The 43,852-nt window shown below is 59.4% G+C and carries 32 protein-coding genes and 1 tRNA gene; 26 read left to right on the top strand and 7 right to left on the bottom strand.

Translation table 11 applies throughout. The features are described 5' to 3' along the window. Positions 1-338: 338 nt before the first annotated feature. The 16 genes from QZ540_RS01345 (at position 339) to QZ540_RS01270 (ending at position 20,672) form a co-directional block, all read left to right on the top strand. A complete protein-coding gene (locus QZ540_RS01345) occupies positions 339-1,376 on the top strand; it encodes an NAD kinase (RefSeq protein WP_141744447.1) in 1,038 nt (345 codons plus the stop codon). Positions 1,377-1,395: 19 nt separating this feature from the next. Continuing rightward, positions 1,396-3,114: a DNA repair protein RecN gene (gene recN, locus QZ540_RS01340; protein ID WP_005506652.1), complete on the top strand. Its 1,719-nt coding sequence runs from the start codon at positions 1,396-1,398 to the stop codon at positions 3,112-3,114. A gap of 340 nt (positions 3,115-3,454) precedes the next feature. Further along, the gene (locus QZ540_RS01335) at positions 3,455-5,149 is read left to right on the top strand and encodes a CTP synthase (RefSeq protein ID WP_294627144.1); all 1,695 of its coding nucleotides are present in this window, start codon (positions 3,455-3,457) and stop codon (positions 5,147-5,149) included. A 139-nt stretch (positions 5,150-5,288) separates the two neighbouring features. Beyond that, positions 5,289-5,963, top strand: a complete 675-nt coding sequence (locus QZ540_RS01330) for an NUDIX hydrolase (protein WP_294627142.1) — start codon at positions 5,289-5,291, stop codon at positions 5,961-5,963. 79 nt (positions 5,964-6,042) lie between these two features. After that, complete coding sequence (locus QZ540_RS01325; RefSeq protein WP_294627140.1) at positions 6,043-7,374, top strand: tyrosine recombinase; 1,332 nt, start codon at positions 6,043-6,045, stop codon at positions 7,372-7,374. A 94-nt stretch (positions 7,375-7,468) separates the two neighbouring features. After that, positions 7,469-8,329, top strand: coding sequence for a ParA family protein (locus tag QZ540_RS01320; RefSeq protein WP_005506637.1), 861 nt, complete (start codon positions 7,469-7,471; stop codon positions 8,327-8,329). Between the two features lie 189 nt (positions 8,330-8,518). Beyond that, positions 8,519-9,511: a ScpA family protein gene (locus QZ540_RS01315; protein ID WP_294627138.1), complete on the top strand. Its 993-nt coding sequence runs from the start codon at positions 8,519-8,521 to the stop codon at positions 9,509-9,511. Beyond that, on the top strand, positions 9,504-10,541 hold the full coding sequence (scpB, locus tag QZ540_RS01310) for an SMC-Scp complex subunit ScpB (protein WP_294627136.1): 1,038 nt from the start codon (positions 9,504-9,506) through the stop codon (positions 10,539-10,541). Before QZ540_RS01315 ends, scpB begins: the two co-directional genes overlap by 8 nt. Before the next feature lie 87 nt (positions 10,542-10,628). Then, positions 10,629-11,768, top strand: a complete 1,140-nt coding sequence (locus QZ540_RS01305; RefSeq protein WP_294627134.1) for a pseudouridine synthase — start codon at positions 10,629-10,631, stop codon at positions 11,766-11,768. An 18-nt stretch (positions 11,769-11,786) separates the two neighbouring features. After that, positions 11,787-12,956, top strand: coding sequence for a prephenate dehydrogenase (locus QZ540_RS01300; RefSeq protein ID WP_294627132.1), 1,170 nt, complete (start codon positions 11,787-11,789; stop codon positions 12,954-12,956). Between the two features lie 54 nt (positions 12,957-13,010). After that, a complete protein-coding gene (gene cmk, locus QZ540_RS01295) occupies positions 13,011-13,703 on the top strand; it encodes a (d)CMP kinase (RefSeq protein ID WP_070543397.1) in 693 nt (230 codons plus the stop codon). A 112-nt stretch (positions 13,704-13,815) separates the two neighbouring features. Beyond that, positions 13,816-15,396, top strand: a complete 1,581-nt coding sequence (gene der, locus QZ540_RS01290) for a ribosome biogenesis GTPase Der (protein ID WP_294627130.1) — start codon at positions 13,816-13,818, stop codon at positions 15,394-15,396. A 213-nt stretch (positions 15,397-15,609) separates the two neighbouring features. After that, positions 15,610-15,683: transfer RNA gene (locus QZ540_RS01285), tRNA-Pro, on the top strand. A 581-nt stretch (positions 15,684-16,264) separates the two neighbouring features. After that, the gene (locus QZ540_RS01280) at positions 16,265-17,902 is read left to right on the top strand and encodes an L-lactate permease (protein WP_294627128.1); all 1,638 of its coding nucleotides are present in this window, start codon (positions 16,265-16,267) and stop codon (positions 17,900-17,902) included. A 511-nt stretch (positions 17,903-18,413) separates the two neighbouring features. After that, a complete protein-coding gene (locus QZ540_RS01275; RefSeq protein WP_294627126.1) occupies positions 18,414-20,036 on the top strand; it encodes an L-lactate permease in 1,623 nt (540 codons plus the stop codon). A 246-nt stretch (positions 20,037-20,282) separates the two neighbouring features. After that, a complete protein-coding gene (locus tag QZ540_RS01270) occupies positions 20,283-20,672 on the top strand; it encodes a DUF1304 domain-containing protein (protein ID WP_294627124.1) in 390 nt (129 codons plus the stop codon). 152 nt (positions 20,673-20,824) lie between these two features. Here the strand turns inward: QZ540_RS01270 and QZ540_RS01265 are convergent, their stop codons facing one another. Both QZ540_RS01265 and QZ540_RS01260 read right to left on the bottom strand, forming a co-directional pair. Beyond that, positions 20,825-21,613, bottom strand: a complete 789-nt coding sequence (locus tag QZ540_RS01265) for a DNA-3-methyladenine glycosylase I (protein WP_294627122.1) — start codon at positions 21,611-21,613, stop codon at positions 20,825-20,827. Between the two features lie 215 nt (positions 21,614-21,828). Continuing rightward, complete coding sequence (locus QZ540_RS01260; RefSeq protein ID WP_294627120.1) at positions 21,829-22,440, bottom strand: methylated-DNA--[protein]-cysteine S-methyltransferase; 612 nt, start codon at positions 22,438-22,440, stop codon at positions 21,829-21,831. A gap of 313 nt (positions 22,441-22,753) precedes the next feature. Between QZ540_RS01260 and QZ540_RS01255 the strand changes: the two genes are divergently transcribed. Next, entirely contained in the window at positions 22,754-23,356 is a 603-nt protein-coding gene (locus QZ540_RS01255; protein ID WP_294627118.1) for a hypothetical protein, read from the top strand. 107 nt (positions 23,357-23,463) lie between these two features. Here the strand turns inward: QZ540_RS01255 and QZ540_RS01250 are convergent, their stop codons facing one another. The 4 genes from QZ540_RS01250 to QZ540_RS01235 all read right to left on the bottom strand — a co-directional run bounded on the left by QZ540_RS01250 (position 23,464) and on the right by QZ540_RS01235 (position 28,932). Continuing rightward, a complete protein-coding gene (locus QZ540_RS01250) occupies positions 23,464-23,778 on the bottom strand; it encodes an N-acyl-D-glutamate deacylase (protein WP_294627116.1) in 315 nt (104 codons plus the stop codon). A 668-nt stretch (positions 23,779-24,446) separates the two neighbouring features. Beyond that, positions 24,447-26,003: a glycerol kinase GlpK gene (gene glpK / locus QZ540_RS01245; protein WP_294627114.1), complete on the bottom strand. Its 1,557-nt coding sequence runs from the start codon at positions 26,001-26,003 to the stop codon at positions 24,447-24,449. A 43-nt stretch (positions 26,004-26,046) separates the two neighbouring features. Then, positions 26,047-26,844 (bottom strand): MIP/aquaporin family protein, encoded by a 798-nt coding sequence (locus tag QZ540_RS01240; protein ID WP_294627112.1) that lies wholly within the window; start codon positions 26,842-26,844, stop codon positions 26,047-26,049. A gap of 342 nt (positions 26,845-27,186) precedes the next feature. Then, positions 27,187-28,932 carry a glycerol-3-phosphate dehydrogenase/oxidase gene (locus QZ540_RS01235; protein ID WP_294627110.1) on the bottom strand — a complete coding sequence of 582 codons (1,746 nt, stop codon included), beginning with the start codon at positions 28,930-28,932 and terminating at the stop codon, positions 27,187-27,189. Positions 28,933-29,055: 123 nt separating this feature from the next. On the opposite strand from QZ540_RS01235, the gene QZ540_RS01230 reads away from it, so the two are divergent. The 3 genes from QZ540_RS01230 to QZ540_RS01220 all read left to right on the top strand — a co-directional run bounded on the left by QZ540_RS01230 (position 29,056) and on the right by QZ540_RS01220 (position 32,472). Next, positions 29,056-30,003 carry a sugar-binding transcriptional regulator gene (locus tag QZ540_RS01230; protein WP_049359844.1) on the top strand — a complete coding sequence of 316 codons (948 nt, stop codon included), beginning with the start codon at positions 29,056-29,058 and terminating at the stop codon, positions 30,001-30,003. A gap of 262 nt (positions 30,004-30,265) precedes the next feature. Beyond that, entirely contained in the window at positions 30,266-31,642 is a 1,377-nt protein-coding gene (locus QZ540_RS01225) for a 6-pyruvoyl tetrahydrobiopterin synthase (RefSeq protein WP_294627108.1), read from the top strand. 11 nt (positions 31,643-31,653) lie between these two features. Then, positions 31,654-32,472 (top strand): transcriptional initiation protein Tat, encoded by an 819-nt coding sequence (locus tag QZ540_RS01220; protein WP_294627106.1) that lies wholly within the window; start codon positions 31,654-31,656, stop codon positions 32,470-32,472. Between the two features lie 181 nt (positions 32,473-32,653). On the opposite strand, the gene QZ540_RS01215 is transcribed toward QZ540_RS01220, so the two are convergent. Further along, positions 32,654-33,580, bottom strand: a complete 927-nt coding sequence (locus QZ540_RS01215; RefSeq protein ID WP_049354895.1) for a LysR family transcriptional regulator — start codon at positions 33,578-33,580, stop codon at positions 32,654-32,656. 513 nt (positions 33,581-34,093) lie between these two features. Between QZ540_RS01215 and QZ540_RS01210 the strand changes: the two genes are divergently transcribed. The 6 genes from QZ540_RS01210 to QZ540_RS01185 all read left to right on the top strand — a co-directional run bounded on the left by QZ540_RS01210 (position 34,094) and on the right by QZ540_RS01185 (position 43,808). Next, on the top strand, positions 34,094-37,585 hold the full coding sequence (locus QZ540_RS01210) for a bifunctional proline dehydrogenase/L-glutamate gamma-semialdehyde dehydrogenase (RefSeq protein WP_294627103.1): 3,492 nt from the start codon (positions 34,094-34,096) through the stop codon (positions 37,583-37,585). 365 nt (positions 37,586-37,950) lie between these two features. Beyond that, positions 37,951-38,343: a glycine cleavage system protein GcvH gene (gcvH, locus tag QZ540_RS01205; RefSeq protein ID WP_294627101.1), complete on the top strand. Its 393-nt coding sequence runs from the start codon at positions 37,951-37,953 to the stop codon at positions 38,341-38,343. Positions 38,344-38,939: 596 nt separating this feature from the next. Next, positions 38,940-39,713, top strand: a complete 774-nt coding sequence (locus QZ540_RS01200; protein ID WP_294603306.1) for a MerR family transcriptional regulator — start codon at positions 38,940-38,942, stop codon at positions 39,711-39,713. Between the two features lie 716 nt (positions 39,714-40,429). Continuing rightward, entirely contained in the window at positions 40,430-41,074 is a 645-nt protein-coding gene (locus QZ540_RS01195) for a MerR family transcriptional regulator (protein ID WP_294627099.1), read from the top strand. A gap of 191 nt (positions 41,075-41,265) precedes the next feature. Then, on the top strand, positions 41,266-42,078 hold the full coding sequence (locus tag QZ540_RS01190) for a ParA family protein (RefSeq protein WP_294627097.1): 813 nt from the start codon (positions 41,266-41,268) through the stop codon (positions 42,076-42,078). A gap of 272 nt (positions 42,079-42,350) precedes the next feature. After that, the gene (locus tag QZ540_RS01185; RefSeq protein WP_294627095.1) at positions 42,351-43,808 is read left to right on the top strand and encodes a mycothione reductase; all 1,458 of its coding nucleotides are present in this window, start codon (positions 42,351-42,353) and stop codon (positions 43,806-43,808) included. The last annotated feature ends 44 nt before the right edge of the window (positions 43,809-43,852 follow it).

Here is a 43,852-nt window from a genome sequence, read left to right as displayed (position 1 = left end):
TCGAAATTATCTTGCTGTGCAGGCTAAGGGAACTTTTTTACAACTCCCTATTCAACGGTGTCGAAAGTAAATATAGTGCCGAAAATAAATAGTGCTAAGGCAGTCTGAGAAAACCGCTCGGTAACGCAGGACGCGTTGAGGGCGGGGCTTTCTCAGGCTGCCGTGCTATTCGCAGGTATTTTTACAGGTATTTTAGAGATACCCCAGCCGTACGCTATTCGAAATAATTTTCTAAAAATATAGCTCTTTAGAAAATCTTCGAGAACATATTCGGTATGATAGGTGTAGATACACCATCTCAACATCCCGATCTCAACACCCGATGGGAGAGAGTCGTTATGGCAGAACACGAAAGCCACGCACCGCAGGAAGCAACCGCACAGGTAGTTGCCGCAGGTGCGCGTCATAGTTCCGAATACCACAGTTTCGAACGTCATGGTTTCGAAGACTCGGTGGAACAACGTCACCGTAAGATTCTCGTCTTCGCCCATGTGGGGCGCAAAGAAGCACGAGATGCCGCCCGACAGGCATGCACCCAGCTCTACGAAGAGGGACTCGCACCCGTCATGACTCGCTCCGATCTGGAAACCCTGAGCGAAAACTGGGACGAGCCCGTCCCCGTGCAGGTCGTCCATGAATCCGTGGCGCTCATCGATATTGAACTCGGTGTGGTGCTCGGCGGTGACGGTTCGATTCTTCGTGCCGCAGAAATGGTGCGCCGAACCAGTGTTCCGCTCATCGGTGTGAACCTGGGGCACGTCGGCTTCCTCGCCGAATCCGAAGAGAGCGACCTGACCGAAACCGTTCGCTGCATCGTCAACAACGAATACACCGTTGAAGAACGCATGGCAATCGACGTGGAAGTCTGGAATGACGGCAAACGCGTGCACAGCGACTGGGCGCTGAACGAAGCCAGCGTCGAAAAGGGCAACCGCGAAAAAATGATTGAAGTCATTATCGAGGTGGACTGCCGCCCGCTCAGCAGCTTCGGCTGCGATGGCGTGGTCATGGGAACCCCCACCGGTTCGACTGCCTACGCTTTCTCCGGTGGCGGCCCGGTCGTCTGGCCCGAAGTTGAAGCAATTCTCATGGTGCCGCTCTCGGCTCACGCGCTCTTCGCGCGCCCGCTGGTGGCGGCGCCGACCTCCACCCTGGCGGTAGAAATGATGCCCGGAAACGGCGCCTCCGGCGTGCTCTGGTGCGATGGCCGCCGAACCGTGGAGCTGGACCCCGGCTCCCGTATTGAGGTGCGACGCTCCGAGAAGTCGGTGCTGCTCGCCCGTATCCATCCGGCTCCCTTCTCTGAGCGACTGGTGCGTAAATTTGAGCTTCCGATCCGTGGCTGGCGCGGCCCGCAGGATACCGAGAAGCACTAAAGAAAAGGAATGAACGTTCGTGATTGAGGAAATCCATATTCGAGACCTCGGCATCATCACCGATGCGAGGCTCCCCCTCGAACCCGGATTCTCCGTGCTGACCGGCGAAACCGGCGCAGGTAAAACCATGGTCGTCACTGCCCTCGGCATGCTCCTGGGCGCCCGATCCGACGCATCCAGCGTGCGCAACGGCGCCAAGAGCGCCCTCGCCGAAGCAGTCATTCGCCTGCCCCACGGGCACCGCGCCCTTGAGCTTGCTGAAGAAGCCGGCGGCACCGCCGAAGACATCGACGAACAGACCTCCGAACTGCTTCTGGCACGCACCGTCAACGCCTCGGGGCGCTCCCGCGCCCACGTCGGCGGTTGCTCCGCACCCATCGGAACCCTGTCTCAGATTGGTCAGACTCTTGTCGCAGTCCACGGCCAGTCCGATCAGTTGCGCCTCAAGTCTGCGGCGGAACAGCGCCAGTCCCTCGACCTGTACGCCGGCGAAGAGCTCGCCAACCTGCTTGAGAAGTACCGCGAAAACTACGAACGATACCGCGCCGCCGCAGCAGAGCTCAAGGAAGTACGCGAAAACTCTCGCGCACGCGCCCTCGAAGCGCAGACCCTGCAGGGCGCCCTCGAAGAAATCAGCGCCGTCAACCCGCAGGCCGGGGAAGAAGAAGAGCTCAAAGCCGAAATGGTGAAGCTCATGAACGTTGAAGCACTACGCATTGCCTCGGCGACCGCCTCCGCAGCGCTCAGCGGTAGCGAATACTCTACCGGTGATGAGCAGAGCGTCATGAGCCTGCTCGATGCAAGCCGCTCCGCGCTACAGGCGCAGGCAGACGCTGATGAAGAGCTTGCCTCCCTCGCGGCGCGCGTCAACGAATTGTTGATTCTTGCCACCGATATCTCCTCGGATTTGTCCTCCTACATGGCCTCCCTGGATGTTGAAGGTCCCGAACGTCTGGCACAGGTGCAGACTCGCCGCGCCCAGCTGGCGACCCTCACCCGCAAGTACGGTGCCGATATTGCCGAGGTTCTCGAATGGGCCGAAGAATCCCGTGCACGCCTTGAGACCCTGGTAGACGACCCGCAGCGACAGGAAACCCTGGAAACCGAACTGGTACAGCTACGTAAGGTGCTCGGCGCCCAGGCAGAAGAGCTGACCGCCCTGCGCCGTGCCGCCGCGCAGAAACTGGCGGATGCCGTCAGTGAGGAGCTTACTGCTCTTGCCATGCCGAACGCCTCCCTGGTCGTGGAGGTTGCCGAAGCTGAAAAGTTCTCGGTGCACGGTCGAGACACCGTGACCTTCATGCTGGCCCCGCACCGAACTGCCGTGCCGCGCCCGCTCGGTAAGGGCGCCTCCGGTGGTGAGCTTTCCCGCGTGATGCTCGCCCTGGAGGTAGTGCTTGCCGAAGTGGATCCCGTGCCCACCTTCATCTTCGATGAGGTGGACTCCGGTGTGGGTGGTAAGGCAGCTATCGAAATCGGTCGCCGCCTTGCCATGCTCGCCCGACACGTGCAGGTTCTGGTGGTCACCCACCTGCCGCAGGTTGCCGCCTTCGCGGACCAGCACATCCTTGTGCTGAAAAATGATGACGCGTCCCTCTCGAAGGTCAAGGTACTTTCCGAAGAGGAACGCGTGGTGGAACTGGCGCGAATGCTCTCCGGTCACGATCAATCAGAATCGGCACGAGAGCACGCCCGCGAGCTGCTGGCAGCCGGTCGAGAAGTGCCGCAGGGGCGCTGAAACTGACGGCAAACCTGCAGGGAAATACATTGGGAAAGTGCTGGCAAAAGCGTCGAAAGATAGCATCTTTCGCACTAAAGACCATCAAAGGGACTGAAGTGCGCGAGCATGCCCCGGAAAGTTGTCAGTACAGCCCAAGCCGGTGACCAACAGTGGTGCATGGAGTGCGGAGGATGTGAGATACTCTGTGCATACTCCTACACCTGCGTCTACACGGCGCGGCGGGAATAATAAATCCCCGGCTCCGTTTACAGTGGTGATAAGGACAAATAGGGGAGGGAAAACCGCCTGAGAGAATCCTCTCGCGGCAAAACCCTCTGCTTGGATAGCAGACAAGAAAATGGTAGGCTTAAATTCCGTGGTGAATGAAAAAAATAACGCTCTGAACGCGTCCTCTAACGACAAGGTAACCCGCCAGATTTTCGTGACCGGCGGCGTTGCATCTTCTCTCGGTAAGGGCCTGTCGGCCTCTTCCCTCGGTCAGCTTCTTCGCGCACGTGGCCTCTCTGTGACCATGCAGAAGTTCGACCCCTACCTGAACGTCGATCCCGGTACGATGAACCCCTTCCAGCACGGTGAAGTCTTTGTCACCGACGACGGTGCTGAAACCGACCTCGACATCGGACACTACGAGCGTTTCCTGGACGAGAACCTCGACCAGTCTGCAAACGTGACCACCGGTCAGGTCTACTCCTCCGTCATCGCTAAGGAACGCCGCGGCGAATACCTCGGCGACACCGTCCAGGTCATCCCTCACATTACTGACGAAATCAAGGCCCGCATGCGTCACGCAGCGGAAATTGAAAACGCACCCGACATCATCATCACCGAAATCGGTGGTACCGTCGGCGATATCGAGTCCCTGCCCTTCATGGAAGCAGCACGCCAGGTACGCCGCGATGTTGGCCGCAAGAACGTCTTCTTCCTGCACGTCTCCCTGGTGCCCTTCATCGGCCCCTCCGGCGAGCTCAAGACCAAGCCGACCCAGCACTCCGTCGCAACACTGCGCGGCCTGGGCATCCAGCCTGACGGTCTGATCCTGCGCTGTGAGCGTGAGGTCCCCGTATCGCACCGCTCCAAGATCGGTAACGCATGCGACGTGGACAGCGACGCAGTCATCTCCTGCGCCGACGCACCCAGCATCTACGACATTCCCAAGACCCTGCACAGCCAGAAGCTCGACGACTACATCCTCGACTACTTCGGCATTGAAGCTCCCGCACCGGACTTCACCCAGTGGGACCGCCTGCTCGACGCAGTGCACCGCCCCGCAGCAGAGGTCAACGTTGGTCTGGTCGGTAAGTACATCGACCTGCCCGACGCATACCTGTCCGTCTCCGAGGCTCTGCGCGCTGGCGGCTTCGCAAACAACGTGAAGGTCAACATCAAGTGGGTTGCAGCCGACCTGTGCGCAACCGACGAAGATGCAGACCACCAGCTGCGCGACATGGACGCAATCCTCGTGCCCGGCGGCTTCGGTATCCGCGGCCTGGACGGCAAGATTGGCGCCCTCAAGTACGCACGCGAGCACAAGATCCCGACCCTGGGCATCTGCCTCGGCCTGCAGTCCATGGTCATCGAGTACGCACGCAACGTACTGGGCCTGCGGGAAGCATCCTCCACCGAGTTCGACCCGGAAACCTCCGTACCGGTCATCGCAACCATCGAAGAGCAGAAGCAGTTCGTCGAAGGTGCAGGCGACCTGGGTGGCACCATGCGCCTGGGCCTGTACAAGGCAAACCTCGTTCCCGGCTCTCAGGTTGCTAAGGCATACGGTGCAACCGAGGTGGCAGAGCGTCACCGCCACCGTTACGAGGTGAACAACGAGTACCGCGAGCAGCTTGAAGAAGCAGGCCTGCTCATCTCCGGTACCTCCCCGGACTCCTCGCTGGTCGAGTACGTGGAACTGCCCGCAGAGGCACACCCCTACTACGTGGCAACTCAGGCACACCCCGAGTACCGCTCGCGTCCGACCCGCCCGCACCCGCTCTTCTCCGGCCTGATTAAGGCTGCTCTGGAGCGCCGCGGCGCCTAATATCTAGGCACAAGCGTTCAGCATCCCGCTCACCCCGCGTAGGGGAGAGCGGGATGCTTCCGTTTAAGCGTGTTTTATCTCGCGGCACCCGCTGACGAGTCAAACGTAACCGAGCAAAGAAGCCGCCTACAATGAAAGAATGAGCAACAACCAGCAGATTATCGACACCCCCTCCGAACGCACTATTCGCACCCGCACCGTGAAGTACAGCGGCTACGTGATTGAAACGACCGTTGAAGAGTACGAACTCAACGAGAAAACCGTGCTCACCCGCGACGTTGTGGAGATGCCCGGCGCCGTCGCCGTAGCGGTTCTCAACGAGAACAACGAACTGCTGATGCTCAACCAGTACCGCCACCCGGTACGCATGAACCTCTGGGAAGTACCCGCCGGGCTACTCGACATCGACGGCGAAGACCCCCTGGTCGCCGCGCAGCGCGAACTCGCCGAAGAAGCAGACCTGCAAGCAAAAACCTGGAACGCACTCACCGACTACTTCAGCAGCCCCGGAGCAACCAGCGAAGCGGGACGCGTATACCTGGCACGCAACCTTTCGGAGCTGCCCGCCGAAGAACGCAGCGAACGCACTGAAGAAGAAGCCGAAATGACCTACCGCTGGGTGCCCCTCACCGAGGCGGTACAGCTGGTACTGTGCGGAAAGGTGCACAACGCGCTCGCTATCCAGGCGGTGCTTGCCACCTACGCGGCGGCGCAGAACAACTTTGAAGGCCTGCGCCCTGCCGAGGGCGGCTGGGAGTTCCACCCCTACATGGGCAAGCGCCGCGAAAAGCCGGAGAGCTTCCGCAACCACTAAGAAGGGCATGCAGAGCAGGGGAGTAGCCCCTACCTGGGGGCAACCCTGAACAACAGAGAGAACCGACAGAGGAGATAGCGTGAAGCAGGCAAAAAGCACGGCGAGCAAAGCGCCCCGCGGTGCGGGTCTGCTTGGCGTGCCTTCTTCTGCCGGTTCCTCCGCGCTGGGTTCTTCTAATCGGGGTTCTTCTGCCCTGGGTGCTTCCCACCAGGAGGCGCAGACCCCGCTCCAGAGAGCAATCGAGCAGTACCTCATCCACCTGCGCGTGGAGCGAGGAAGCAGCGAACACACCATCGCCTCCTACGCGCGGGATTTGCGGCGATACAGCGCCTACATGGCAACCCTCGGCGTGATTGACCCCGAACGCATTACCACCGCGCAGGTGCGTTCCTTCATGCGGGAACTCGCAGCCCCCACTGTGCCCCTTGCCGGGTTCGAAGCGGGGGAGAAGAACAACCAGAACGCGCAGGAAGTTCAAGAAGCACAGGAAGAAGCCGCAGAATCGCTGGCGCTGATGATCGCCTCCGAATCGGGGCGAGGTACAGGAAACGGGCGCGTTGGAAAAAAGAGCAGCGGGCAGACGGAGAAAGCTGGAAGGCCGGAGAAAACTGGGGAACCAGAAACGCCAACCGCAGAAGGCGCGCCGAGCCTGCCCCTGCCGCTGGGTCCGAACTCCATCGCCCGCACCATGGCGGCTGTCCGCGGTGCGCACGCCTTCTGGGTCTCCGCTCTCATTGTGCCCACCGACCCGGCGGCACCGGTCACCCCGCCTAAGAACGTCAAGCGCCTACCCAAAGCGGTTAGCGTTGAAGACATTCAGCGGCTACTCGCCGTACCCGACCGCGAAACCGCCACCGGGCTACGCAACCGAGCCATGCTCGAATTTCTCTACGCCACCGGTGCGCGCGTGAGCGAAATGCTTAACGCCGACATCGACGATGTGCACTTTGAAGGAACCCTCACCGACGAAGACGGCAACCAGATTACACTGCCCGGCTACGTTCGTCTCTTCGGCAAGGGAAACAAAGAACGACTCGTGCCCATCGGTAGCTACGCCCAAAAAGCAATCCAAGACTACCTGGTGCGCGGCCGCCCCTCCCTCGTAGCGCACGGTAAAGGCACCGCCGCGCTCTTCGTCAACGGACGAGGCGGCAGGCTCGGACGCCAAGGCGCCTGGCTCATCCTCAAGGAGGCCGCCGAAGCCGCCGGGCTCAGCTCTGACTTCTCACCGCACTCCATGCGCCACAGCTTCGCAACCCACCTATTGCAGGGCGGCGCCGATATCCGTGTGGTGCAAGAACTGCTCGGGCACGCCTCCATCGCCACCACACAGGTGTACACCAAGGTCACGCCTGAGGGGCTCATGGAGGTGTACCGCATGGCGCATCCGCGTGCTCACGAACGGGGATAAAACCCCGTCAATCCGCGGAACAGCCGCTCTTGAGGTAACCTTATAGACAACGCTTAAACTTTAAAACTTCCAATTCATTGATGAAGGTGAACCATTGACTGAAGCTCAGGCTCAAGAACTCGGCCCCACCGGTCGACCCCTGCGCGTATACCCCGACCCGGCTCCGCTGAGCAGCCACGGTCCCGCCCGCATTATCTCTATGGTGAATCAGAAGGGCGGCGTGGGTAAGACCACCTCCACCATTAACCTGGGCGCGGCACTGGCAGAATGCGGCCGTAAGGTGCTGCTGGTCGACTTCGACCCGCAGGGTGCTCTCTCCGCCGGTTTCGGCGCGAACCCGCACGAACTGGACCTGACCGTCTACAACGTCATGATGGACCGCAAAGTCGACATCAAGGACGTCATCCTGCCCACCGGTGTGGAGAACATCGACCTGCTGCCCGCCAACATCGACCTCTCCGCAGCTGAAGTTCAGCTGGTCAACGAAGTGGCTCGCGAGCAGGTTCTCGCCTCGGCACTGCGCAAAGTCCGCGACGAATACGACGTCATCCTCATCGACTGCCAGCCCTCCCTGGGCTTGCTGACCGTCAACGCACTGACCGCCTCCGAAGGTGTCATTATTCCGCTGATTTGTGAGTTCTTCGCACTGCGCGCCGTCGCGCTGCTGGTGGACTCCATCGAGAAGGTTCAGGACCGTCTGAACCCCGACCTCGAAATCTCCGGCGTGCTCGCTACCATGTTCGATGCGCGAACCATCCACTCCAAGGAAGTTCTGGCACGCATCGTCGACGCATTCGGCGACAAGGTCTTCGACACCGTCATCAAGCGCACCGTGAAGTTCCCGGACGCATCGGTGTCCGCTGAGCCGATTCTCAGCTACGCCTCCAGCCACCCCGGTGCGGAAGCATACCGCCAGGTGGCACGCGAACTGATTTACAAGGGCGGCGCACGCTAAAGCCCCCACACCTATACGCCCTCTGCTGAGGCGACTCTCACCCTTGAGTCGCACCGGCAGAGGGCGTATAATTGTGTGGATTCTAAAGACCCCGCGCACTGCTCACGCCGAAAATAGGCGAAGTAGAAGCCGCATCTGAGACGGCACCAACAAAGCCGGGGAGAATAAACCTAAGGAGAATAGGTCTTTATGACCACGAACGTCGCTGCCGTGAGGGTACCGACACCGAACGCAGACACCGCCGCGAACGCCCGGACTGAGGGCCGCGGCCTGCAGAACCCGGAACGCGGTTTCACCCTCACCCTCAGTAATTTTGAGGGTCCCTTTGATCTTCTACTGACCCTGATTTCGCGCCGCAAACTCGACATTACCGAGGTGGCGCTCGCAGAGGTCACCGATGAGTTCCTCGCATACCTGCACGCCCTCTACGCCGAGGGCACCGAGCGCGCACTCGACGAAGCCAGCGAATTTCTGGTCACCGCCGCAACCCTGCTGGAACTCAAAACCGCACGCTTGCTCCCGCAGCATCGTGAACCCCTCGAAGAGGACGTAGCCCTGCTGGAAGCACGCGACCTGCTCTTCGCCCGTCTGCTGCAATACCGCGCCTACCGCGAAGTTGCCGATATTTTTGCCGAACGCTGGGCGCAGGAAGCGCAGCGTTTTCCCCGTGCGGTAGCCCTCGAAGAACGATTCGCCCAGGCGCTGCCCGAGCTCGTTTTCACCGGAGGCGCCGAAGAGTTCGCCCGCATCGCCGCCGCCGCACTGAGCCGAACCCCCAAAGAACCCGAGCCGGAACCCGAAGAAATCGTTGAAGAACTCAACGACCACCTGCACGTTCCGCTGACCACTATCGCGGCTGAAGAACACTACATTCTGCACAGCCTGCTCGATACCGCGGTGCGGGAACTGAGCTTCGCCGAACTGGTTCAAGGATCCGGCGACCTAGAAATCGCGGTGGTTCGTTTTCTTGCCCTACTCGAGCTCTATAAAGAAGGCGCCCTGCACGTAGAACAGGACGCGCCGCTCGGAGCCATTCGGGTGCGTGCGAGCGCGAGTGCTGCACAGTTCGTAATCCGCGAAGACACCGCAGATGCCGATGAGGCCGCGGAGTCTGAAGAGCCCGAGGGAACTCGCAAGACCGAAGAAACGCACGAGGAACCGGTAGAGGAGGAGCATGAGTAATCAAGGATCACGGTTTGACCGCGAATTTACCGCCGACGACCTTGCCATCGTGAACCTGGGCTACTGGGATCCGAACGGGGATGAGGGCTCTGACCAGAATGACTCTGCGCCGGTATCTGCGCCGGTATCTGCGCCGGTAGATGTAGCGGAGGACTTAGGAGCTGCTGAGACAAATGTTGAGCCTGCTGAAAATCAGGTAGCCGCAGAGCCTCTGGAGGCTGAGGTTGCCGAAGAAGCTGAAGACGTTGAAGCTACTGAAACGGCAAAGGACTCCGACAGCTCCGACAACTCCGAGGCACCTCAGGAACATCAGAAACCTGTGCCTAGTGCCTCGAAGAGCCCGGCAACGAAATCAGCTAAGATTCCGGCGGGAGGCCCCTCCACCGCACCCAGCGTGGCGGTCGATGCTGAAGCCGAGTTTTCCAAGGTTGAGGCAATCCCCGGCGGCGTTAAAAGCGCCATCGAAGCGATTCTTGCCGTTGCGGAAGCGCCCGTGAGCGTCAAAGAACTCTCTGCCGCGCTCATCGTCAGCGAACGAGCCGTCGAGCACGCGCTCGACCAGCTGTACCGCGAGTACAACGGCGAAGAAAGCGGCTACGGAGAAGACGAAAACCGGGTGGCACCCGAACCGCGCGGATTCCAGCTGCGGAACATCGCCGGAGGCTGGAAACTCTACGCCCGCGACGACTTCGCCCCCTGGGTGGCGCGTTTCGTGACCCGCTCCAAGAGCGCGACCCTGAGCAAGCCCGCCTACGAGACGCTCGCCGTAATCGCCTACCAGCAACCGGTGACCAGGGCGAGGGTCGCCTCCATTCGAGGCGTGAACGCGGACGCGGCAATCCGTCAGCTACTGCAACGACAGCTGATTCGTGAGGCGGGTCGAGAAGCCGGAAGCGGTGCGACCCTCTACGAAACCACGGAGCTGCTGCTGGCGAAGCTCGGGTTGAACTCCCTGGAGGAGCTACCGGCGCTCGCGCCTTTCCTGCCCGATGACACGGAAGCCGCAGTGCTTGCCGAGGGCAACGACTAAGACAACGACAACGAACCAATAAGACGAACGAACGTTCGGGAAATGCCTGAAACGTTCGTACTATACGACAGAAAAGAGAAGAACACCATGGCATATGGAAACTCCTCCCGCGGCGGCCGCTCTGCATCCGGTCGCCCCCAGAACTCCCGCGGTGGCCGACCCGGCGCAGGTCGTCCCGGTCAGAGCGGTAAGCCCGGCGCGAAGGGCGCATCCGCACGCGGCGGTCGCCCCGGCGCACCGAAGAGCGGCGCAGGTAAGGGCGGTGCAAAGGGCTTCGGCGAGAAGAAGTTCGGTGACAAGAAGTTCGGCGCAGGCCGTGCAGGTCGCGGCCGCGGTACCGAACTGCCCAAGCGCGAACGCCGCGCACCGGGCCGTCCCTACCGCTCCGGCGAAGCCTTCGCAAACGAGCGCGGCGAGTACCGCGTCAGCAACTACGCTGGCCCGCACCGTCCCCGCCGCCCGCGCAACGCCCCGGTAGACCACTACGAGTTCTACGACCACGACGGTGTGCGCCTGCAGAAGCTGCTGGCTCAGGCCGGTGTGGCGTCCCGCCGCGTGTGTGAAGAAATGATTACCGAGGGTCGCGTCACCGTCAACGGTGAAGTCGTAACCGAGCTGGGCGTGCGCGTAGACCCCTCCAAGGTGACCGTGCAGGTCGACGGCATGACCGTTCAGACCAACGACAAGCTCGTCTACATGGCATTCAACAAGCCCGCCGGAGTGGTCTCCACCATGGAAGATCCCGAAGGTCGCCCCTGCATCTCTGACTTCCTGCGTTCCTCCATGAGCGAGCGCGTGTTCCACGTGGGCCGCCTGGACGTCGAAACTGAGGGTCTGCTGCTGCTGACCAACGATGGTGAACTGGCGAACCGCCTCACCCACCCCTCCTACGAGGTGCCCAAGACCTACCTGGTGCAGGTGCCCGGCCCCATGGAGCCCGGCGTCGGCGCAGCCATGAAGAAGGGTATTCGCCTGGAAGACGGCGTGACTCGCGTTGACGAGTTCAAGCTGGTGGACTCCACCCCCGGCCACGTGCTCGTTGAGGTGACCATCCACTCCGGTAAGAACCGCATCGTGCGCCGCCTCTTCGACGCAGTCGGCTACCCGGTCGAGCGTCTGGTCCGCGTCGAGATGGGCCCGATCCGTATTGGTTCGCAGAAGCAGGGCACCGTCCGTAACCTGTCGAAGGTCGAGATTGGTCACCTGCTCGCTTCGGTGGACATGTAATAACACTAAGGAGTTGTCATGAGCTCGCCCGCTGAGCTTTCCGCATCTGAGCTGCCCATGGACTCAACGCTGACCGGGCCGGTACTTATTATCGGTTCGGGTCTGCTGGGTGCCTCGATTGGTTTGGGGTTGCGTGCGGCAGGATGCGAGGACGTGTACGTCCAAGATATTTCACCCACCGCCGAGGCCGTGGCGCAGGATATCGGTGCCGGTACAAGCTTCTCCACCCTGTCGGAGGAGGAACGCGCCGCCCTCGCCCCGCAGCTGGTGGTGGTGGCTGCGCCTCCGGATAGTGCCGGTGCCGTGTGCGCTCGCGCATTGAACACCTACGCGCCTCGACCGGAGGCGGGCTACCCCGGCGCCGTGGTGACGGATGTTGCCTCGGTGAAGGTACAGCCGCTGGCTGATGTGCTCGCCTCGGGTGCGGATGCGTCCCGTTACGTGGGTTCGCATCCGATGGCTGGGCGTGAGAAGTCGGGCCCGGTGGCTGCTCGCGGTGAGCTGTTCCAGGCGCGTCCGTGGATTATCTGCGAGCACGATTCGGTTCGCCCGGAGTGTGTGCGTCTGGTGCGTTCTGTGGCGGTTGAGCTGGGTGCGATTGTGACTTCTCTGAGCGTTGAGGAGCATGATCAGACGGTTGCTCTGATTTCGCATGTGCCGCAGGCGATGAGCTCGCTGTTGGCTTCGCGCCTGCAGGATACTCCGCTGTACGCACTGTCCCTGGCGGGTCAGGGTTTGCGCGATACGGTGCGTATTGCGGCTTCGGACCCGACGCTGTGGGTGCAGATTTTCGCGGCGAACGCCGACCCGATCGTGAAGACCCTCTACGGGGTGCGCGATGACCTGAACCGCCTCATCGCGACGCTGGAGAATCCGACGGCATCCGGCGCTCGCCTGGATTTGGCGCAGCTGATGAGCGAAGGTAACGCCGGTGTGAGCCGTATTCCGGGTAAGCACGGTACGGCGCCCGCCGCGTTCGCAAAGATGACGGTGCTGGTGGACGATACCCCCGGCACGCTGGCTCGTCTGCTTGCCGAGATCGGTGAGCTGGGCGCGAACCTTGAGGATTTGCGTCTGGAGCACTCGACGGGCGCCCCGGTGGGTATGGCTGAAATCTCGGTCAATCCGTCCATTCATGAGGCGCTGGTCCGCGATTTGTCGGCTCGCGGTTGGCGTGTTGTGAAGTAGAGTTAAAGCTGTATTTTCCGGCATAGAGTTTGAGACGAATTTTAAGGAGTGCTGATGCACGAGAACCCTAAACTGACGATTGCTATTGACGGTCCCTCCGGCTCCGGTAAGTCGTCTGTGTCTAAGGAAGTTGCGCGCCACTTTGGTCTGGCGTACCTGGACACCGGTGCAATGTACCGTGCCGCAACCTACCGCGTGCTGGAACTTGGCATTGACCTGAACGACGCTGAGGCGATCGCGAAGGCTGTCGAGGAGATGCCCCTGGTGTTCGGTACGAACATTAAGGAAGAAGAGATTCTGATGGGCTCGACCGATATCCGTGAGGAGATTCGCAGCGAGCGCATTTCTTCGGCTGTGTCTGCTGTGGCTTCGGTTCCGGCGGTTCGTGAGCACCTGATTGGCCTGCAGCGTTGGATGATTGACCACGCTATTAACGGCATGGTTGCTGAGGGTCGCGACATTACCACCGTGGTTGCTCCCGATGCTGACGCGCGCATCCTGCTGACTGCTTCTGAGGAGGTGCGCATGGCGCGCCGCGGCCTGGAGAACTCCGAGAAGTCGGGTGCTTCGGGCGATTTGAGCAAGCAGATCGCTGAGCGTGATGCGAAGGATTCGAAGGTCAATAACTTTATGGAAGCTGCCGAGGGCGTGACCCTGGTGGACAGCTCGGATCTTGATTTTAATGCGACGGTCTCTGCAGTGATTAACGCTGTGAATGACCAGCTGAAGGCGAAGCGCGAGGGCTAGGCCCCGCCGAAACGCCGGTGGAGTGGGATATCCGCTCCCGATAAGACGTTGAGCCGCGCTCGCGTGCTGACCCAATGGGTTGGGCGCGGGGCGGGTAGAGAAAGGAGCGCGCATGGCTGAGGACGCTATCCGCGACGATTACGAAGAGAAGTACCTGGGCGGCGGCGAGGACGACGTTACCGAGCGCCTCGCTGAGATTGATGATGAGACCGCTGACCAGCGTGCTCAGGCTCTGCTTGAGGGCCTTGAAGACTACGACCTGGATGAAGAGGACCGCGCCCTGCTGGGTGCTTGGGGCTTCGACATTGAGGATGAGGAAGAGCAGCTCGCTGATCCGGTAGTGGCGATTGTTGGCCGCCCGAATGTGGGTAAGTCGACCATCATTAACCGTATTCTGGGCCGCCGCGAGGCCGTGGTGGAGGATAAGCCGGGTGTGACTCGTGACCGCGTGTCCTATAAGGCTGAGTGGCTGGGTAAGAGCTTCACCCTGGTTGATACCGGTGGTTGGGAGTCTGATGCTCGCGGTATTGATGCTCAGGTTGCTGAGCAGGCTGAGATTGCTGTGGAGCAGGCCGATGTTGTGGTCCTGGTGGTGGACGCCCGCGTGGGTGTGACCGCTTCGGATGAGCAGATTGTGCGTATGCTGCGCCGCGTGAAGAAGCCGATCATTCTGATTGCTAACAAGATTGATGACGCTCACCTGGAGCCGGAGATTTACAACCTCTGGTCGCTAGGTATGGGTCAGCCGTTCCCGGTGTCGGGTCTGCACGGCCGCGGCCTGGCGGATGCCCTGGACGAGATCCTGGAGGTCATGCCGGAGCACTCGCAGTTCGCTCAGCCGGAGGCGCTGGGCGGCCCGCGTCGTGTGGCTCTGGTGGGTCGCCCGAACGTGGGTAAGTCTTCGCTGCTGAACAAGCTGGCTGGTTCTGAGCGCGCCGTGGTGAACGACCTGGCTGGTACGACTCGTGACCCGATTGACGAGATTATTGAGCTGGGCGGCTACCCCTGGCGTTTTGTGGATACCGCGGGTATTCGCCGTCGCCAGCACATGGCGAAGGGTGCGGAGTTCTACTCTTCGCTGCGTACCCAGACTGCTCTGGAGCGTTCTGAGGTTGCCGTGGTGCTGCTGGATGTTTCCGAGCCGATCTCTGAGCAGGATGTGCGCATCGTGCAGACCGTGATTGATTCGGGTCGTGCGATGGTCCTGGCATTCAACAAGTGGGACACCCTCGATGAGGATCGCCGCTACATGCTCGAGCGCGAGATTGAGCGCGACCTGGCGCACGTGCAGTGGGCTCCTCGTGTGAACATTTCGGCGAAGACCGGCTGGCACAAGGACAAGCTGGTGCCCGCCCTGGAGCACTCGCTGGAGTCGTGGGATTCGCGTATTCCGACCGGCCGCCTGAACGCGTTCCTGGGTGAGATTGTGGCTGCGCATCCGCACCCGCTGCGTGGCGGTAAGCAGCCGCGTATTCTCTTCGGTACTCAGGTGTCTTCGCGCCCGCCGAAGTTCGTGCTGTTTACCACCGGCTTCCTTGATCCGGGTTACCGCCGCTTCATTATGCGTCGCCTGCGTGAGACTTTTGATTTCACGGGTACCCCGATTGAGATTTCGATGCGTGTGCGTGAGCGCCGCTCCCTGGGTGAGCGTCAGAGCGCGAAGGCTAAGAAGGGTAAGGGCGGCCGCCGCTAATAGCGGGGTGTGCCTGCTTTGAAGCTGTGGTGCTGGGGCTGACCCCCGCGTGCTGGATTCTGCACGGCAAATCTGTACGGAAAATCTGTGAGGAAAAGATTTTTAAGATTTTTTCTAAAAATGCTGAATCTGGCTTGCGTGGGGGTTAAAACACCGGTATAGTTATTCGAGTGTTCGGGGGAAACCTCGAAAACAATATCGTGAATAACGAATCGGGTTGTGGCGCAGCTTGGTAGCGCACTTGACTGGGGGTCAAGGGGTCGCAGGTTCAAATCCTGTCAACCCGACAGATAAAGCTCCGGAAGGTTTTTCCTTCCGGAGCTTTTTTGTATGCCGTTCAGGGGTGTTATGGTTTGCCCTCTCGATCGAGGAAATGCGGGAGCCGGCGCCAAAAACACGACTGGAAGCACCGAAGTGCACTCTCTTCCTTGAGATACCGGGGGAGTGGCTTGGATCAGCCCTCAAATCGGGGTGGGCTTTAGGTTAGTGTGCAATTATGAGCTTCAATCTAAATGTTGGAATATGCCCGATTTTGTGGGTGACGGGTGGTACATTGGTAATCAAGGAACCGCGTTTTAGGAACCAGAAACTTCAACTTCGGTACTGATTTTTCCTTGACAAATCAAGGATTAATTAGGTTTCTGTGACTAGAACACGGCTTCATTCACACTAAATTTCATAGTCGTAAAACCAACACGAACCCAAGCAAAGGCAAATATCCCCGTGGGGTAGCCTCCCCACCGCACAAAGCAACGGAAAAACACGCCTGATGCATACGGCACACACACCGCCACGCGCACCATTGGGATGGCTTTACGACACAACTCGATCCCGTTCTATATGGACGCGGAAAGGAACACAGTACATTATGTGGCAGCAAGTCTACGACCCGCTGAACTCGAGCGCACTCTCCGCACTCGTGGCAGCAGTCCCGATTATTTTCTTCCTTCTGGGCCTCACCGTCCTGAAGCTCAGCGGTATTAAATCTGCCGTCATCTCCCTGGCGCTCGCACTCGTCATCGGTTGCGCTATCTTCGGCATGCCCGTTACCGCAGGTGCAGGCTCCATCCTCTACGGTTTCCTCTCGGGCATGTGGCCCATTGGCTGGATCGTTCTCATGGCAGTGTGGCTCTACCGCATTTCCGTGCGTTCTGGCGGCTTTGAGATTGTTCGCTCCTCCATCTCCTCCATCTCTACCGACCAGCGCATCCAGATGCTGCTGATCGCATTCTGCTTCGGTGGCTTCCTCGAAGGTGCTGCAGGCTTCGGTATCCCGATCGCTATCTGTGCTGCACTGCTCGTGTCCCTGGGCTTCAACCCGCTCAAGGCCGCAATGTTCGCACTGATCGCTAACGTGAGCTCCGGTGCGTACGGCGCAATCGGTATCCCCGTGACCACCGCAGCAACCCGCGGTGGCGTGGACTTGCACGCACTGTCCATCGAAATGGTCCTGGTTATCCAGATCATGGCAGCGCTCATCCCCGTACTGCTCGTTGCTATTCAGGATGGCATCCGCGGTATCCGCGAGGTCGGTCTGGTATCTCTCATGGTTGGCCTGATCTACTCCGGCGGCCAGTCCGTTCTGCTCGCAGCCCTGGGTAACCCCGAGCTGGTCGACATCATCCCGCCGCTGCTGGCACTGGTCGCTCTGGCACTCATCATGCAGAAGTGGCAGCCCAAGCACATCTTCCGTGAGCCCACCGCTCCCTCCCTGGAAGAAGTTCAGGCTCAGCAGAGCGTCAAGCACACCGGTAGTGAAATCCTCAAAGCATGGAGCCCCTTCGTCTACCTGTCCGTCGTGATTCTGCTCTGGTCCACCGCGATGAAGCCGCTCTTCGCTAAGAACGGTCTGCTCGCCTTCAGCAACGTGACCTTCAACATCCCGGGTCTGCATCAGAGCATCAAGCAGGCGGCACCGATTGTTGCAACCCCCAAGCCTATCGACGTGGCCTTCACCTGGAACATCCTTGGTGCTTCCGGTACCGCAATTCTGGTGGCTACCATCATCACCATCCTGACCTCCAAGATCAGCTGGGGCGAGGCTATCGAGGAACTCGGCGCAACCTGGAAGCAGCTGCAGACCCCGATCCTCATGATCTGCCTGGTCATGTCCGTTGCTAACGTCATGAACTACGCGGGTATGATTACCTCCATCGCACTGGCTGTTGCCGCTGTGGGTGCTATCTTCCCGCTGCTGTCCCCGATCATCGGTTGGATTGGCGTGTTCGTGACCGGCTCCGTGGTGAACAACAACATCCTCTTCGCTGGCCTGCAGGCTACCACCGCACAGCAGATTGGCGTCAGCCAGACCCTGCTGGTTGCATCTAATACCGCCGGTGGTGTGATGGCGAAGATTGTTTCCCCGCAGTCCATCGCAATTGCAGCGGCTGCTGTGAACAGCTCCGGCGAGGAATCCAAGATTACCTCCATGGCGATCAAGTACAGTGCAGCACTGCTGGCTATCACCTGTGTTTGGGTTTACGTCCTGTCCCTGGTCGGCCTGTAAATAGTGTGAGTACCTGATGCGTGTAACCTACCTTCTCTGAAAGGTGAGGTACCCGCGACACGGTTTAGCAAAAGCCCCCTTCTACTTCGGTAGGAGGGGGTTTTCGCATTTCTGTGTTTTGTGCGCTGGGGAGGAGATTCGCGGCTAAGGAGCGCAATTATGCACATAAGTTTCATTTGTGCACACTTAAGGTCGCCCTATCCTGAAGTCTCGGAGAAGACCTGTTAGCTTAGACAGATAAAGTCAAGAGCACCTAGTGAGAGGGAAAGGGTCCCGCTCACCGCCGCCGCGCCACGGTATATGGCCACGGTATATTGCCTCGGCATATCGCCACGTCATACAACCAAACGCCCGGCAGCTCAAGACCATCACGCTTCACCGATGGACCCCTCCACGACGCAAGGACCGGGGCCATCGGTTTTTATGCGGCCTAACGCTTCCATACAGCGCAGGCGCCGTACCGGAAGAAGCGACCGCTAATACACACAGACCGAAAGGAACACCCGCCCCAATGTGGCAGCAAACCTATGACCCGCTGAACTCACCGGTGCTCTCCGCACTGGTTGCCGCAGTGCCCATCATTCTCTTCCTGCTGGGCCTGACCGTCCTGAAACTCAGCGGCCTCAAATCAGCGCTGCTGACCCTCGGCACCACCCTCATCATCGGCTGTGCCATCTTCGGCCTGCCCATCACCGCAGGTGCCGGTTCTATCCTCTCCGGCTTCCTCTCGGGCGCATGGCCCATCGGCTGGATCGTACTCATGGCGGTGTGGCTCTACCGCATCGCCGTGCGCGCCGGTAACTTCGACATTGTGCGGGCATCTGTCTCCTCCATCTCGAACGATCAGCGCATCCAGGTGCTGCTGATTGCCTTCTGCTTCGGTGGCTTCATCGAAGGCGCGGCAGGCTTCGGTATCCCGATCGCTATCTCTGCTGCACTGCTGGTATCCCTGGGCTTCAACCCCCTCAAGGCATCCATGCTCGCGCTGGTAGCCAACGCCGCATCCGGCGCATACGGCGCTATCGGCATTCCCGTGACCACCGCAGCTAAGGTCGGCGGCCTGGACACCGCGCACCTGTCCGCAGGCATGGTTCCGGTACTGCAGATCTTCGTCGCCTTCGTGCCGCTGCTGATGGTCGCAATCCAGGACGGTATGCGCGGCATCCGCGAAGTCGGTCTCGTAGCGCTCATGACCGGCGTGATCTTCTCCGGCGGTCAGGTAGCTATCCTGATGCTGCTCGGCTCGCCCGAACTGGTCGACATCATCCCGCCGCTGCTGTCCCTGGTAGCCCTGGCGCTCGTGATGCAGAAGTGGCAGCCCAAGCACATCTTCCGCGAGCCCACCGCTCCCAGCCTCGAAGAAGCTCAGGCACAGCAGAGCGTCAAGCACACCGGCGCTGAGATCGTTAAGGCGTGGAGCCCCTTCATCTTCCTCTCCGCAACCATCCTGCTCTGGTCCACCGCGCTGAAGCCGATCTTCGCAACCAACGGCCTGCTCGGTGCTGCAACCCTGGCGTTCCCCATCCCCGGCATTCACGAAGCCATCACCACCGGTGCCGGCAAGACCGTGACCGCGATGTTCTCCTGGAACACCCTGGGCGCATCCGGCACCGCAATTCTGGTGGCTGCAATCATTACCGTCCTGACCTCGAAGATCAGCTGGGGCGAAGCCTTCGAAGAACTCGGCGGCACCTGGAACCAGCTGAAGATGCCGATCCTCATGATCTGCCTGGTCATGTCCGTCGCAAACGTGATGAACTACGCTGGTATGACCACCTCGATTGCTCTGGCGCTCGCGGCAGCAGGCCCGGTCTTCCCGCTGCTGTCCCCGATCATCGGTTGGATTGGCGTGTTCGTGACCGGCTCCGTGACCAACGCTAACGTGCTCTTCGCGGGCCTGCAGTCCACCACCGCAGCCCAGATTGCTGTTGACCCGACCCTGCTCGTTGCCGCAAACACCGCCGGTGGCGTGATGGGTAAGATCGTTTCCCCGCAGTCCATTGCGATTGCGGCGGCGGCTGTGAACAGCGCCGGTGAGGAATCGAAGATCACCTCCATGTCTATCAAGTACAGCGCTATTCTGCTGGGCCTGGTATGCGTCTGGTCCTTCGCCCTGTCACTCATGATGGGCTAAAGGCCGATACCGGAATCGGCGTAACCCCGCATAAGAAACCCCTCGATGAGAACCCTGCAATTTTCTCCGCAGACGACAAATCGAGGGGTTTCACGTATATTCAGGGAAATTCCGATAAACCGGGAAGAAGCGTAGAATTACTTCTTGTGCTTGCTCTTGCATGATTCTGAACATCACCACAGGTTGTGCTCCAGAATAAAGAACGGGCAGGTGCCTAATAGAACACCTACTGCTTAAGGAAAAACAATGCAGGCACTCGCAACGATTACTACTGTCTTTGCCTTCGTAGCAATCGCTATTCACGTGTACATCTGGATCATCGAATCCTTCCTCTGGACCAAGACCAAGGGCCGCGAAACTTTCGGCATGACCGAAGAATTTGCCGAGTCCACCAAGGAGATGGCAGCAAATCAGGGCCTGTACAACCTGATGCTCGCCTGGATTGCCGCAACCGGTCTGCTGGCTTTCTGGTTCGGCTCCCCGCAGGTGGGCGTGGCGCTCATGTTCGCAGGTCTGGGATCCATGGCAATCGCAGGCATCTACCTGTTCCTCACCTCCCCGGCAAAGCGCAAGCCCGCGCTAATCCAGCTGACCCCGCCGCTGCTGTCCCTGATTTTCCTCTTTGTGACGATCTAATAGAGCCAGCAACCTAGCTATGCGGAGGGGAACCTCCGAGTTTTTGGGGCCGCGTGCTGCTTCTCAGGAAGTAGCACGCGGCTTTTCTACGCCCGGGTATCTATGCACGGGTTTCTGCGCCCGGGAACGCCATCGCATCAGGCTTGAGGAGCCTAGTTGAAGAGCCCCGAACAGCCGCGCCGATGCGAACCCACCAGGTGAGCGTCCACCATGCCGACCGCGCACATGAGCGCGTAGGCGGTCACCGGCCCCAGAAACACACCTCCTAGAGCTTTAAAAGACTTGGCAAGAAGCGCGGACTCGGGTGTATCGGTCGGAATATCCTCCAGGGTATGCGGAGCGATAGTCTCGCTCGGCGCGAAAGACCACAGACACGCGGCCAAACCATCCGGTACACGCGTGCCGTCAGATAGGATGCGCTCGCGCATCCGGTCCAAGTCTTCGCGGCTTAGCGTACGAACTCGACGGCGGCGAGTGTTTGCCGCCTCGGTACTGTCTGCGTTAGCTGAGGTAGACACCGGAGCAATGAGGGGAAGATGAATACCCTCCGCGGAGGCATCACTCGGCATGGCGGCAAGCTCACGCATCCGAAGGGTCAGCCGTGCATTGGAGATGACCGCGCGAATCTTCCTCTCGTTACGGATAATCTCTTCGTCCTGAAGGAGGCGCGCAACATCCTGATCGGTGAACGCTGCTACGCGTTCGGGGTCGAACCCCTCGAAAGCGCGGCGGAATGCCTCACGGCGGGCAAGAATTGTTCGCCAGGAGAGCCCCACCTGGAACGTTTCGAGGCTCAGGGCTTCGAAGAGCCCACGCTCGTCGGTGACGGGCATGCCCCACTCGGTGTCGTAGTAGTCGCGCAGAAGCTCATCAGTCACCCACGTGGGGTAGCTCGGGGTGTTTTCGAGGGGGTTGGTGGGAATAGCAGGTTGCGAAGTCACGGTTTCTCCTCTCTGAGAAGTCTGTATCTGATTCGAAGTCTTAGGAATCATGTTCTACTTAAACACTAACCCCAACCTGTGGTAATCGCAACTATATTCGATTTCATGTCGTGTTGCAGAGCATCGAAACCGAAAACAGGCACGAAAAAGGGCGGGATACGCATCCGATGCATACCCCACCCCGTCATGAGCTTCGAAGACTAGCCGGGCAGGCGCTAGAAGAGCCGCGCCTCCCGCACCTCTTCCGGCTCCTCCAAATCGAGGAGGAACTGCTTACGCTCAACACCGCCAGCGTAGCCGGTCAAGCTACCGTCAGCACCAATAACGCGGTGACAAGGAATCATAATAGAAACCTTATTGCGGCCGACCGCCTGACCCACCGCCTGCGCCGGAGCGCCCGGCCCAACCGCACGCGAAATCTCGCCGTAGGTCGTGGTGTACCCGGCAGGAACGGTCTTCAGATGCTCCCACACAATCAGCTGAAAATCGGTGCCCTCAGGATCTAGAGGCAACGTAAAAGAAGTGCGCTTGCGCTCAAAGTACTCGGAGAGCTCCACCTCAGCACGGGACAGTAGCTGCGCCGCAGTATACTCGCCGGTAGGCTCTTCATCGTCCGCCGTGTCGTGCTCCCGCAGGTAGGTGCCGGGATTCTCGATCAGTTCACCGAGCTCATGGGGGAGCGGAAAATGCGCCTGGTCCTCGTACCAAATGCCGACAAGAGCATCCGCGCGGGCGGCGATGTAGAGCGTGCCCACGGGGCTTGCGTAGCGCGTGTACCAGCGCGCGAGCGCTTCCGGCGGCTGCGGCGAATCGGTCGCTTTGGTCATGCTCTTCCTCATAGGCTCGTGGGCGTGTACTGCAGATGATGGTAAGGGTAAATATCCCTTTCAACCATCATAGGGGAGGCGCGCCTCCGTACCGTACCCGCAGCGGGTTTTGTCTATAACTAACCGCTATCTATGAGATTTATACGCCGCCCTTGAAATATCTCACGAGGTCCCGCCAATTTTGATTGAGCCCGAAGACCTGGCATTCTGTGAAGTACACACCGATACACCGCAATTCAATACTCCGGCATCTCCACCCCGCACCGGGTGGGGGATGACCTGTGTTTCTCGTGCCCCAACGATGGGATCAACGATGACTGAAATTGCAAGGAGAAACATGGAAGACCTGAAAGACCTCCGCCGGCAACTCAAAGAAAACCCGGAGAGTCGAGAACTCAATAACCGTTACGCGCAGGCGTGCCTCGACATCGCGAAAGAATATACCGTTACGTCCCAGGGGCATATTTTTATTTGCTCGCCCTCAGATTTTGAAGCCGTACGGTACGTCATGGCCAAGATCCCTAACGATTCGCTTCTAGACGGCGAAACCTTAGAGGAATACAAACGCCTGGAGAGAGCCGTTACCCAGGCTCGTATAAATAGAGGTAAACCCGGTAGCAAGATGGGCATTTACTATGCCCTCATCCTTTTTATAGTGATGCCTTCCATGGCGGCACCAGTCCTTCTGCTATGGGAACTCACCGTGCTTGGCTCAGACCACACCCGGGACCCGAGAGCCCTCATTTACCTGATTCCTGTCGCTCTCATTACCGCTGCGCTCCTCTGGGTTGGGTGGCTTGTTGAGCGAATCCCCGGCTGGAAATATAACGCTCTGATCGTCGAAGAGAACAAAAGACTAGAACTAGCCAGAGCCGAAGCTGAAGCGCAGCGGAGCACTGACTCAAACCAGAAATAATTTTGAGTGTAGGGTCGGACTCTGAACCGCGATTTTAATGCAAATGTGCCGCCTCACCGGTATCAGTGAGGCGGCACATTTATATTGTCTGGGGGATGAGGAGCTCGCTACTTAGCGGCTACTCCGTTGGTATTGCCCTCCGTGTGGTGCAGATGCGGCAGGTGGGTCGAGTGCAGGTCGTGACCGAGCACATCGTGCGCATCCGGGTCTTCGTTCGGGAGTACGTGCGAGTACTTGGAGTAGTAGCGGTACAGTGCGTAGGCGCCAATCACCGTCAGCACGATAGCAACGCCCAGAGCCCACGGCACAGCCGCGGCAGAGTACAGGGCGGAGAAGAGCACCAACAGCCAGGAGAGAGCAGCTGCAAGAACCGAGATGTTCATAGCAATAATTGCAAGCTTGCGGCGACGGACATCAACCATAATCGGTGCGGGATAACCCGCTCCCTCCTTCCAACGGAGCCTCTCTCCGTTCTCATGAGCACCCGAAGGCGCCAGATGCTTAACCAACCGCCATCTTCGGCGACCAGAATAGGATCAAGAAGCCTATATATCAATGATACGGCGCGTGAAGTAGACATCAAAGGGATATAAACGCTGTTAGACCAACCCCACAGAACATGTAAACGGGTATCTCAACAAGGGGCATAAAACCAGTGATTTTTACAGCGAGAACTGCAACACGAAAAGCGAACCCCACTCATCGTTAATGCAGAGAACCTAGTAACAAGAGATAAAAGTCCGTCCGCCGCAGTACGTGAAGCACCGTGGCGGACGGGAACGTAAATAAAGTATCAGCGCGAACCGTCGACTCCTGTCAGGACAGCGCATGAATATGTCGCGTACGCGTCCTGTGCGGTACTGACACCTCACGAACAATACCGCGGGAAGCAACCGGCGGAAGATACTGCATTTACAATCACTCACCGTACCCCAGCACTAATTTTTGTAGAAATTACGCCGCAATAAACGCTGAATTGAGCGTCATAAAACAGCGAAAAGCCCCGGCCGCCTCAACCCCATAGCGGGGGGAGAAGTAGCCGGGGCTTCGTTAGTACGCGGGCCGTGCCGTTAGGCAACGGGCGCTACGATTAGGCGGTCGGAACGTCCTCATCAACCCACTCGAGGGTGCGGGAGACAGCCTTCTTCCACAGGCGGTACTGGCGGTCGACCTCTGCGGGCTCCATGGAAGGCAACCAGCGCTTGTCCTCAACCCAGTTGTCCACAACGTCCTGCTCGCCGGTCCAGAAGCCAACAGCGATACCTGCAGCGTATGCTGCCCCCAGAGCGGTGGTCTCAACGACCTTCGGGCGGATCACGGGAACGCCGAGGATATCAGCCTGGAACTGCATGAGGAACTCGTTAGCGGTCATACCGCCGTCCACGCGCAACTCAGAGAGCTCAACACCGGAGTCAGCGTTCATCGCGTCAAGAACCTCGCGGGTCTGGAAAGCGGTTGCTTCCAGTGCTGCACGCACGATGTGTGCACGGTTCACGTAGCGGGTCAGACCAACGATCACGCCGCGAGCGTCGGAACGCCAGTGCGGCGCGAACAGACCAGAGAACGCGGGAACAACGTAGCAGCCACCGGAATCCTCAACGGAGGTAGCCAGACCTTCGGACTCTGCGGCGTTCTCAATCATACGCAGGTTGTCGCGCAGCCACTGAATCAGGGAGCCACTCATCGCAACCGAACCTTCCAGCGCGTAGACGGGAGCTGCATCGCCAATCTTGTAGGCGACGGTGGTCAGCAGGCCGTTGTCGGAGAAGACAGGCTCGTTGCCGGTGTTCATGAGCATGAAGTTACCGGTACCGTAGGTGTTCTTAGCCATACCCTTCTCGAAGCAAGCCTGGCCGAAGGTTGCAGCCTGCTGGTCGCCCAGAATACCCGCGATGGGGGTGCCGCTGAGCAGGCCGGTGGGGCGGCCGAAGCCGTACACCTCGGAGGAGGACTTAATCTCGGGCAGCATGCTCATGGGGATGCCCATGTCGGCGGCAATCTGCGGATCCCACTGCAGGGTGCGGATGTTCATCAGCAGGGTACGGGATGCGTTGGTGACGTCGGTGACGTGTACGCCGCCGTCAACACCACCGGTCAGGTTCCAGACCAGCCAGGTGTCGGTGTTGCCGAAGAGCAGGTCGCCGCGCTCTGCACGCTCGCGTGCACCCTCGACGTTGTCCAAGATCCACTTGATCTTGGGGCCGGAGAAGTAGGTGGAGAGGTTCAGGCCGACGATGTCGTGGTACTTGCCGACGCCCTCTTCGCCTGCGAGTTCGTCTACAATCTCCTGGGTGCGGGTGTCCTGCCAGACGATGGCGTTGTAGACGGGCTCGCCGGTGTTCTTGTCCCACACGACGGTGGTTTCGCGCTGGTTGGTGATGCCGACTGCAGCGATTTCGTGGTGGTTGACGTTGCCGTTTGCCATTGCGGTTGCTACGACCTTACGGACGTTCTGCCAAATCTCGGTTGCGTTGTGCTCGACCCAGCCGGCCTTGGGGAAGATCTGCTCGTGCTCGAGCTGGCCGTATGCTACGTTCTCGCCTGCCTTGTTGAACAGGATTGCGCGGGAGCTGGTGGTGCCCTGGTCGATGGAGAGGATGTACTTGCGCTCGGTGTCGAGGGTTGCGGAGTGCAGAGAAGTCGTCATTGATTTTTCCTTAGAACAAAAGAATGGGGATTATGTGAGAGGTTTAGAGGGGCAGGACTGCCGGAACAATCAGGCCGGCGAGGACTGCGCCGATGATTGGGCCAACAACCGGAACCCATGCGTAAGACCAGTTGGAACCGGTCTTACCGGGGATGGGCAGGAAGGTGTAGGCGATACGGGGGCCGAGGTCACGTGCGGGGTTGATAGCGGAACCGGTTGCGCCACCGAGGTTCATACTGATGGATACAACGACCAGGGCAACAGCCAAGGGGCCAGTCTGGGCGGGGGTCTTACCGGATGCGATGATCCAGCCAATCAGGACGAAGGTGCCGATAATCTCGGTGATGACGTTCCAGCCGTAGGACTTGATGGCGGGGCCGGTTGCGAAGATGCCGAGGCGGTCGCCCGGGTCCTCATCGAAGTGCTTCTTGTAGGTGAGGTACGCTCCGGTTGCGCCGGCCATTGCGCCGAGCATCTGAGCGACGATGTACAGGGCAATGTTGCCGGGGGTTGCGGGAACGCCGGTTGCCAGGTCCTTGCCTGCGGTTGCCAGGCCAACGGTCACTGCGGGGTTCAGGTGTGCACCGGAATGGAAGGAGAGGTACACGGCGGTGAACACTGCCAGACCCCATCCGAAGGTGATAACACCCCAGCCTGCGTCCTTAGCGTAGGACTTCTTGAGGGTCACTGCGGCGCATACGCCGGCACCGAGCAGAATCAGGATGAAGGTGCCGAAGAATTCGGAAGCGAAGATTCCGAGGGCGGTGGGGGCGCCGGATGCATCCACGAGAGCGGATGAGCCGGCTGCAAGTACAGTTCCTGCGGAAGCAAGAAGAGACATTGATGCTCCTTGAAGACGAAGCGTCTGGAAGGCAAGCGAACCTTTGCTTGCGTATTCCCGTGCATCCTCACCGCACGGGCGGATCGGGGCACAACGCTGTGCTGAAATGTGTAGCGGTTGCTACGAAAAGTTGATAGATGTTTCTGGATGAGAAGCAGTTTGTACCAGTGGGCTAACCCCGTATTTAACTCGCTGCTTCTTAGCTAGGGGAATATCGTAAACGGTTATTTAACCGTCCGTCCACCCCTCACCAAAATGTGAGATAACTCATAACAGATGAGGGGTGAGCGGTTGGTTCGTGCTGAATAAACGGATACGAAAGGTGCGTGGAATCTCTAAAGATTAGAGCTTCACACGAGGTGCCACGGGGGTGACAGCCTCAATCTTTGCCGATGCCTCAGCGTCGGTGGAGGTGGACTCTGCCTCGCGCATTGCTGCAACGCGTGCTGCGTAGAGGTCGAGTTCCTCCTTGACCTTCTTATCGTCCCAGCCGAGCTCGGCACGCATGATGTCGAGGATCTCGTCTGCTGCTGCCAGGCCGCGGTCGCGCTGCTCGAGGTCGAGGCGTACGCGGCGGACCAGAACGTCCTCCAGGTGCAGGGCACCTTCGTAGCGGACAGCGAAGACGACGTCTGCACGCAGGAACTGGGGTGCCTTAGCCAGGGGAGCACCGAGGGAGGGGTCAGCGTCGATGAGAGCGCCGAGGTCCTCAATCTGTGCGCCGTAACGCTCGAGCAGGTGGGTGATACGGTCCTCATCCCAGCCGTAACGCTCTGCGTAGCGTGCACGGTTAGCAGCGATTGCGTGGTAGCCGTCTGCGCCGACCAGGCCGATGGTTGCGGTTACGGAGGGGTTCTGCTTAGCCTGCTCGCCCAGTGCGAAGTCCACAGCGTCGGCAGCCATCACACGGTAGGTGGTGAGCTTGCCGCCTGCGATTGCGCTCATGCCGGGGGCAACCTCGGTCACGGTGTGCTCGCGGGAAACCTTGGTGGATGCTGCGCCGTCCTTGACCTTGGGCTGCAGCAGCGGGCGCAGGCCGGTGTAGGTGCCGATGATATCCTCGCGGGTCAGCGGGTTAGCGATCAGCTTGTTAGCCTGCATCAGCACGTAGTCGATGTCCTTGCTGGTTGCGACGGGGCGCTCGCGGTCCTCGGAGTAGGGGGTGTCGGTGGTGCCGATGATCCAGTAACGCTGCCAGGGGATGATGAAGAGAACGGACTTCTCAGTCTTGGTGAAGATACCGCTGGTTGCGTTGATGCGGTCGCGGGGAACCACGATGTGGATACCCTTGGAAGCCAGAACCTCCAGGCCTGCATCGGGGTTAGCCAGGGACTCGGACTCTTCGGTCCACACGCCGGTTGCGTTGATGACGTGCTTTGCGCGCACGTGCAGGCGCTCGCCGGTTTCCAGGTCTGCCAGCTCTGCGCCGATGACGCGGCCGGATGCGTCCTTGGTGAAGCCGACAACCTGGGTGCGGGATGCAGCCAGTGCGCCGTAGCCTGCAGCGGTGCGGACGACGTCGATGACGAGGCGTGCGTCGTCAACGCGTGCATCGTAGAACTGGATTGCGCCGCTGAATGCGGAGTCCTTGATGTCGGGGAAGACGGTCTTGGTGCCGGTCTTGGTGAAGTGACGCTGGGAGGGGACGCCCTTGTTGCCGCGGGAGCCGAGGAATGCCAGGGTGTCGTACATGCCGATGCCGATTGCGGAGTATGCGCGCTCGATGACGGGCATCTTCAGGGGCCACAGGAAGGGCTGTGCGTGCACCAGGTGGGGTGCGATCTTGTTCAGCAGCAGGCCGCGCTCGGTCAGTGCTTCGGTCACGAGCTTGAAGTCGAGGTTGTAGAGGTAGCGCAGGCCGCCGTGAACGAGCTTGGAGGACCATGCGCTGGTGCCTGCAGCCCAGTCGCCTGCTTCGACGATACCGGTGCGCAGACCGCGGGTTGCTGCGTCGAGGGCAATGCCTGCACCGGTGATGCCGCCGCCGACGACCAAGATGTCGAGTTCTTCGTTGACCATGCTCTTGAGCGCCTTGGCGCGGGACTCGGCGGTCAGCTGAGACTGCTGTGCAATGTGCTGGGAGCTCATGTACTGCTCTTTCCTGTATTGCCGCTTGTGCGGCGTGGGGGTTTCATCTTGCATTTAGTAAAACCCAATGGTGAAATAATAACCAAGCAGTATGAACGGATTTTCACTGGGGGTCTGGGGTCGATGAACGAACGCGCTAACCACACTTACGAGGCGGCACAGCTGTACTACATCCACAACATGACGATGGATGCTATCGCGGCTCGTCTGGGAGTCTCCCGCGCCACTGTATCGCGCCTCCTTAAAAGTGCTCGTGAAAGCGGCATGGTGCAGATCCGTCTAGATGATTCCTTCCGCGCCCGTAGCGAGCTTGAGCGCCGCATCGGTGAGCGCTATAAGGTGCGCGTTACCCTCGTGAATGTCCGTTCGGATGCCACCCCGATTGCTCGCATGAGCCAGGTATCCCGCACCGCAGCGGCGCTACTTGATTCTCTGATTGATAACGGAACGAGTCTGGGTGTGGCATGGGGGTCAACGATGACCGAGATTTCTCGTCATCTGCCGCGTCGTCCTCTGAAGGGCGTGACTGTGGTGCAGATGAATGGTGCCGGTAATGCGCACCATTCGGGTATTCCGTACCTGGGTTCCTTGCTGGGGCAGTTGGTGAATGCCTATGATGCGCAGACTATCCATTTTCCGGTTCCCGCGTTCTTTGACTATGCGGACACGAAGACTGCCATGTGGCGTGAGCGTAGCGTGCAGAAGAATCTGCATGCCCAGCAGAACGTTGACCTTGCTATTTTTGGTGTGGGTGCTTTTGGTGGACCTATTCCTTCTCACGTGTATTCGGGTGGCTATTTTGAGGTGCAGGAGCAGCGTCAGTTGCGTGAGCTGGGCGTTGTGGGGGATATGTGCACGATTCTTCTGCGTGAGGACGGCTCGTGGGCTGATCTTGAGTTGAATAAGCGTGCGTCCGGTCCGACTCCGAAGGAGCTTGCCCGCATTCCGCGCCGTATTTGCGTTGCGTCCGGTACTCACCGTGTGCGTGCTTTGCGCGGCGCGTTGCGTACGGGTGCGATTACTGACTTGGTTCTTGATGATGCCCTGGCAAAGGCGCTCATGGAGAAATAGCTAAAAATAATCGCCGCGGGTATGAGAGTCCGTGGTGATGGGGTAAAGGGGCACCTTGAATCTGAAAGGGTAGTGCTTGAGAGCTTTCCAGGTGAAGCTCTCAAGTGTCGCCTGAACAATGTTTCAAGGTGCCCTTTAGTGTCGTCAAAAACTGCTTTCTGACCCTACAATGTGAAACGTTTGCGCATGTGAAAGTGCATATTAGTGCACTCCGTTGAATCCAATGAAGGTGTGCGCCACTCACCGTTAGAAAGAACCAACCATGACCCCCACCTATAACGCCCAGGCGAATCCGCACCTGGGCGCACCCGGCATTACCACCATGCACGGTGATGCCCAGTCTTCCGACGCTACCCCTCTTGCCGGCCCCGGCGCCGGTGACTGGAAGATTACCGGCACGAAGCTCGGCGGCGCCTGCCCGACGATTCTTGCCGGACGTGACGGCTTCATTCAGGTGCTCTGCACCCAGGTCTTCGCCCACGGCGAGTTCATCACCCCGAAGCTCTCTATCCTTGACCCTCATACCGGCCGCGAGCTCTCCCACTTGGACATCCCGAAGGGCGCGCTGCTCGGTGGTGTGTATGCCTACCTTGACGCGCAGGACCGCATGGTTCTGGTGGATGGCTCTCAGTGCCTGCTGCGCCTCTCCCACTCTGCTGGCGGACGCAGCATCCGAGTTGATGAACGCATTGACCTAAGCCGTATGCTCGCCCAGAGCCCCAATGACGCCGTGGTTGGTCTGGTACCCGACTGGTCCGGTCGCATTTGGGCTGCGACGAAGAACGGCTACATTGCGGTCATTGATTCTGCCCGCGGCACGATTCGCTCGATGCGCCTGAATAAGGCGTCGATTGCGGGTGAGCGTATCGATAACTCGATTTCGGCGTGCCCGCAGGGTGTGAGCGTGGTGACCTCCCACGCTATTTATATGCTGAACGCAACCGCAACCGGCGCGCCCATCCTCAAGTGGTGGCATGCCTACGACCGCGGTAGCGCCCGCAAGCCGGGTAAGCTCGCGTGGGGTTCGGGTGCCTCCCCGACGTTCTTTGGTCCGAATGGTTCGGATTATGTGATGCTGACCGATAACTCTGATATTCAGGAATCGGTCATTGTGTACCGCACTGATAACGGCGCGAAGGTCGGTAGCGCCGGCCTGTTTACTGCCGGTACCTCTGGCACTGAGAACTCCATGATCGGTGTGGGTAACACGATGGTCGGTGCAAGCACCTACGGCTACCCTTACCCGAAGTACCCGGAGGGTGCCGGTCCGTCGGTTCCTGCGAATGCGCTTTTTGCTCCCGGCATGGAGCGTTGGGATATTACCGACCGCGGTCTGCGTAAGATTTGGGACCGTAAGGACGTGTACTCTTCGGCTGTTCCTCGCTATTCCACGGCTGACGGTCTGATTTACACCTGTGAGCGTCGCCGCGGCCCGGCTGGTTTGGCGAATGGCGCCTACGCCTGGGCAGTCGCGCTGGACATGGAAACCGGTAAGACGATGCACGAGCAGCGCCTGCCTCAGCATGTGAGCCTGCTGCTTGGCGGTGGTGACACCCTGCAGATGGTGGGCACGATTGACCGTTACGGCACCTGGTGGCAGGGCACGATTAGCGGCGTGTACCGTATCGCGAAGGCTTAGGGGAGTAGAAAATGACTAAGAATAATCTGATGAACGCTTCTCGCCGTACCGCGTTGAAGGTTGCTGGGGCTTCGGCTGCCCTGGTGGCTGGCGGCGTGAGCGCTGCGGAGGCGGCAACTCGTTCGGGCGGTAAGCGCGCTCGCGTGACCCCGGTGACCCAGCGTCCTGGCGGACAGCGTGGTGGACAGCGCGGTCAGCACGGTGGTGGACAGCACAGTGGTGGACAGAACGGCGGCGCGGCGAGTTCTGCGCTGGTGCAGGTTCCGATGCGTTATAACGAGTCGTGCATCCGCCTGGAGTTGAAGGCGGTCTCTGGTGTGCAGGCTGTGTCTTTGCAGAGTCAGCCGGCGCGTACTGTTGCTTTCCGGAATCTGCCGACTCGCCTGAGCATTATTAATGAGGGCAATTCGACGCTGCCGGTGGGTACTCGCCTGATGGTGCGTGCTCGCGCGCAGGACCCGAAGACTGGTTTGTTGTTGAATCCTGCGGTGACTCTTCGTGTTGCCTCGGGTCAGGCGGTGCTGCCTTCGGGTAACCTGGGTGCTTCGGCCCTGGTGGCTCCTGTGGATGCGCTGAATCTTGATGCGGTGCGCCGTAGTGAACAGACCGGTCAGGCTGGTGCTGGCAGCGAGAACGTTCTGGAGTTGCGCACCGCTATTCCTCGCGGTCACCGCTTGGATGTTCAGCTGAATTATCAGGTGGCTTCGGGTGTTGCCGGTTCTGCATTGAAGCAGGTTCATGTGAGTGCTGTGCTGGATATGGCGGCGGCTGGTTTGTCCTCTTCGTTCTACGAGGTACAGAGCCCGGCTGTGGTTGCTTCGCTGAACTAGCAGTTGGGCTGGCTCCTGTGAGGGATGGCACGGCGGGGGAGTAGCTCCGTTGTGTGTTTTTATACCTCGTATATATAGGCGCCTGTTCAAAAAGGCATATTGAAAGGTCGGGGTCGTTCGTGGGAACGGCCCCGACCTTTGCATTGTCTAGTCTGCCGGCATGGGTGGCAGCTGGTTTTTCTTATGCGGTTTCGCTCCTGTCGTGTTCGCCGAATGCAACCTGCACCGCGTGGTGCAGTGCTTCGCGCACCATGGCGATGGCGGGGTTGGCGGCGGACTCTCGGCGTACGGCGGTAAAGATTTTGCGGCAGGGCTTGCCGGGTAGCTCGACGATGCGTAGCCCCTCGGTGGTGGAGAGGGAGGAGAGGATGAAGCCGGGCACGATGGTGACGGCGAATCCTGCTTTGACGAGGTTGGAGTTCGTAATCATGTCATTGGCGCTATAGCGGATGACCGGCTCGAATCCTGCGGTGCGGCACTGGTTGAGCGCCCAGCTGCGGGAGGTGTTCTGTTCCATTTCGAGAACCCAGGGCAGTGCGTGCGCTTCCTCAATCGAGGTGATGGTGGAGGTGCTGGGCACGATGAGGCTGAGCGGGTCTTCGGTGAGCAGCTCGGAGTGCAGTTCGGGGTATTCGGGGATGTGGTGGTGCGGGTAGGCTTCGGAGAGCACCATGTCGTATTCGCGGCTTCGGGTGAGTGAGGTTCCGGTTTCGGGGTCGATTTGCAGTACTTGCAGCGTGAGTGAGGGTGCGTGTTCGGCAAGGTAGCTGAGGGTTTCCGGTAGCAATGCGAAGGCCGCGGACTGGAAGATTGCGAGGCGGACCATGCCTGCGGGTTCGCCGGTGAGGTTGGCGACGGAGGTTTGCATGCGGTCGAGTTCGCGCAGGATGCTGCGGGCGCTGTCGACGATGATGAGTCCGGCGCTGGTGAGCTGTACGCGCCTGCCGATGCGCTGCAGAAGCGGGGTGCCGGTTTCTTTTTCGAGGGTGGCAATCTGCTGGGAGACGGCGGAGGGGGTGAGGCTGAGCGCTTCTGCGGCAGCGATGACGGTGCCGCGTTCTTGGATTTCGAGGAGCATTTGCATGCGTCGGATGTCGTAGATTGACATGTGTTTCCTCCCTGGCGCGCCCGGTTGTTCTGCAGATTGTGCCTCTGAGTTCTTCCGTGGTGCGTCTCTCATCGTGGACTCTTGTCTATGGTACCGCGCGGGCTTCTGGCCGGCTCTTTTTGAGACGACTGAAGTGGGGTGCCGGCATGTTGGCTTGTGTAGCGAGTATTTTCGCGCTGAATGTGATGATTCTTAGAGCCGAAGATGCTTTTGGGACTGGTTTTGAAGTGTTCGATTGTTACGAAATCGGTTCGGTATTTGCTTTCTGAAAGTGCTAGCCTGAGAGAGATGGATAGCGATGTCGCTACAAACTTCACCTTGTCTCTTCGAACAGGAGGTTCGGAGGGGGCGCGGGGTGAAAACCTCACCGCACAATCATTTAGAAAAACTAAATGGATTTTGGAAAAAACATTCAGTTTTTCTAATGAGGTATTTATTACCCTTTTGTGGTGAAATAGAGACATCGCCAAACGTGGTGTGCACCGCACACAGTAAGATAGTTAGGAGTCAAGGATGACCCATCCTTTCGCATCTGAGCACTACCAGAAGATGGCTCTGGAAGCTCGTCAGCTTGTTCGCCAGTGGGTAAACGAGTCCCAGTCGATCAAGCCCACCTTCGCAGCTGAGCAGCTCGCCGGTGTTCTGAAGGACCCCAATGGTCTTCCCTTCACCGTCGGCTTTGTTGATGGCGTTATTCGCCCCGAAGACGACAATGTCTCCGGCCGCAACCTCTCCCGCATTTCCGGTCTGGCACCTTCCTTCCTGCCCTGGTACATGAAGTCCGCTGTTGGCTTCGGCGGCAAGCTGGCTGGCAAGGTTGCATGGCCCACCGTTCCCGTTGCACGTCGCGTGCTGCGCGAGATGGTCGGTCACCTGATTGTTGACGCTTCTGAGGAGAAGCTGGGCGACGCTATCGCAGAGCTGACCAAGACCGGTAACCGCCTGAACGTTAACCTGCTCGGTGAAGCAGTTCTGGGTGACAAGGAAGCAGAGCACCGCCTGGCTGAGACCAAGCGCCTGCTGGCACGTGACGACGTTGACTACGTCTCCATCAAGGTGTCCGCAGTTTCCGGCCCCCACCAGCACTGGGCATTCGACGAGGTTGTTGAGACTGCTGTTCGCCGCCTGACCCCGCTGTACGAGCTGGCTGCTTCTTCCTCCCCCAAGAAGTTCATCAACCTGGACATGGAGGAGTACAAGGACCTGGACCTCACCATTGAGGTATTCACCAAGATCCTGGACCAGCCCCAGCTGAAGGACCTGGAAGCAGGCATCGTGCTCCAGGCATACCTGCCCGACACCCTGGCTGCAATGCAGCACCTGCAGGAGTGGTCCGCAAAGCGCGTTGCTGCTGGCGGCGCAGGCATCAAGGTCCGCCTGGTTAAGGGTGCAAACCTCTCCATGGAAATCGTGGAAGCTGTTATGCACGGCTGGCCGCTGACCACCTGGGACACCAAGCAGGCTGCTGACACCAACTACAAGCGCGTTCTGGACTACGCACTGCGCCCCGAGCACGTGAAGAACGTCCGCCTCGGTATTGCAGGCCACAACCTCTTCGACGTTGCTTTCGCACTGCTGCTGTCCGAGGACCGCGGCGTGAAGGATCGCGTCGAGTTCGAGATGCTGATTGGTATGGCTGAGCAGCAGGCAGAGATCATCCGCCGCCGCGTTGGCCACCTGCTGCTGTACGTGCCTGTCGTGAACCCCAAGGAATTCGACGTTGCTATCGCATACCTGATCCGTCGTCTCGAGGAGAATGCTTCCTCCGAGAACTTCATGTCCGGTATCTTCGACCTGGCAACCGACGAGTCCATCTTCAAGCGCGAAGAGGACCGCTTCATGCGTGCACTGAACTCCGTCACCGACGAGGTTCCCGCTTCCAAGCGCACCCAGAACCGTCTGACCGAGAACGAGGACAACGTCTTCGTGCCGGCCGGCCGCTTCGAGAACACCCCCGACACCGACCCCGCACTCTCCGGTAACCGCGAGTGGGGCCGCGCAATCCTCGAGCGTTCCAAGACCACCAAGCTGGGCATCGACACCCTCAAGGCTAACGAGCTGACCAGCGAGGCTGAGGCTGAGAAGCTGATCAAGGAAACTGAGGAAGCTGGTAAGGCATGGGGCAAGCTCTCCGGCCACGAGCGTGCAGAGATTCTGCGCAAGGTCGGTAAGGCTATCGCACTGCGCCGCGGTGACCTGCTGGAGGTTATGGCAGCTGAGGCTGGCAAGACCCTGGAGCAGGGCGACACCGAGGTCTCCGAGGCAATCGACTTCGCATACTACTACGCAATGCTGGCTGAGGACCTCGAGAAGATTGACGGCGCAAAGCCCAAGTCCGTTGACCTGACCCTGGTTGTTCCCCCGTGGAACTTCCCGACCGCTATCCCCGCCGGTGGTGTTCTGGCTGGTCTGGCTGCAGGTTCTGCTGTCATCTTCAAGCCCGCAACCATCACCGCTCGCACCGGTGCCCTGATCGCAGAGATCATGTGGGATGCAGGCGTTCCCAAGGAAGTTCTGAAGCTCGTCAAGGTTGTTGACCGCGCTGCAGGCAAGCTGCTCATCTCGCACCCCGAGGTTGACCGCCTGATCCTGACCGGTGGTTACGAGACCGCTGAGCTCTTCCGCTCCTGGCGTGATGACCTGCCCCTGTTCGGTGAGACCTCGGGTAAGAACTCCATCATCGTCACCCCGAACGCTGACATCGACCTCGCCGTCAAGGACGTCGTCTACTCGGCATTCGGCCACGCAGGTCAGAAGTGCTCCGCTGGCTCCACCGTCATCCTGGTTGGCTCCGTGGCACAGTCCGAGCGTTTCCGCCGTCAGCTGCTTGACTCCGTCAGCTCCCTGCACGTGGCACACCCGCAGGACATCGAGTCCGAGATGGGCCCCGTTGTTCAGAAGCCGGAAGAGAAGTTGCTGCGCGGTCTGACCGCCCTCGGCCCGGGCGAGCGCTGGCTCGTTCAGCCCAAGGAACTGGACGAGACTGGCCGTCTGTGGAGCCCCGGTGTTCGTGAAGGCGTCAAGCCCGGTTCCGAGTACCACATGACCGAGTACTTCGGCCCCATCCTGGGTATCATGACCGCTGACACCCTGGAAGAGGCAATCGAGCTGCAGAACGCACCCGACTACGGTCTGACCGCAGGCCTGCACTCGCTGGATGCTGACGAGCTCGAGCTGTGGCTCTCCAAGGTCCAGGCAGGTAACCTGTACGTCAACCGTGCAATTACCGGTGCAATCGTTCAGCGTCAGCCCTTCGGTGGTTGGAAGAAGTCCACCGTGGGTTCCGGTACCAAGGCTGGTGGCCCCAGCTACCTGATCGCTCTGTCCGATTGGGAGCCCGCACAGGCAACCGCGACCGCAACCACCCAGTCGGTGACCGTCCGCGAGACCCTGGCTACCATCGAGAACTCCGAGCTGGGCAAGCGCGATGACTTCGCGTTCATCAAGCGCGGCGTCTCCTCTGACGCACACGCTTGGGACACCGAGTTCGGCTTCGGTCACGATCCCTCGAAGCTGGGCGTCGAGCGCAACATCCTGCGCTACGTACCCACCCAGGTTCTGGTTCGTGCAGACGAGTCCGCATCGCCCGCAGAGACCCTGCGCGTTGTGCTCGCCGGTCTGGCAGCTAACGCACCGGTTGCTCTGTCCGTCGGTAAGGACCTGCCGGTCGACGTCCGCGGCGTCCTGGAGAACAAGGGTGTCAAGTACGAGGTCAAGTCGGACGCTCAGTTCCGCGAGTACCTGGCTTCGAACGCTAAGACCCCGGTTCGCGCACTGGCTGGTACCCCGCTGGAAGGCACTCGTATCCGCTACATCGGTAACGACGTGAAGTCCATCTACTCGGCACTGGGTGGTCGCCCGGATGTTGCAGTGTACTTCGCACCGGTCACCGAGGCTGGCCGTATCGAGATGCTGCCCTTCCTCCGCGAGCAGGCTGTTTCGATTACTGCACACCGTTTCGGTAACCCGAACCGCTTCTCCGAGCGCGTCATTTCTTCCCGCTAAGACGCTGTGAGAGCTTAGCTCTCTAGTCTTTAGGCTCAGGGCCTTGCACCCTTGTGGTGTGGGGCCCTGAGCTTTTTTGCGTCTCTGCTACTCCCCGATATAGGGGAGTGGGCCCAGGGGTGGGGGGGCGTAAAAGTGAATTAATAGAGAGGCGCCTAGAGGTCGATAAGAGACGGATGCTTAGGTGCACGGGGAAGAAGAGGAAAAATAGCGTCATAGAAATGGTACGGGGGTGTTTGAACGTGCCCCGCGTTACTTCTTATGTGATAATTGGTGTAGGACGTTTCGCAATCCCACACGCGGAACGGAACCGTGCGCGGGAAGGTCCGCGCTACGCAAGAACACACTGAAAGGACACCGCTGCTATGAGCAACGTTCCCGCAGAACTCTCTTACACTTCTGAGCACGAGTGGGTTTCCGCTCTCACCGCTGAGGGCACCGTCCGTGTTGGTATTACCGACCACGCTCAGGATGCACTGGGTGACGTCGTCTACGTCGACCTTCCCTCCGTTGGCGACTCTGTAGCTGCTGAGGATAGCTTCGGTGAGATTGAGTCCACCAAGTCTGTCTCTGACCTCTTTGCTCCCATCTCCGGTGAGATTGTTGCTGTCAACGAGGGTCTGGAGGATGACCCCGCACTGGTCAACTCCGATCCTTACGGCGAGGGCTGGATCGTTGAGATTCGCCCCGAGAACGCTGATGACCTGGCTAACCTGCTGGATGCAGAGGCATACAAGGCTGAGCTGGCTAAGCTCTAAGTCGATAGACTCTATAGCTTTGGCGTTCCTCAGCATGAGAGGTACGTACTGATGAAACGGCGAGACTGATTGGTCTCGCCGTTTTTCATTTAAAGTGCACACAAACGCAAATAAACGGGCGCATATAAGGTTCATCTTGAGGGTCTCTGAAGCCGTCTGAGGGGCTTGAAAGAAGGCTAAACCCCTAGTGGGAGCCTCTTTCAAGTTAAATGTGATGAAAACTTCAACTATCGCGAGAAGATAAAATTTTCCCCGTAAAGCAGTCCAATATGAGATATACGTGTTCGAAGCATTGGAATTTTGCTAAAATTGGTACTGTCTCTACTGGATAGTGTTTGATTGTGTGGCTATTTTTGGGTTCAAAAAGCCCCTGAAAAGGGCGAACTAAATAGCAAAATGCCTTGTGAGGCTATAAGATTGTCTCGAAGGTTTGCGGTTTATCATTTCGTGATAAACAACTGAACTTATCTATCACACTCTCAACACTAAGCAAAGATGTTCGGCACGAAGCGAGACTCCCGACCGGGGGAACGAGCCACTCACTCAAATTTCGGCTCGTATCGACATCGGCTGAACAAAGTACCCGAAAGACATAGATGACCTCACGCATCGATGAAAACCTCACTAACGCTGAGGTTGAACTAGAGGACGTGGAGAACGGCGACTCTGACCGTAACCCGCGTGACGTTAAGAGCCGGACCATTGGTCAGGTTCTTAGTCAGCTCGACCTGGAGTTCCCCGGTATTAGCGCCTCCAAGATTCGCTTCCTGGAGGAGCGCGGCCTGGTGCACCCCAGCCGTACCGAAACCGGTTACCGCAAGTACTCCCAGACTGATATTGAGCGCCTGCGCTACATTCTCACCATGCAGCGCGATCACTACATGCCGCTCAAGGTTATCCGTCAGCATCTGGAGGACCTCGAAGCCGGTCGCGTGCTGAACTCCATGCCTGCCACCGTAAGTGAAGACGTCCTGGATACCGTCCTCGGACCGGACGAGCAGGAAGGTCGCACCTACACCCTCCGCGAGCTGGCAGAATATGCTAACACCACTCCCGAGCTGATCCGCGAGCTGATTGACTTTGGACTGCTCGAAGATGGCTCGGATGTGGAGTACACCGATTACGATGTGCTGATCGCCCGCGTGAGCGCAGAGCTGACCCAGCACGGCATTCAGCCCCGTCACCTGCGCGCATTCAAGTCTGCGGCAGACCGCGAAATCTCCCTCGTGGAAATCGCAGTGGCTCCGCTGGCATCGCGCCGTGACGCAGCCTCCCAAGCTCAGGCGCAGGAACGTGCCGATAAGATTCGCAAGTTGTGCCTGCAGTTGCACGCAACCCTGGTCGAATCGGCAATGCCTACCTACGAGTAGGCGACGAAGACGCAGACTACCGGACAGTCTGCCACTCGTAAACCCTGAGCGGTTCTACCGCTCTCCCCAAACGGGGATTTCCTATCGGGAAACACCGCTGACCACGGTGATTCCCTCTATAGTCCCTACTCCCACCAACGGGTAGCGGCCTCTAGACTTGGACGAAGCCGACGCTGGCACGCTCGGAATTTCTACCCCTTCGTCCAACACGAAGAGCTTTCTTACCAGGGGGCTCCCGGCCTGCCAAGGCTATTCACTCAACTCAGCTGTAAATGCGTACGGACTACCTATCCGTACGCATTTACTTTTTAAACTCCCGCTATGCGTGGGCAGATACCCAGAGGAAGCGAAAGCAATAGTCGGGGAGGAGCGCCCCTACACGGCGTTAAAGAGGTACGAATGAATCCGAAAAGATCATTCGCTCCGGTGGGTTCAATTTTAAGTAGAGCCCTCTATCAGTTAAAATAGATTGAACAACCGCGCCTATCGCGCATCGGTCGCACATCGAGTCGTGTTCCGCGAATCGTATTGTCGAACCAATGTGTAGCATTGAAAACCGCGCCGGAACCGAGAGGAACCGCGCGAATCATAGACGCAGATTCCAAGGCTCACCCCTAGAATCTCACCCGAAACTCGGGTCTACACCGGAACGATATCGACCGCATTTGATAGGGCGCGGTGAAGCACTTAAAAGGGTTTAACGAAAAGGAGGGACCGTGCTAGAGCAGCATGTAGCCGAAAATGCAGGCGAGGCCGCAACCACGCACGCACCCCAGGGCTTTGATCAGCCCCTGGATGGCTTCGACACCCTCTTTCCTGTAGCACCGCCTCCGCGCGGTGAACAGGGCGTACTCTTCACCGACCCTGTCTCTGTTGTCGAGGAGAACCTCGGCTACCGTGGCGCCGTCGCCTGCAAGGCAGCCGGCATCACCTACCGTCAGCTCGACTACTGGGCACGCACCGACCTGGTCGTCCCCACCGTGCGTGGCGCCTCCGGCTCCGGTACCCAGCGCCTCTACAGCTTCCGCGACGTACTCGTACTCAAGATTGTGAAGCGTCTGCTCGACACCGGCGTGTCCCTGCAACAGATTCGCACCTCCATCGAGCACCTGCGTACCCGCGGCATTGACGACCTCGCGAACATCACCCTGATGAGTGATGGCACCACCGTCTACGAATGCACCTCCCCGAGCGAGGTTATTGACCTGGTTCAGGCGGGACAGGGCGTCTTCGGTATCGCTATCGGCCGCGTCTGGCGCGAAATCGAAATGAACCTCAACGGCCAGCCCGGCGAAGAAATGCACGAAAACTTCGAAGGCGACGAACTCGCCGCCCGCCGTGCCCGCCGCGCACAGGCATAAAACATAAAACTTAGAACAGCCCGCGTTTACCACCCGCCAGGTGGCGAGCGCGGGCTGAAGCTTTAAGCCCGAGGGAATATTCAATGCCCACTTGAGAAAAAACTCAAGATACACCCCTGTCAGAGCCGGAAGAAAAGCGAAGATTCGCTAAAATAAAGGGGCATTACACCTCACTCATAAAAGGGACCTGCATGCCCCGCATCGTCAGTATCAGCAGCCTCAAAGGTGGCGTCGGCAAAACGTCCATCACTTTGGGGCTTGCCTCCGCGGCTTTACACAGCGGACTCTCCACACTCGTTATTGACCTCGACCCCCATGGCGACGCCAGCACCGGTCTGGCGGTGGATGAAACCATCCCCGACGTCGCCTCCCTGATTGCTAGCTCTAATGAGCGCGCCTTCGCGGAGGAAGCCGGTAGCTCCTCCTGGAATGCGCTTGTCGGCAAGCCCACCCTGCTGACCAATAACCCCGTGACCACCGGTAGCGTGAAGGTCGCGCGCGGCTCGGCGCGTTCCACCCTCGTGGACCGTCAGGAAGCGGCACCGTTTATCCGCCGCTTCAAGCGCATGGTGGACGCGGCAGCGGACGCCTATGACGTGATCCTGATTGACTGCCCGCCGTTCCTCGGAACCCTGTCCTCGATGGGCTGGGCGGTGAGTGAGCGTATCCTCTCGGTCGCCGAGCCCTCCCTCTTCTCCGTGGCGGGTACCGAACGAACTCTGCGCGCCATCGTGCGTTTTCAGCAGGAAAGCGGCATCAGCATCGACGGCGCGGGCGTCATTATCAACAAGATGCGCCCCAACGACAGCGAACACCGCTACCGCCGCGACGAAATGCGTTCCCTCTTCGGCGAGCTCGTAGCAGAACCCGTGCTCGCTGAAAGCCCCGTGCTGCAGCGTGCCCAGGGCGCCGCATACCCGATTCATTTTTGGCCCGACGAAGAGTCGGTCGACCCCGCCATTGACTTCACCCGTCTGCTGGCAGGGCTCATGGCTGATCTCTAATCGCAGGTATCTGGGCGCAGACATCTAAGCCTTACTAATCCGCGGGCTCGAATAGTTTCAATGCTTGAGCGCGCCTTCTCAAGAAACAGCCGTGTTCTCAGTGCTGTGTTCTTTGGGGCGGCGCACTTTTGCGTATCAACAGGCAATGAGATGAGCTCTTGGGAATAGTCCAGACCCTCCACGCGTTATAGTGGCAGTAACAGAAATAAGCCCGTCATCGAGGGGCACGCTGGGAACGAGCCCAGCCTCAACATCTTAAACGAGAGGACCACATGAGCATCGAGAACGTAGAACGCATTGACGGCGTAGCACAGTACGACCTCATCGTCATCGGCTCCGGATCCGGCAACACCCTCATCGGCCCCGAATGGGACGACAAGAAGGTCGCCCTGGTCGACGGCGGCATCTTCGGCGGCACCTGCCTGAACGTTGGCTGCATCCCCACCAAGATGTACGTCTACCCGGCAACCATCGCGCAGAAGACCCGCGAGGTCAAGCACCTGGGCGTCGACGCACACGTGGACGCCGTGCACTGGGCGCAGATTCGTGACCGTATCTTCGCATCCCGCATTGACCAGATTTCTGAAGGCGGCCGCAACTGGCGTGCCGGTCTGCCCAACGTGGACTTCTACGACCAGTACGCGCGCTTCGTCGGCTCCCATACCATCGAGCTGACCGACGGCACCCGCCTGCAGGGCCGCCAGATTGTGATTGCGGCGGGTTCGCGCGCCGTGTTGCCTCCCGTGCCCGGTATTGACTCCTCCAAGGTCTACACCAACGACAACGTCATGCGCATGGATGAACTGCCCGCACGCATGGTCGTCATCGGCGGCGGCGTGATTGCGGCAGAGTTCTCCCACGTCTTCTCCGCCTTCGGCACCGAGGTAACCCAGCTGAACCGTTCCTCCCGTCTGCTACGCGGCGTGGATGAAGAGGTCGTGGCACGTTTCGAAGAAGCCGCAAGCAAGCAGTGGAACATCGTCAAGAATGCTGGCCTCTCCGAAATCCGCGAGAACGCCGACGGCAGCGTGACCGTCGTAGCGAAGCGCACCACCGAGAACGGCGAGGAACTGCTCGAAATTCCGGCGGACGCCGTGCTCGTGGCAACCGGCCGTCGCCCCAATACCGACACCCTCAACGCGAAGAACTACTTCGACGTGCAGGATGGCGGTCAGCTCAGCGTCGACAAGTACCAGCGCGTGCTCTACAACGGCGCACCCGTACCCGGCGTCTACGCCCTCGGTGACGTATCCAGTCGCTACCAGCTCAAGCACGTGGCAAACCACGAGGCACGCGTCGTGCAGCACAACCTCAGCCACCCCGAGGACCTGCGCGCCAGCGACCACCGCTACGTACCCGGTGCTGTCTTCACCAACCCGCAGATTGCCGTAGTCGGCATGACCGAAGAGCAGGCACGCCAGGCGGCTGAGCGTGAAGGCTATGAGATTACCGTCAAGGCACAGAACTTTGGCGACACCGCCTACGGCTGGGCAATGGAAGACAAGACCGGCCTGTGCAAGCTGATTGCCCGCAAGGACAACGGTGAGCTGCTCGGTGCGCACCTGGTCGGCGAAGAGTCCTCCGTGCTCATCCAGCCGCTGCTGCAGGCAATGAGCTTCGGCATGGATGCGCGCACCCTCGCACGCGGCCAGTACTGGATTCACCCGGCACTGACCGAAATCGTTGAGAACGCGCTGCTCGGCCTGGAATTTGACGAGCCCGCCAACTAACGATAGCTAGATAACGCCCGGAAGCCGAAGGCTATGGGCAGTCA

It is taken from the genome of uncultured Rothia sp. (assembly GCF_916049665.1).
Lineage (GTDB): Bacteria > Actinomycetota > Actinomycetes > Actinomycetales > Micrococcaceae > Rothia.
This window is presented reverse-complemented; position numbering and strand designations above follow the sequence as displayed.

Bases quoted from the DNA above. Each gene is read 5' to 3' on its own strand.
- QZ540_RS01345 (WP_141744447.1), top strand. From the start codon at position 339: ATGGCAGAACACGAAAGCCACGCACCGCAGGAAGCAACCGCACAGGTA.
- QZ540_RS01335 (WP_294627144.1), top strand. From the start codon at position 3,455: ATGGTAGGCTTAAATTCCGTGGTGAATGAAAAAAATAACGCTCTGAAC.
- QZ540_RS01330 (WP_294627142.1), top strand. From the start codon at position 5,289: ATGAGCAACAACCAGCAGATTATCGACACCCCCTCCGAACGCACTATT.
- QZ540_RS01315 (WP_294627138.1), top strand. From the start codon at position 8,519: ATGACCACGAACGTCGCTGCCGTGAGGGTACCGACACCGAACGCAGAC.
- scpB (WP_294627136.1), top strand. From the start codon at position 9,504: ATGAGTAATCAAGGATCACGGTTTGACCGCGAATTTACCGCCGACGAC.
- QZ540_RS01305 (WP_294627134.1), top strand. From the start codon at position 10,629: ATGGCATATGGAAACTCCTCCCGCGGCGGCCGCTCTGCATCCGGTCGC.
- QZ540_RS01300 (WP_294627132.1), top strand. From the start codon at position 11,787: ATGAGCTCGCCCGCTGAGCTTTCCGCATCTGAGCTGCCCATGGACTCA.
- cmk (WP_070543397.1), top strand. From the start codon at position 13,011: ATGCACGAGAACCCTAAACTGACGATTGCTATTGACGGTCCCTCCGGC.
- der (WP_294627130.1), top strand. From the start codon at position 13,816: ATGGCTGAGGACGCTATCCGCGACGATTACGAAGAGAAGTACCTGGGC.
- QZ540_RS01280 (WP_294627128.1), top strand. From the start codon at position 16,265: ATGTGGCAGCAAGTCTACGACCCGCTGAACTCGAGCGCACTCTCCGCA.
- QZ540_RS01275 (WP_294627126.1), top strand. From the start codon at position 18,414: ATGTGGCAGCAAACCTATGACCCGCTGAACTCACCGGTGCTCTCCGCA.
- QZ540_RS01270 (WP_294627124.1), top strand. From the start codon at position 20,283: ATGCAGGCACTCGCAACGATTACTACTGTCTTTGCCTTCGTAGCAATC.
- QZ540_RS01260 (WP_294627120.1), bottom strand. From the start codon at position 22,440: ATGACCAAAGCGACCGATTCGCCGCAGCCGCCGGAAGCGCTCGCGCGC.
- QZ540_RS01255 (WP_294627118.1), top strand. From the start codon at position 22,754: ATGACTGAAATTGCAAGGAGAAACATGGAAGACCTGAAAGACCTCCGC.
- QZ540_RS01250 (WP_294627116.1), bottom strand. From the start codon at position 23,778: ATGGTTGATGTCCGTCGCCGCAAGCTTGCAATTATTGCTATGAACATC.
- glpK (WP_294627114.1), bottom strand. From the start codon at position 26,003: ATGACGACTTCTCTGCACTCCGCAACCCTCGACACCGAGCGCAAGTAC.
- QZ540_RS01240 (WP_294627112.1), bottom strand. From the start codon at position 26,844: ATGTCTCTTCTTGCTTCCGCAGGAACTGTACTTGCAGCCGGCTCATCC.
- QZ540_RS01235 (WP_294627110.1), bottom strand. From the start codon at position 28,932: ATGAGCTCCCAGCACATTGCACAGCAGTCTCAGCTGACCGCCGAGTCC.
- QZ540_RS01230 (WP_049359844.1), top strand. From the start codon at position 29,056: ATGAACGAACGCGCTAACCACACTTACGAGGCGGCACAGCTGTACTAC.
- QZ540_RS01225 (WP_294627108.1), top strand. From the start codon at position 30,266: ATGACCCCCACCTATAACGCCCAGGCGAATCCGCACCTGGGCGCACCC.
- QZ540_RS01220 (WP_294627106.1), top strand. From the start codon at position 31,654: ATGACTAAGAATAATCTGATGAACGCTTCTCGCCGTACCGCGTTGAAG.
- QZ540_RS01215 (WP_049354895.1), bottom strand. From the start codon at position 33,580: ATGTCAATCTACGACATCCGACGCATGCAAATGCTCCTCGAAATCCAA.
- QZ540_RS01210 (WP_294627103.1), top strand. From the start codon at position 34,094: ATGACCCATCCTTTCGCATCTGAGCACTACCAGAAGATGGCTCTGGAA.
- gcvH (WP_294627101.1), top strand. From the start codon at position 37,951: ATGAGCAACGTTCCCGCAGAACTCTCTTACACTTCTGAGCACGAGTGG.
- QZ540_RS01200 (WP_294603306.1), top strand. From the start codon at position 38,940: ATGACCTCACGCATCGATGAAAACCTCACTAACGCTGAGGTTGAACTA.
- QZ540_RS01190 (WP_294627097.1), top strand. From the start codon at position 41,266: ATGCCCCGCATCGTCAGTATCAGCAGCCTCAAAGGTGGCGTCGGCAAA.
- QZ540_RS01185 (WP_294627095.1), top strand. From the start codon at position 42,351: ATGAGCATCGAGAACGTAGAACGCATTGACGGCGTAGCACAGTACGAC.